At 62.3% G+C, this 51,320-nt stretch carries 64 protein-coding genes and 2 pseudogenes; 39 read left to right on the forward strand and 27 right to left on the reverse strand.

Annotated features, from left to right (window positions below; all coding sequences use genetic code 11):
• The first annotated feature begins 305 nt into the window (after window positions 1-305).
• From NMG46_RS27575 to NMG46_RS27585, 3 genes are read left to right on the forward strand one after another with little or no spacing between them, the layout of a single operon-like run.
• Complete coding sequence (locus tag NMG46_RS27575) at window positions 306-968, forward strand: hypothetical protein (RefSeq protein WP_254820478.1); 663 nt, start codon at window positions 306-308, stop codon at window positions 966-968.
• Window positions 969-970: 2 nt separating this feature from the next.
• On the forward strand, window positions 971-1,462 hold the full coding sequence (locus NMG46_RS27580) for a hypothetical protein (RefSeq protein WP_254820479.1): 492 nt from the start codon (window positions 971-973) through the stop codon (window positions 1,460-1,462).
• A complete protein-coding gene (locus NMG46_RS27585) occupies window positions 1,462-2,271 on the forward strand; it encodes a hypothetical protein (protein WP_254820480.1) in 810 nt (269 codons plus the stop codon). The genes NMG46_RS27580 and NMG46_RS27585 overlap by 1 nt, the downstream gene beginning before the upstream one ends.
• A gap of 35 nt (window positions 2,272-2,306) precedes the next feature.
• On the opposite strand, the gene NMG46_RS27590 is transcribed toward NMG46_RS27585, so the two are convergent.
• From NMG46_RS27590 to NMG46_RS27620, 7 genes are all read right to left on the reverse strand, one after another.
• Window positions 2,307-2,861, reverse strand: a complete 555-nt coding sequence (locus tag NMG46_RS27590; protein WP_254820481.1) for a hypothetical protein — start codon at window positions 2,859-2,861, stop codon at window positions 2,307-2,309.
• Window positions 2,862-2,899: 38 nt separating this feature from the next.
• Window positions 2,900-3,361 (reverse strand): hypothetical protein, encoded by a 462-nt coding sequence (locus NMG46_RS27595; RefSeq protein WP_254820482.1) that lies wholly within the window; start codon window positions 3,359-3,361, stop codon window positions 2,900-2,902.
• Window positions 3,362-3,930: 569 nt separating this feature from the next.
• On the reverse strand, window positions 3,931-4,149 hold the full coding sequence (locus NMG46_RS27600; protein ID WP_254820483.1) for a hypothetical protein: 219 nt from the start codon (window positions 4,147-4,149) through the stop codon (window positions 3,931-3,933).
• Window positions 4,150-4,177: 28 nt separating this feature from the next.
• On the reverse strand, window positions 4,178-4,462 hold the full coding sequence (locus NMG46_RS27605; RefSeq protein ID WP_254820484.1) for a hypothetical protein: 285 nt from the start codon (window positions 4,460-4,462) through the stop codon (window positions 4,178-4,180).
• A 25-nt stretch (window positions 4,463-4,487) separates the two neighbouring features.
• The gene (locus NMG46_RS27610) at window positions 4,488-4,757 is read right to left on the reverse strand and encodes a hypothetical protein (RefSeq protein ID WP_254820485.1); all 270 of its coding nucleotides are present in this window, start codon (window positions 4,755-4,757) and stop codon (window positions 4,488-4,490) included.
• 61 nt (window positions 4,758-4,818) lie between these two features.
• The gene (locus NMG46_RS27615) at window positions 4,819-5,655 is read right to left on the reverse strand and encodes an RNA ligase family protein (protein WP_254820535.1); all 837 of its coding nucleotides are present in this window, start codon (window positions 5,653-5,655) and stop codon (window positions 4,819-4,821) included.
• Between the two features lie 114 nt (window positions 5,656-5,769).
• Window positions 5,770-5,982: a KTSC domain-containing protein gene (locus NMG46_RS27620; RefSeq protein ID WP_254820486.1), complete on the reverse strand. Its 213-nt coding sequence runs from the start codon at window positions 5,980-5,982 to the stop codon at window positions 5,770-5,772.
• 588 nt (window positions 5,983-6,570) lie between these two features.
• Between NMG46_RS27620 and NMG46_RS27625 the strand changes: the two genes are divergently transcribed.
• The 4 genes from NMG46_RS27625 to NMG46_RS27640 all read left to right on the forward strand — a co-directional run bounded on the left by NMG46_RS27625 (window position 6,571) and on the right by NMG46_RS27640 (window position 11,236).
• Window positions 6,571-6,921 (forward strand): hypothetical protein, encoded by a 351-nt coding sequence (locus NMG46_RS27625; protein WP_254820487.1) that lies wholly within the window; start codon window positions 6,571-6,573, stop codon window positions 6,919-6,921.
• Between the two features lie 142 nt (window positions 6,922-7,063).
• Complete coding sequence (locus NMG46_RS27630) at window positions 7,064-10,267, forward strand: SGNH/GDSL hydrolase family protein (RefSeq protein ID WP_254820488.1); 3,204 nt, start codon at window positions 7,064-7,066, stop codon at window positions 10,265-10,267.
• A 3-nt stretch (window positions 10,268-10,270) separates the two neighbouring features.
• Window positions 10,271-10,489, forward strand: a complete 219-nt coding sequence (locus tag NMG46_RS27635) for a hypothetical protein (RefSeq protein ID WP_254820489.1) — start codon at window positions 10,271-10,273, stop codon at window positions 10,487-10,489.
• A 33-nt stretch (window positions 10,490-10,522) separates the two neighbouring features.
• Window positions 10,523-11,236 carry a class I SAM-dependent methyltransferase gene (locus tag NMG46_RS27640; RefSeq protein WP_254820490.1) on the forward strand — a complete coding sequence of 238 codons (714 nt, stop codon included), beginning with the start codon at window positions 10,523-10,525 and terminating at the stop codon, window positions 11,234-11,236.
• On the opposite strand, the gene NMG46_RS29800 is transcribed toward NMG46_RS27640, so the two are convergent.
• The 5 genes from NMG46_RS29800 to NMG46_RS27665 all read right to left on the reverse strand — a co-directional run bounded on the left by NMG46_RS29800 (window position 11,225) and on the right by NMG46_RS27665 (window position 13,414).
• On the reverse strand, window positions 11,225-11,776 hold the full coding sequence (locus NMG46_RS29800) for an acyltransferase (RefSeq protein WP_302897190.1): 552 nt from the start codon (window positions 11,774-11,776) through the stop codon (window positions 11,225-11,227). The genes NMG46_RS27640 and NMG46_RS29800 overlap by 12 nt on opposite strands.
• A 480-nt stretch (window positions 11,777-12,256) precedes the next feature.
• Window positions 12,257-12,430 (reverse strand): hypothetical protein, encoded by a 174-nt coding sequence (locus NMG46_RS27650; protein ID WP_023675754.1) that lies wholly within the window; start codon window positions 12,428-12,430, stop codon window positions 12,257-12,259.
• Window positions 12,431-12,597: 167 nt separating this feature from the next.
• Window positions 12,598-12,765 carry a hypothetical protein gene (locus NMG46_RS27655; RefSeq protein ID WP_254820491.1) on the reverse strand — a complete coding sequence of 56 codons (168 nt, stop codon included), beginning with the start codon at window positions 12,763-12,765 and terminating at the stop codon, window positions 12,598-12,600.
• A gap of 140 nt (window positions 12,766-12,905) precedes the next feature.
• A complete protein-coding gene (locus NMG46_RS27660; protein WP_254820492.1) occupies window positions 12,906-13,055 on the reverse strand; it encodes a hypothetical protein in 150 nt (49 codons plus the stop codon).
• Window positions 13,056-13,228: 173 nt separating this feature from the next.
• Window positions 13,229-13,414, reverse strand: coding sequence for a hypothetical protein (locus NMG46_RS27665; RefSeq protein WP_254820493.1), 186 nt, complete (start codon window positions 13,412-13,414; stop codon window positions 13,229-13,231).
• A 149-nt stretch (window positions 13,415-13,563) separates the two neighbouring features.
• Here NMG46_RS27665 and NMG46_RS27670 point away from each other — a divergent pair, with 149 nt between their 5' ends.
• The 6 genes from NMG46_RS27670 to NMG46_RS27695 all read left to right on the forward strand — a co-directional run bounded on the left by NMG46_RS27670 (window position 13,564) and on the right by NMG46_RS27695 (window position 15,832).
• The gene (locus NMG46_RS27670) at window positions 13,564-14,367 is read left to right on the forward strand and encodes an N-acetylmuramidase family protein (protein WP_254820494.1); all 804 of its coding nucleotides are present in this window, start codon (window positions 13,564-13,566) and stop codon (window positions 14,365-14,367) included.
• A gap of 1 nt (window position 14,368) precedes the next feature.
• Window positions 14,369-14,581: a hypothetical protein gene (locus tag NMG46_RS27675; RefSeq protein ID WP_254820495.1), complete on the forward strand. Its 213-nt coding sequence runs from the start codon at window positions 14,369-14,371 to the stop codon at window positions 14,579-14,581.
• Window positions 14,581-14,850, forward strand: a complete 270-nt coding sequence (locus NMG46_RS27680) for a hypothetical protein (protein WP_254820496.1) — start codon at window positions 14,581-14,583, stop codon at window positions 14,848-14,850. The genes NMG46_RS27675 and NMG46_RS27680 overlap by 1 nt, the downstream gene beginning before the upstream one ends.
• Window positions 14,835-15,038 carry a hypothetical protein gene (locus NMG46_RS27685; RefSeq protein WP_254820497.1) on the forward strand — a complete coding sequence of 68 codons (204 nt, stop codon included), beginning with the start codon at window positions 14,835-14,837 and terminating at the stop codon, window positions 15,036-15,038. Before NMG46_RS27680 ends, NMG46_RS27685 begins: the two co-directional genes overlap by 16 nt.
• Entirely contained in the window at window positions 15,038-15,361 is a 324-nt protein-coding gene (locus tag NMG46_RS27690; protein WP_254820536.1) for a hypothetical protein, read from the forward strand. Before NMG46_RS27685 ends, NMG46_RS27690 begins: the two co-directional genes overlap by 1 nt.
• 171 nt (window positions 15,362-15,532) lie before the next feature.
• Window positions 15,533-15,832 carry a hypothetical protein gene (locus tag NMG46_RS27695; protein WP_254820498.1) on the forward strand — a complete coding sequence of 100 codons (300 nt, stop codon included), beginning with the start codon at window positions 15,533-15,535 and terminating at the stop codon, window positions 15,830-15,832.
• Window positions 15,833-15,890: 58 nt separating this feature from the next.
• Here NMG46_RS27695 and NMG46_RS27700 read toward each other — a convergent pair whose 3' ends face one another.
• Entirely contained in the window at window positions 15,891-16,166 is a 276-nt protein-coding gene (locus NMG46_RS27700) for a hypothetical protein (RefSeq protein WP_254820499.1), read from the reverse strand.
• A 168-nt stretch (window positions 16,167-16,334) separates the two neighbouring features.
• On the opposite strand from NMG46_RS27700, the gene NMG46_RS27705 reads away from it, so the two are divergent.
• The 5 genes from NMG46_RS27705 (at window position 16,335) to NMG46_RS27725 (ending at window position 19,070) form a co-directional block, all read left to right on the forward strand.
• Window positions 16,335-16,631, forward strand: a complete 297-nt coding sequence (locus NMG46_RS27705; protein ID WP_254820500.1) for a hypothetical protein — start codon at window positions 16,335-16,337, stop codon at window positions 16,629-16,631.
• A gap of 363 nt (window positions 16,632-16,994) precedes the next feature.
• Entirely contained in the window at window positions 16,995-17,300 is a 306-nt protein-coding gene (locus NMG46_RS27710; RefSeq protein WP_254820501.1) for a DUF1236 domain-containing protein, read from the forward strand.
• Window positions 17,301-17,424: 124 nt separating this feature from the next.
• The gene (locus tag NMG46_RS27715) at window positions 17,425-17,637 is read left to right on the forward strand and encodes a hypothetical protein (protein ID WP_254820502.1); all 213 of its coding nucleotides are present in this window, start codon (window positions 17,425-17,427) and stop codon (window positions 17,635-17,637) included.
• An 82-nt stretch (window positions 17,638-17,719) separates the two neighbouring features.
• Window positions 17,720-17,950: a DUF2934 domain-containing protein gene (locus tag NMG46_RS27720; RefSeq protein WP_254820503.1), complete on the forward strand. Its 231-nt coding sequence runs from the start codon at window positions 17,720-17,722 to the stop codon at window positions 17,948-17,950.
• A 442-nt stretch (window positions 17,951-18,392) separates the two neighbouring features.
• Entirely contained in the window at window positions 18,393-19,070 is a 678-nt protein-coding gene (locus NMG46_RS27725; RefSeq protein ID WP_254820539.1) for a hypothetical protein, read from the forward strand.
• A gap of 144 nt (window positions 19,071-19,214) precedes the next feature.
• On the opposite strand, the gene NMG46_RS27730 is transcribed toward NMG46_RS27725, so the two are convergent.
• Window positions 19,215-19,547 (reverse strand): hypothetical protein, encoded by a 333-nt coding sequence (locus tag NMG46_RS27730; protein WP_254820504.1) that lies wholly within the window; start codon window positions 19,545-19,547, stop codon window positions 19,215-19,217.
• A 274-nt stretch (window positions 19,548-19,821) separates the two neighbouring features.
• Between NMG46_RS27730 and NMG46_RS27735 the strand changes: the two genes are divergently transcribed.
• The 4 genes from NMG46_RS27735 (at window position 19,822) to NMG46_RS27750 (ending at window position 22,161) form a co-directional block, all read left to right on the forward strand.
• Window positions 19,822-20,076 (forward strand): hypothetical protein, encoded by a 255-nt coding sequence (locus tag NMG46_RS27735; protein WP_254820505.1) that lies wholly within the window; start codon window positions 19,822-19,824, stop codon window positions 20,074-20,076.
• Window positions 20,077-20,261: 185 nt separating this feature from the next.
• Entirely contained in the window at window positions 20,262-21,509 is a 1,248-nt protein-coding gene (locus NMG46_RS27740) for an aconitase X (protein WP_254820506.1), read from the forward strand.
• Window positions 21,506-21,928, forward strand: a complete 423-nt coding sequence (locus NMG46_RS27745; protein WP_254820507.1) for a DUF126 domain-containing protein — start codon at window positions 21,506-21,508, stop codon at window positions 21,926-21,928. The genes NMG46_RS27740 and NMG46_RS27745 overlap by 4 nt, the downstream gene beginning before the upstream one ends.
• Before the next feature lie 56 nt (window positions 21,929-21,984).
• Complete coding sequence (locus NMG46_RS27750; protein WP_254820508.1) at window positions 21,985-22,161, forward strand: hypothetical protein; 177 nt, start codon at window positions 21,985-21,987, stop codon at window positions 22,159-22,161.
• Window positions 22,162-22,232: 71 nt separating this feature from the next.
• Here the strand turns inward: NMG46_RS27750 and NMG46_RS27755 are convergent, their stop codons facing one another.
• Window positions 22,233-23,264: a LacI family DNA-binding transcriptional regulator gene (locus tag NMG46_RS27755; protein WP_254820509.1), complete on the reverse strand. Its 1,032-nt coding sequence runs from the start codon at window positions 23,262-23,264 to the stop codon at window positions 22,233-22,235.
• 371 nt (window positions 23,265-23,635) lie between these two features.
• Between NMG46_RS27755 and NMG46_RS27760 the strand changes: the two genes are divergently transcribed.
• The 15 genes and pseudogenes from NMG46_RS27760 to NMG46_RS27830 all read left to right on the forward strand — a co-directional run.
• Window positions 23,636-25,249, forward strand: coding sequence for an extracellular solute-binding protein (locus NMG46_RS27760; protein ID WP_254820510.1), 1,614 nt, complete (start codon window positions 23,636-23,638; stop codon window positions 25,247-25,249).
• Between the two features lie 78 nt (window positions 25,250-25,327).
• Complete coding sequence (locus NMG46_RS27765) at window positions 25,328-26,188, forward strand: carbohydrate ABC transporter permease (protein WP_254820511.1); 861 nt, start codon at window positions 25,328-25,330, stop codon at window positions 26,186-26,188.
• Complete coding sequence (locus NMG46_RS27770; protein WP_254820512.1) at window positions 26,185-27,144, forward strand: carbohydrate ABC transporter permease; 960 nt, start codon at window positions 26,185-26,187, stop codon at window positions 27,142-27,144. Before NMG46_RS27765 ends, NMG46_RS27770 begins: the two co-directional genes overlap by 4 nt.
• Window positions 27,141-28,232 (forward strand): ABC transporter ATP-binding protein, encoded by a 1,092-nt coding sequence (locus NMG46_RS27775; protein ID WP_254820513.1) that lies wholly within the window; start codon window positions 27,141-27,143, stop codon window positions 28,230-28,232. The genes NMG46_RS27770 and NMG46_RS27775 overlap by 4 nt, the downstream gene beginning before the upstream one ends.
• A gap of 4 nt (window positions 28,233-28,236) precedes the next feature.
• A complete protein-coding gene (locus NMG46_RS27780) occupies window positions 28,237-29,298 on the forward strand; it encodes an ABC transporter ATP-binding protein (RefSeq protein WP_254820514.1) in 1,062 nt (353 codons plus the stop codon).
• 35 nt (window positions 29,299-29,333) lie between these two features.
• Window positions 29,334-30,422 (forward strand): Gfo/Idh/MocA family protein, encoded by a 1,089-nt coding sequence (locus tag NMG46_RS27785; RefSeq protein ID WP_254820515.1) that lies wholly within the window; start codon window positions 29,334-29,336, stop codon window positions 30,420-30,422.
• Window positions 30,423-30,448: 26 nt separating this feature from the next.
• Window positions 30,449-31,363, forward strand: a complete 915-nt coding sequence (locus tag NMG46_RS27790; protein WP_254820516.1) for a sugar phosphate isomerase/epimerase — start codon at window positions 30,449-30,451, stop codon at window positions 31,361-31,363.
• Between the two features lie 37 nt (window positions 31,364-31,400).
• Window positions 31,401-32,327, forward strand: coding sequence for a substrate-binding domain-containing protein (locus NMG46_RS27795; RefSeq protein ID WP_254820517.1), 927 nt, complete (start codon window positions 31,401-31,403; stop codon window positions 32,325-32,327).
• 62 nt (window positions 32,328-32,389) lie between these two features.
• Entirely contained in the window at window positions 32,390-33,394 is a 1,005-nt protein-coding gene (locus NMG46_RS27800; RefSeq protein WP_254820518.1) for an ABC transporter permease, read from the forward strand.
• On the forward strand, window positions 33,391-34,173 hold the full coding sequence (locus tag NMG46_RS27805) for an ATP-binding cassette domain-containing protein (protein WP_254820537.1): 783 nt from the start codon (window positions 33,391-33,393) through the stop codon (window positions 34,171-34,173). Before NMG46_RS27800 ends, NMG46_RS27805 begins: the two co-directional genes overlap by 4 nt.
• A 34-nt stretch (window positions 34,174-34,207) precedes the next feature.
• The gene (locus tag NMG46_RS27810; RefSeq protein WP_254820519.1) at window positions 34,208-35,389 is read left to right on the forward strand and encodes an aldose 1-epimerase family protein; all 1,182 of its coding nucleotides are present in this window, start codon (window positions 34,208-34,210) and stop codon (window positions 35,387-35,389) included.
• Between the two features lie 91 nt (window positions 35,390-35,480).
• Entirely contained in the window at window positions 35,481-36,569 is a 1,089-nt protein-coding gene (locus NMG46_RS27815) for a fatty acid desaturase family protein (protein ID WP_254820520.1), read from the forward strand.
• Window positions 36,570-36,611: 42 nt separating this feature from the next.
• A complete protein-coding gene (locus NMG46_RS27820; RefSeq protein ID WP_254820521.1) occupies window positions 36,612-36,926 on the forward strand; it encodes a MocE family 2Fe-2S type ferredoxin in 315 nt (104 codons plus the stop codon).
• Window positions 36,927-36,963: 37 nt separating this feature from the next.
• The gene (locus tag NMG46_RS27825; RefSeq protein ID WP_254820522.1) at window positions 36,964-37,764 is read left to right on the forward strand and encodes a 3-methyl-2-oxobutanoate hydroxymethyltransferase; all 801 of its coding nucleotides are present in this window, start codon (window positions 36,964-36,966) and stop codon (window positions 37,762-37,764) included.
• Window positions 37,765-37,990: 226 nt separating this feature from the next.
• A pseudogene (locus NMG46_RS27830) lies at window positions 37,991-38,263 on the forward strand (MFS transporter); the annotation flags it as partial.
• Between the two features lie 124 nt (window positions 38,264-38,387).
• Here the strand turns inward: NMG46_RS27830 and NMG46_RS27835 are convergent.
• The 11 genes from NMG46_RS27835 to NMG46_RS27885 form a co-directional block, all read right to left on the reverse strand.
• Window positions 38,388-39,275 carry an amidohydrolase gene (locus NMG46_RS27835; RefSeq protein WP_254820523.1) on the reverse strand — a complete coding sequence of 296 codons (888 nt, stop codon included), beginning with the start codon at window positions 39,273-39,275 and terminating at the stop codon, window positions 38,388-38,390.
• On the reverse strand, window positions 39,275-40,408 hold the full coding sequence (locus NMG46_RS27840; RefSeq protein WP_254820524.1) for a VWA domain-containing protein: 1,134 nt from the start codon (window positions 40,406-40,408) through the stop codon (window positions 39,275-39,277). Before NMG46_RS27840 ends, NMG46_RS27835 begins: the two co-directional genes overlap by 1 nt.
• A complete protein-coding gene (locus NMG46_RS27845) occupies window positions 40,405-41,301 on the reverse strand; it encodes a MoxR family ATPase (RefSeq protein ID WP_254820525.1) in 897 nt (298 codons plus the stop codon). Before NMG46_RS27845 ends, NMG46_RS27840 begins: the two co-directional genes overlap by 4 nt.
• A gap of 9 nt (window positions 41,302-41,310) precedes the next feature.
• The gene (locus NMG46_RS27850) at window positions 41,311-42,315 is read right to left on the reverse strand and encodes a xanthine dehydrogenase family protein molybdopterin-binding subunit (RefSeq protein ID WP_254820526.1); all 1,005 of its coding nucleotides are present in this window, start codon (window positions 42,313-42,315) and stop codon (window positions 41,311-41,313) included.
• A 1-nt stretch (window position 42,316) separates the two neighbouring features.
• A complete protein-coding gene (locus NMG46_RS27855) occupies window positions 42,317-43,684 on the reverse strand; it encodes a xanthine dehydrogenase family protein molybdopterin-binding subunit (RefSeq protein WP_254820527.1) in 1,368 nt (455 codons plus the stop codon).
• A gap of 13 nt (window positions 43,685-43,697) precedes the next feature.
• Complete coding sequence (locus tag NMG46_RS27860) at window positions 43,698-44,180, reverse strand: (2Fe-2S)-binding protein (RefSeq protein WP_254820528.1); 483 nt, start codon at window positions 44,178-44,180, stop codon at window positions 43,698-43,700.
• 50 nt (window positions 44,181-44,230) lie between these two features.
• Window positions 44,231-45,025, reverse strand: a complete 795-nt coding sequence (locus NMG46_RS27865) for a xanthine dehydrogenase family protein subunit M (protein WP_254820529.1) — start codon at window positions 45,023-45,025, stop codon at window positions 44,231-44,233.
• A gap of 31 nt (window positions 45,026-45,056) precedes the next feature.
• Window positions 45,057-45,500: an SRPBCC family protein gene (locus NMG46_RS27870; RefSeq protein ID WP_254820530.1), complete on the reverse strand. Its 444-nt coding sequence runs from the start codon at window positions 45,498-45,500 to the stop codon at window positions 45,057-45,059.
• Window positions 45,501-45,607: 107 nt separating this feature from the next.
• A complete protein-coding gene (locus NMG46_RS27875) occupies window positions 45,608-46,435 on the reverse strand; it encodes an AraC family transcriptional regulator (protein WP_254820531.1) in 828 nt (275 codons plus the stop codon).
• 319 nt (window positions 46,436-46,754) lie between these two features.
• Window positions 46,755-47,753, reverse strand: coding sequence for an ABC transporter permease (locus NMG46_RS27880; protein WP_254820532.1), 999 nt, complete (start codon window positions 47,751-47,753; stop codon window positions 46,755-46,757).
• Window positions 47,754-47,787: 34 nt separating this feature from the next.
• Complete coding sequence (locus NMG46_RS27885) at window positions 47,788-48,528, reverse strand: ATP-binding cassette domain-containing protein (protein WP_368389326.1); 741 nt, start codon at window positions 48,526-48,528, stop codon at window positions 47,788-47,790.
• 427 nt (window positions 48,529-48,955) lie between these two features.
• Here NMG46_RS27885 and NMG46_RS27890 point away from each other — a divergent pair, with 427 nt between their 5' ends.
• Together NMG46_RS27890 and NMG46_RS27895 are read left to right on the forward strand one after the other, a co-directional pair.
• Entirely contained in the window at window positions 48,956-49,945 is a 990-nt protein-coding gene (locus NMG46_RS27890) for a sugar-binding protein (RefSeq protein WP_254820533.1), read from the forward strand.
• A gap of 141 nt (window positions 49,946-50,086) precedes the next feature.
• Window positions 50,087-50,863 (forward strand): FadR/GntR family transcriptional regulator, encoded by a 777-nt coding sequence (locus NMG46_RS27895; RefSeq protein ID WP_254820534.1) that lies wholly within the window; start codon window positions 50,087-50,089, stop codon window positions 50,861-50,863.
• 345 nt (window positions 50,864-51,208) lie between these two features.
• Here NMG46_RS27895 and NMG46_RS27900 read toward each other — a convergent pair.
• A pseudogene (locus tag NMG46_RS27900) lies at window positions 51,209-51,320 on the reverse strand (IS630 family transposase); the annotation flags it as partial.

Here is a 51,320-nt window from a genome sequence, read left to right on the forward strand (position 1 = left end):
GAAACATCCTTCAGACCGCCGATGCAGCCAAAGTCCCCATCAGCCATCGCATCAAGAAATGCGCCTGGAACGACGACTATCTCATCAATGCCATCACTCATATGCGATAGCCCTGCCCTCGAGGGGGAGATGTCGCCGAAGGCGACAGAGGGGGTCGGCACGTCCTGACGCGGCCTCCCATCGCGAATTGAAGGGGTTGGCGCTCCACGCGAGACGACCCCCTCTGGCCTACCGGCCATCTCCCCCTCGAGGGGGGAGATCACCTGCTCCGTCCTCCATCGCTTCCCCAACCAAGGAACCCACCCGTGACTCAAATCCCCCATGCCGAGCAACTCGGCAAGGCGCGGACGGCTGCCGATTTGGTAGCCATCATCGCCTTGCTCGACACTGCCCTCAACGATGCGATCGCCTGCAAGCAGGAGCTGCAACAGGCCGAGGATCGCGCGGTCTTCGGCGAGGGCGACCTGGCGGCGGTGCGTGCCGCATTAGACGACTGCAACGTTGAAATTGCGCTGATCGAGAAAACCATCGAGGCGGCCGACAAGCGCCGCGTCGGCGCCCCCCAGAACAAAGCCGGCGCCGATACGCGGGCGCCCGGTGACGAGGTCAGGATAAAGGCCGAGGCTCTCGGCGAGCGTTGGCAAATGGTCCACTGGCTGATCGAGCAATTACGGCGGCAGTTGTTCGAGGCGGATGCATTGAAACGCGACATTGCCAGCGCCAACAGTCGGTTCGACGCCGCCGGCAAAGCCGATCTCAAGGTCAACATGACAATCATCCGCCGTGCTGCCACGACAGGACCGCGCGCCGCAGCTCCCGCTGGTCTCGGCGCGTCAGCGCTCCAGGCCGACAAGCAGCTATTGTCCCTCTTTAGCCCGGGCGGCGCGCTCGACCCTCGCCCGGCGGTTGGGGCGCCGGTCGGAGGCGCGACAAGGAGATTTTCTGTCCGGGGCCGAAGCCGAGGCTGACCATGTGCACACTAGCTCTTATCGGTACGGCGCTTTCCGTCGGCGGCGCGCTGGCGGAAGGCCAGCAGTCCAAGCAGATGGCCGACTACCAGGCCAAGGCCTATGAACAGCAGGCGCGGGCCGACGCCCAAAGCTCGGCCTTCGAGCAGGGCCAGGAGCGCCACAAGCAGGATCTCCTCCAGGCGCAGGCGCGTGCCCAGGCCGGCACTTCCGGCGTCGCCATCGCAGGCTCGCCGACCGAGGTGCTGGCCGCCAATGCCAGGCAGGGCCAGCTCGACCTCAAGGCGATCCAGTACGGCTCGCAGCTGCGCCAGAACGGTCTCGCCACGCAAGCGGCGATCGCGCGCTTTTCCGGCAGGCAGGCGGTGGGCGCCTCGATCTTCAAGGCCGGCGGCAGCCTCGTGTCGGGCATCTCCGGCCTCTACGACCCGGCCAAGGCGGTGACGTTCGGCAGAACCGCCTTCCCGCCGGCGCCGGGCGGAGGCCTCTACTGATGGCCACCATCCCGCTCCAGCTTGCCCAGCGCCGGCTCGATACCGGCAATGTGGCCGCCTATCCCGACGGCTCGCCGGTGGGCGCCGCCATGCAAGGCTTTGGCGACGAGCTGTCGGCGATTGCCGAACGCTTCCGGCAGCAGAAGCAGCAGCAGGATGCGTTCGACGCCGACATTATCGGCCGCGAGCTGAACGCACGCATCGCCCACGCCGAGGCCGTGGCGGTGCAGACCGCGCCGACCGACGGCAGCGGCCTGCACGACTTCATGTATGGCCAGCTCGATCCGCGCAGCGACGGCGTCGTCAAGCCCGGCCTGTTCGACCAGATCTTCGACGACACCGTGGCGAAAGTGCCGGAGGGCGAACGCGCCAACTTCCTCGCGCAAAAGCAGGCGTTGCGGCTGGCCGGCTCGGCGCGCATGGCCGCGCAGCAGCACGCGCGGCGCCAGACCTACGAGCAGACCGAGTGGAACAAGGTCGAGCAAATCTATACCAGCTCGATCGCGCAAAGCGACCCGAACGACACAGAAACATTCGAGGCGATCAGGCAGAGCGGGCTCGACCTGATCGGCAAGATGGGCAACCCGCTTGCCCGGCAAGCGGCCGAGGCCGCCTGGCGCAGCAACACGGCCAAGGCGCTCGTCCAGGCGATGATCGCCCAAGATCCGAGGCGCGCTGCCGAGATGCTGGGTGGGGAGGCGGCGGACGCCCGCCTCGCCGATCTCACGCCTGACGAAAAGCAGGCGTTGGTCCGACACGCTCACGCAGCGGCGGTACGTGCGGCCGAGGTGCCGGCCGGTATCGAATAGTTTCCTCGAAGCCCAACCGCGCCTTTGGCTTCAGATTAGCGCCAAGGGCCGTCTCCCCTCCGGTTAACTGGAGGCGGGTTGAAATTCCCAGTGTGCTCGTCAAAACCGCAGGAGTGGCATTTCCAATGAGTTCTTCCGTTGTACGTTCCGGTGTTGTGCAGCAGCGATTTGATGCCCTTGTTATAACAATTGGCACATATCTTATGAGGCGGTTCGCCGTTCTCCATACCGCTCTTCAGGCGGTACATCAAAATACCGGGTGGCAGTTCTTCAAGCTGGTAACGCTGTTTCTCAGCTTCCCATGTTTCGAAGCGTCGCACTTGTGCTTCAAGCTCGCTTACGCTGCCGGCCAGCGTCGCATAAGCTGTCTGTGCTGTCATGATCCTGTCCTGCAAATCCATGACAGCGTTGTTCCGAATGTTCGCGGCGTCCATCTCCTTAAGAGCCTTCGCCAAATCGAACATGGTCTTAAAAGCGGCTATACCCGCAAAGACTTCACCCACCATCGCCTTACCCCAAGAATCGAAAGATGAGGACCATACTTCTTTTTTCATACTTTTGGCAGTCGGCGTCCTTTGTTTAAGCGACACCGACTCACCGGAAGATGATGAGGCTAGACAATCGGCAGCTAATTCCTTGGCAGGCTGTGTATCTCAAGCCGAACAGGGCCACCTCGATCGCAACTCGTGCAGAAGAGTGCCCTTTCCACGGTGCTGAACAGCGCATCCTTTCCGTATCGCCGGATGAGGCTCGCGGGCTTTACCTCGGCATGGTGCGAACAGTTTTTGCACCACGCCCGCAGCGAATGCCATTCGCGTAGATCGCAAAGGGAGGCATCGAGGCCGGCGTGGACGCTGCCGTCGACTATGGTCTGGGGCTCAACCTTCGTTTCGCCGGGCGTTATAATCTTTTCCATCACATGCCGGCCGTTGTAATGAATTAGCAGCATTCCCGGCCGCCGGCGGATTGCTGCCTGCCAGGCAGCTTGGCTGACCACCGAATCCGGCGACCGCCCGATGGTCTCGATCAGTCGTTTTTCATCGCGGTCCCAAACCTCGATCCGGAAATTGTCCTCTGCTGTTTTTGCCATAGCTTCGCCGGCCAGCGCTTCTGGCGCCTCGCCACCGTTTCCTTCCTGCTGAGATGAAGAGGAATAAGGAATATTTTCCTCTCACGTCAAGAGGCTCTTGACTCTATAGTTCTCTTTTTGTTCACTTTTGGCAAAGCGCGGGCTGAACTGGCGGCTCTGCTGCTTCTGGGGCAGGACAGCCTGACGGTGGCCTAGCTGACCCCACGCCCACGGCGATTGAGACAGTGACGACCTGAGACCACTGTTGACTGCCGACATCGACAACGTCAGGCTTGTCGCGAAATATCGCCCACAGCAGAGAAGGACGGTCGCTGCGTGACAAGGTAGGCTAGCATGGGAGATCAAGACATTATCCAAAATGCCTGGGCCGGCCTCAAACTGGTTCGCATGGCTATTGAACAGACGTGCCCCGCCGGAGTGCTGCCCAGCGAGGAGGCCGTCTTGCTGCTCTACGGGCCTGAGCCCGTCCATGAGGGCGAGGCCCTTGCAAAGGCAATCATCGAAACGGTCGAGAGGCTTAGCCGATGCCAGGATAGTGAGATAGCCGGCGAGTAGCAGCGCGGCAGTGATCACATCCGGTATCCGGCCGCCTCGAAAGCGAGCAGCACCAACAAGCAAGCCGCCAAGAGAGCAAACAACGATCCGACGAAAACGACACGGTATGCAATCCTGCGACCCGTGCCGTCGCGCGTCACTGTCGGGTACACTTTCTGGGCAATGATGTTCGCGCCGACATTTAGTAGGACGATAAAAACAATCGCTGCGAGCCATCCGCTCCAGTTGTGCATAAATTTGACCTCCCCCTAGCTCAAAACGTTAAAGTGCTTGGACTGAAGCCCATGCCTGAACGATCGTGGCCGCAACCCCTATCCCGGTGAGGATCAAAGCGGCCACCGCAAGTCCCCGCTCGAAACCGGAGAACCGCTTTTCGGTCACGAGCTTGCTGCCATCCCAATAGAGCTCGTTTGTCTGGCGTCCGCGGCCAAGATTGTCGAAGAGGTCAAGGGGTAACCTGTGGACGTCGCGTGGCCAATACGATGGGGTTTCCCATAATGCGGCAAACGACGTTCCCTTCGACTTCTCTCTGTCTGGAATATCCAAGTGGCTGCCCTCTCCCATAAGGGTATTACCCGTTTAAGTCGCGGGTCGACACCAGCAAGCGACGTTGATTTGTGCCGGCTCTATCGTAAACCTTATCCGCAGCCTCAATGATGTCGGCAAGCGCACTGTTGAATATCGAAAGAGTATCGCTGCCGCTCAGCCCCCGAGGATCAGCGTAATCCTCGAGGGCTTCCTGAGACACGGTGACGCTGACGATGCCGTTGCTGCTGTCGTACATCAGAAATTCGATATCGCCACCCGACAGGTGGCCGTCGGTCTTTTGTGTGAGGCCCATGATTTCCTCTCCCTAGTGAGGTGAACAGCAAAGCACTACGAGTCGATGGACGCAACAAGGCTTACTCTTCGTCCCAGAAATCCTGCAGCGAAGCGTGGCGAAGGTCTTCCTCGCCCCTGAGATGTTTGACCCGAGCTTTGATCCCCGGCTTGACCCACTGCGTCGCCGGCCGCTTTGGCATGTTCTTTGGCGGTGGGCCGGCATGTTCCTGGACCCGCTTCCACAGCCGCTCGCGCATTTCGCGATTGACGCTGACGAAAGCGCTGCCGACATATTTTCGCGTGCCGGGCTCGCCCATCAGGGCAAAGGCCGGTTTCCCGAGCTCGCGTTCAACGCCGAGCAATTCGTATTCGCCAATAGTGTAGCACTTGGTTTTCAGCCAGTTGGTAGTCGGGCCGCTGACATACTTGCTGTCTATTCGCTTCGAAATCATGCCCTCTAGGCCGGCCTTGTCTACCAAATGGTAGATCGCGTTTGCTTCGCCTGGCAGCGCCTCGCTGAACTGAATACGGCCACCGGCCTCTATCACGCCGGCGAGGATTTCGCGGCGCTCCTCCAAGGCCATCCCTCGAAGATCATGGCCGTTGAGGTGCAGGAGATCGAAGGCGACGAAGTAGAGATCATGCTGACGCCGGGTGATCGCCTTGCGCAACTCGGCAAAGTCCGACAGGCCCGTGTCATTGAGGACGATGATTTCACCGTCGATGATGGCGCTCTGGACGTCCATCTCTTTGGCTGCCGCAGCCAGGTCGCGGTATTTCGATGTCCAGTCTAGGCCATGCCGGGTGAAGATTCGCGCGCGGCCGGCGTCGATGATGATCTGGGAGCGGTAGCCGTCGAACTTGACCTCGTGACTCCATCCGGCGCCCTGGGGCGGCTTCGCTACCAGAGTAGGCATCATCGGAGGGATGAACTCTAGACCTCCGGTAGTCGGTCCCTTTATCACGACTAGGGTCTAGGTCTTGGTATCTCGTAACGCATCCCTCGAACGGGGGATGATCGTCAAAGGTAGTCACCCGTCGTCGGTAGCGACAAGCCGGTAGCGAAAGTGGTTGCGAATGTGATCGTTAAAGTAGCGGCCCTTGGCGAAGGCCGCTTTGAAGGCAGCATAGGTCTCCGGCGGTACGCCCTCAAACTCGTACCGTTTGCCACTGGCCACGAACCAAATCGAAAGGATTCTGTTCTCCGGATCGTATTCCGTCTTGCGTATCGACGTGGATGGCATCACCGCGCTCGACCAAAAAGCTATCAATGGTCAAGAAGGCGGTCGCGTTCCCTAGATGCTCCTCGCTAAGTCTTCGGCGCGCCACAGCGTCCCTTGAGGACTGCAATTTCGGTTTCATGGTCGCCGCCTGAAAGAGAAGAGACGGGTATGCCTATGAGAAATACGCCCAAGGCATCGCCGCTCGCAGCTTTGTTTTGCTGATTTGATATGACGGCCAAACGCTCTCTGTCAGCCTGCGTGCAAGGGCCGGCATTCGGAACTCCTGCAATCTTGTCGGGGGGCGTGGCGCACCCTACCAAGCCGGCCAAAATCGAGACTAGAAAACCTAGTCGCTTCATAGTGCACCCCCCGTTATGCTTGCCCACCGGCAACATCAACTAGTGCAACATGACGCGCAAGCCCGCCGAGGACATCTTTTCCGAAGTTCGAGGAACGCATGCTGATTTTCTGCTTACCGCGGTCTGATTGTGGTCACGATGCTGGCTTATGGCCTGATAACCGTAGGGCGGTCCAGTCGGTGGTGCCTTCTGGATCGTCTCCCATTTCAGATGAAGGATTGACCTGTTGCGCACGGACTCTTTTTCGACCATGGCAAGGATCGTTTTTCTGCTCACCTTGACCGGCGTTCTCCTGCTCGCGCTTTCGCCGGTGCGCTTCCTGCAGGAGTTGGACCTGGGCTTCACCTTCCACCACGACAAGCTCAACCACGCCGCGGCATTCGCGGTGCTGGCGGCGCTGGGAAGCCTCGGCTGGCCGGAACACAAGACGAGACTGGTCCTGCTCCTCGCCATCACCGGCGCGGCGATCGAGCTTCTTCAGGGCGCCCAACTGATCGCGCGCGATATGGATATCCTCGACTGGGTCGCCGACTGCGCCGGCATGGCCTGCGGACTGGCGGCAATGGGCGGCACAAGAAGGCTCATTGGCGGATTGCTGTAGCCCGTTGCCGCTCTCTGTCCGGAAAATCGCCGGCTGCGCCGGATAGCGCGGTGTCCGGCGGCGTAGCTTAAGTCTCCCACCGACAGCACTAAACCCCTTCCAGCCTCGCTTATGCGGGGCTTTTTTTATGGAGCAAGCCCTCATGTCCCGACCTGCAACTGCCGCCGTTCGTCTCCTGACCGGCGAACGCGAACCCGTGCGCCTCGCGACCACGGCCGACATCCTCCTGCACGGCCTGCAGGCGATCGACGGCGTGCCGGCCGAGGTCGGCGACCGCGTGCTTGTCAAGGACCAGGCCGACCCGACGCAAAACGGCATCTACACCGCGAGCGCAGGCGAATGGTTCCGCGCCGCCGATGCCCGCACTACGCGCACCCTGCAGAAGGGCACGACCGTCCACACCCAGATCGGATCGGTCAATGGCGGCCGCGTGTTCGAGTTCACGGCCGACGAGCCGGCCGTCGGCGCCGATGCCATCACCATCACCGCATCCGTTCCGCCCGACATCGCGGACATGGTCGATCAGGTCGAAGCGTTGCGCGATGAAACCCAGGCGCTGAAGGATGCTGCCGAAGCCAGCGCCGGCCAGGCATCCGCCAGTGCCGCCGCTTCCGCCGCGAATGCCGGACAAACCACAGCCGACCGGGCTGCGACCAATTCCGATGCCGTCGCCGCCGCGGCGGCCGTCATCAGCGCTCAGGCCGCACGCGACGCATCGCTTTACGGCAAGGGCATTTTCCCGACGACTGCCGCGGCAATCGGCTTCGGCGTCGCCGGCAACGGTGCGATCACGCCAGGCTCGGGCGGCGCCAACGGCATGTTCGACCTGGCGTTTACCGGCGGCACCGGTTCGGGCGCTGCCGGCCGCTTCGTGGTGGCGGGCGGGGTGCTGACGCAGATACTGATCACGGCGCCGGGCTCCTACACAGTGGCGCCGACGTTCAGCTTTGCGGCGTCGGCAGGACTGGCCGGCGCCGCCGCCGCGGCGGTGCTGGGCAGGAATGTCGATGTCGGCGAGTATTTCTGGACCGAAGTTTCGACTGGTTCTTTGGGGTTGTTCAATGTCGGGGCCGGACCGGTGGCAGTTGATATGGGCGTCCGGGCGGCAACGGCGGAAATTGGCCTGATCAGCTCAAGGATCGTCGGACCCGTTCCGATCACGGGTTCCGTCGGCGGCACGGTGATTACGAACGACAGCGTCTATTTCTGGCCTGGATCGCTGTCGACGGTCGATGAATATCTGTCGACCTTGGAGCTTGGATTTGGCATCGTGCCGGGAACAGCCCACATCCTTATTGCCCACGTCGAGGGCGACGGGACGCTTAGCCTGGTTTCCGAGCAGACAATGTCCGTTCCAGCCGGCCCGTCGTCTGTTGTTTCAGGGCTTTCGATCCTGAAGCCTGCCGGCAGCGTCCTGGGCGTCCAGCGCACTGGCGCTGGTAGCTGGTACTACACTGCCGGGGCAATTCCGAACGGCGAAGTCGAGTGGTTCACGGCGGCGGTTCCGGCCTCGCACACTGCCAAGACTATAGGCGCTGTAAATGGTCCGCAGTGGAAGGCGACCTTCACCGGCGAAGTCGCCGTCAAGGCGCGTGCTGCCTATACCACGGCAAACGGTCTCGTTTCCGCTGTCGGCGTTAGCCAGGAAATCGGCTGGCCGACGCTGGTCAACACGGGGTCGGACGTTCCGGGCAGCTACAGCGTCATCATGCAGACGCCAGCGCCGGCCGACGGCCATATTACAGCGGTGGACGTTGGCGCTGGCGCCGGCGCCGGCGCTGCGCTCATTCATGTAGTGGACTATCTCGGCGGGTTGGTGGTCAACATCCTAAGCACATATGCGGTGACGCTGGTCAACGGGGTCGTTCATATCCCGCTGGGTATCCCAATCCCAGCCGGCAAATATCCGGCGATCAGCGGTGGCGCCTACAAATTTCAAAACAACGTCAACCCGCAAGGCATCCCGGCATGGATCAAATCAGGCGCGCTGTCGAATGGCGCGACCGTAGCATCGTCCGCCCAGCATCGGTACGAGGTCCGCTTTACGATCAAGACCGGTCTGCTCGCCGATGCCGACCGGGCCTTGACCGGCGGCGCCAGCAATACCGGCATGAACCTGCTGGCTGGCGCCGATCCTAACGGCGTCGTCGATGCGACCGCGCTGTTTGCGTCCGCGGCGAGCGCTCATCCCAATCCCTATGTGCCGCCTGGAAATTTCGCCTTGACGGCCATTCGCGCATCTGGCGACGGTTTTTGGGGACCTGGCAAGCCGGCCGTCAACAGTAAGCGCTTCTTTATTCCGCGCCGGCCGTCGCTGCAAAATCTCTATGACGGCTTTCGCGCGACGATGGCCGAACACATCGCCAACAACGATGTGCTCTGCCTGATCGCCGATAGCATCGGCCATTGGGCGCTTGCCAGCGACGGGCCGAAACACTGGTTCAACCTGGTTACGCGTTTTGCCAATATCGGCATTGCCGACGATGAACCGGGCATGACTGCTTTGCGGCCAAACTCTACCTACCTTCCGACTTTCTATGGCGTCACCGTCGCCGGGAGCGTGTCGACAGGGTCGCGCGGGCCGATCGGCGAGAGCATCATCCTCGCCGCCGGCGCTTCCTTGGCGTTTACCGGCACCTATGAACAGGTCGACGTCCACTACACTCAGGACGCCGCTCAGGGATCGCTTGCCTTTGTCTTCAACGGCGGCGCGGCGTACAAATCCGTCAATTGCGCCGGCGCCCTGGCGCTTGATAGGTATTCGGGGCCGTCGCTCACCGGGCAGGCGGAAAGCGGCAATTACACTCTTACGGCTGTCGGCGGTCCTGTCGAGATTACCGGGCTCATCAGGCTTGGCGTCAAGGCGGCCGGCTCGCGTCCGCGCCTGCGCACCTTGCGCGCGGCACACGGCAGCTATGCCTTCTCGTCATTCAACACCGCGCGTCTTACATCGGCCGCCGCTCAATGCGGCTACGCCGGCGGCAAGATCGTGCCCATCCTGGCGCTCGGCATCAATGACAGCTTTGGCACGCCGCCGGCCACGATATCGGCAAACATCGCAACAATCATCAACACGCTGGAAGCGGCCGCTGCACCGCGTATCCTTGTGATGCCGCCGACGCGGCCGTCAGCCGCATGGGATGCAAGCTACACGGGCGGTCGGACCTATGATGCCGCCCTTGGCGCAATCCGTCAAACCTATCGATCGCGCAATGTGCTGACCATCCCGATCGACGGCTTCGACTACATCAATTCGGGAAACTATCAAGAGGGCTTGCATTTCAACGATGCCGGCCATGACGGCAATGCGCTGCGCTTCATCGAACAAGTCGCGGAAAGGGGATAAGCAATGGCATTCGCTATTCAGCATAAGGGCGAAATCATCACCGAGCTCGAGGAGGGCGAGGAATGGCTGGTGGTGGGCGCAATGATCATGGTCGCAAAGCCGAAGGATCCGGCACACAGCCGCGAAATCCCGGTTCCTGACGGCGACATTGAGGGTCTCGTTGAGGTCTGGGTAGGCGGCGTAGTCGACGCTGGACGCCATTCGCAGGCAATGGCAGGATGAGGTCGGCGGGGGCTATCCTTGGAGGATTGTCTCATGGCGCATGCTGGCAGCATCATCGACATCTATGACGACTATTACGCCGATGGAAAAGTAGCCGCAAAACGGGACATAGCTTCAAACCAGTCGGTCGGGCACATCGAAGCGGTCATTCAAGGCCAATTCTTCGACAGGATTCTTGATATCGGGGCGGGTGAAGGTGCGGTGCTGGATAAGCTGAACAGGAAGGGGCTCGGTAAGAAGCTTGGCGCCGTCGAGATTTCGAAGAGCGGCGTCGAGGCCATCAAGGCAAGAAAAATCGCCAAACTGGACAGCATCGACGTATTCGACGGCTATCACATCCCTCATCCCGACAAGTCGTTCGATCTCGGGCTTGCCATTCACGTCGTCGAACACGTCGAGCACGAACGGATGTTTCTGAGGGAGGCAGCTCGGGTCTGCAAGAAGCTCTATATTGAAGTGCCTTTGGAGCATACGCGAGATCTCAGCAAGGCCATTCGAATGTCAGGGCCGTATGGGCATATCAACTTTTACACGACCCAAACGTTTGAAAACCTTCTCAAAACGTCCGGGCTAAAGGTAGAACGGCTAAAGGTTTTTGCGCACGACCTCGCCTATGAACAGCACTTGGCTGGCGAAAAAAAAGGATGGGTAAAACACAGACTGCGGACCGAATTTCTAAGGTTTGCACCCAAGACGGCGATGCGCAGCATGGCCTACATGGCCGGAGCTCTGTGCTCAAGTCGCTGATCTAGCAGCAGCGCCGCCGATTTGCTTTGCAGGATTACCGCCGACCATACTAAAGGGCGGCACGTCTTTCGTGACGACAGACCCCGCACCAACGACCGATCCCTTGCCGATCGTTACGCCCTTGAGAATAATGACGTTGAAGCCGATAAAGACGCTGTCTTCAATCTTCACTGGCGCAATGGTGATCTTTGACCAGTCCTTTTTTCCCTGATGCCAGTCGGCGACATCTTCCTTGCGGTCTTGCCAACTCGTCGCGTGTGAGTTGTGATCGACGACTGTGGTCCCCCAACTAATGATCACGTCATCTCCGATTTCGATCTTCTCAGCCGCCACGAGGTGGCTCTTGCCGATATAGGATCTTTTTCCAACGGTGATCTTTGCATCGGCGCGATCGAAGGAAAAGACGCCGTTGATGATGCATTCTTCGCCGATCGCATGCTTGCCTCGCCGCAAACTGCGGACGGTCCGCAAACTTAGCTTCGTTGCGGGGCCGGAATTGATGCCGGCTAGGCGGTAGAGGAATGGTGGAACGAATGGCATATCAGTTGCGGCCGAAGCGCGACTTTCGCACCCTCTCTGCGAAAAGCTGCGATCGCTGGAAGAAATGCTTCCAATGTTGGTGTTCAGATACCCCGTCGAAGAATGTCCGTGCCGCGTCTTCGAGGTCCGAATCAATAATTGCACGTCGGATTGGTGGCTCGTCGGCTAACTGAGCCGACAACCGAAATTGGCTGTTCGCAATAGACAGGTCAGCCTCCATCATCCATGCGTCTCTTTACGACCTAGCATTTGCGACAAGCGGCGGCGGTTTGCAAGCTTGCAAACACCCGCGCCCGCCAGTCTGGACGCCGTTTGAAAATCGCCGAAAAGACGTCTGAAGAATCGCTCTGCGAGGGCCGCTCGGGATGCTGTGCGCACCAACAATGGCACAGCCGGCCGACCAAAAATTCCTACAGCTGGAGTTGTATTTCGGAATTCTCAGGGTTCATCGCCGACGCGGACCCGTCGCCGGCGGAGCCGCTACCGTCTGCTGTCCTGCGGCTTCTGGTGAGGTTCCTGGCTTTTCGACCACCAGACAAAATAAAGCGAACCCATCTTCATCACAGGCACGCGGCGGTCGCGTTCCCGGGCTCGCAACTCACGATAGGTCTTCATCTTCAGAGTGCCGCCAGGCAACCTGATACGCACTGCCATCGGTCCAACTCCCGTTGTGCAACGCAGCAATTTTCGTGCAATGCGGTAAGTAGAGACCTTCCGTCACGGAAGAGTCAACAGCAGCCTCATCAACTTATCTTGCGAGCTCGCCTGCGGAGGCTGAGCGGGCTTCCCAGGCGCATGCCAGGTCGGAAGAATTGGGACGTTCACCGTGGCGACTGGTCGTCAATGAGTCGCTGGCGGTTCGACCACCAGGTGAAATAAACCCGGCCGATCTTGACGACAGGTATGCGGCGGGCGCGCTCGCGATCGCGCAATTCGCGATACACTTTCACCTTCAGCGTGCCGCCTGGCATTCTGATACGTACTGCCATCGGCCCCCGCCTGATTGTGCAATGCAGCATCAAAACCTTCCGTGGCGGAAGAGTCAACGCCCGTCCGCCGACTTTTTCTGGGATTTGTCTAGCGGTCTCGGAAGGTTGGCGCGCATTGGCGGGATCGTCGGGTGCCCGGGCTATTTCCTGGGCGGGGACTTGTTGGGCGACGATGGGCGATCGGACATGCCGCTCGGCCACCAGATGACGAAAAAATTGCCGACTTGCCACACCGGCACCTCGCGCTTCTGCTCGCGCCGCCGCAGCTCGTCCCTTTTCTTGATCTTCAAAGTCCCGCCTGGAAGCCTGATTCTTATCGTCACGTGTCCTCCCGTACCCGCTACAGGTACGAACGATAGACGGGAACGGTTTCATCCCGGCTAAGCAATTTCATCCAGGTCGAGCAATTTCGGGTGCGGTAGGCACAGGAACCGGGACCGGAGCGAGATCGCCGGAACCGGCTTCATTTGAAGAAATCCGCAATGCCGTTGATGGCCAGCACCGCATAGACGATCGGTCCGGCGATAAACGCACAATAGAGGCAGAGGATCGCCGCCAGCACCAGCAGCAGCGGCTTGTCGCGACCGACGGCGCGGAGTTCGGACTTCACCGTCCAGCGCGCCGCAGCGGTTTGTTCATCATCAGACATGTGCACCATCCCGCGGCCATTTCACATGACGGGTCGAAAACATCAACCTTGCTTGCCACATCGGCGCGCGCTGCCGCCCAATTCTGCTCTGCCGCCACGCACTGCTGTTTAACCTCAAAACCCTGCCCGCAAGGGCGGAAAGGAAACCTATGGACCCTTTGTTCAAGGGCGCCGCCAGGCGCCTCGATGATATGGACTTGCCGAAACTCGGCGCCCGGATCGGCGTCGGCGAGGACGAGATGCATGCGTTCCTCGATGTTGAAACCAGCGGGCACGGCTTCGACGCCCTTGGCCGGCCGGTCATCCTGTTCGAACCGCACGTCTTCTACCGCAACCTGTCGGGTGCCAAGCGGGCAAGAGCGGTGGCCGCTGGCCTCGCCTATCCGAAGTGGGGCGAGAAGCCCTATCCCAGGGGTGGCTACCCACGGCTCAAGGCAGCTTGTGCGATCGACGAAACCGCGGCGCTCAAATCCGCGTCATGGGGCCTTGGCCAGGTTCTCGGCGAAAACCACGCCGCCGCCGGGTTTGCGACAGTGCAGGCCATGGTGGAAGCCATGATGGCCGACGAGGAAGCCCAGCTTGAGGCCGCGATCAACTTCATCAAGACGAACAAGCTCGACGACAATCTGCGCAATCATGACTGGGCGGGCTTCGCCAAGGGCTACAACGGCGCCGGCTATCGCAAGAACGCCTACGATACCAGGCTTGCCGAGGCTTATCGCAAATGGTCGCGCATCAAGGACACGCCTTGGCTGTCTGCCGACCCGGTGTCGTCGGCGGTCGTCCCTGCAGCTCCGCCAGAGCCAGCGAGCCCAATTCCCGTTCCACAAGCGGCCGCCACGCTCGCGCCTCCTGGGCCTCCTGTGCCTGCCGCCAAGCCCGGCTTCTGGGCAGCGCTGATCGCCACCATCCTCAAATTATCAGCAATCCTCAAACTATTCGGAAGGAAATGACATGTGGACCCGGATCAAGAGCTTCTTCCGCGACAGCGAAACAATATTCTGGGCGCGGCTTCAGGCGGCTATCGGCGTTATCGCGGCTATCGTCACCTATGTCGACCCGCAGGTTCTTTCGCCGGTCATTCCGGGGGAATGGTTCCCCTGGTTTCTTGTGATCAACGGCGTCTTGACCGAGTTCCTGCGCCGCCGCCGCGCGGAGGATTTGTGATGACCGCGCTCCTGGCCATTCTCAGCGCCATCATCGGCAACAAGGTCGTGATGACGGTATTCGCTGCTGTGGCCGGCGGCATCGGCCTTTACATTGCAGGCGGCATCAACCGGGCGAAGAAGGAGGCGGTCAAACAGGTCGAGGCAAAAATCGCGGCCGCCGAGGACCGCCTCGAAATGAACCGCGAGGCTTCCGCCGAAGGGCGGAAGGCCGCCGGAATGACCGATGCGGCAGCAAGAGCGGAGGCTGAGAAATGGGCAAGGCGCTGATCCTCTGCCTGGTGCTGGCCGGCTGCACGACAACCGCGCCGGCCGGCAATCCGCGGCAAGTCTGGTGCGACCAAAGTCAGCCACGCCGGCCATCCGCCCCGGTCGTCGCCGCCATGACCCGGCCCGAGCTCGACGAGATGAACGCCTTCAACGGGCAGGGCGCCAGATGGTGCGGGTGGACGCCATGATGCATGAGCTGCTCGACGTTCTGGGCATCAAGGCGCCGGTATTGGTCGCCGGCCTGTCCGGCGGCATTTTGCGGGCCTTGTCACGTCACCGCTACAAGGTCCGCGAAATGGTGGCCTCGCCGATCTGCGGCGCGCTGGCGGCGGCCTATCTGACGCTGCCGGTCGTGCATTATTTCCGCGCCGTCGGCCTGCCCTTTCCTTCGCCGGACGACGACACCACGACGCTGGCCGCGGCCTTTCTGATTGGCGTATCGGCGATGTGGATCTCGGATATCGTCTTCGAAATGATCGTGCGCCGGTTCGGGCCGGTGAAGGAGGAGTAAGCCGCCCAAGCCTGACTAAGAGTGACGTTCAGTTGAAGCCCGCCGCGCCGAAAGGTGCGGCGGGCTTTTGCATTTTTCCTGGCAATCTGTACGATCTTTTCTTTGCGAGGGCGGCTCGATCCGGCGCTTGCGAAACCAAGATGCGCGTTAGGCTTCACGGGAGATGGTCTCATGCTTGGCAGAGTCCTGACACAAGCGGCAGTCCTTACAGCCGGGGCGCTTCTGTTTGCCGCGACGGCCGACGCCCGACCGGACAGCCGCGCGATGACATGCGAACAGACGCAGCTTCTGATCCAGAGGCATCGCTCGGTGGTGCTGACCACCGGCCAGAACACCTACGACCGTTACGTCCGCCAATTCGGCAATGAATGCGACTGGCCGCAAGTGCCGCGCTCCGCGTATATCAAGACGCGTGACGGTCAATGTCTGGTCTATCGCTGCCAGGAGCCGGTCTTCGACCTCCCGAATTGAAAGCAGAGGCTCATCCGACCGTCTACCCGGACAGCGAGCGCAATGCGAAGGCAGTCGCTCATTCCTCGTCGAAAGGACCACCTTCGCGTGCGAGATCGCGTGAAATAACGCGTTCCTCAGTATCGTCCGGCAAGGCCTCGTCGCTGTCCTGGTAGGCGTTGTCGTCGTCCTCCTCCGGCAGTTCGCCGTCTTTCTCGACGTCGTAACGGATGTCGCCGTTCTGCGGCACGCCGTCAGGGAGGATTCTCCCGCTCCGGATGGCATCCCAGTCCTGCTGCTGGATCGTCGGGCTCTCGGTCTCGTCGTCGGTTCGTTCTTTCCTGCGCGGTTCCATCGCTGGTTCTCCATAATGTCGGCGGCCCTGAACTGGCTCAGTGGTTGAACTCATAAGTCTGGCAGCCGGTTCCGGGCCGCTGCGGTCTGGGCGCATTGCCGCACGACGGAACCAATCGCGCCTGCCCGCCTTCACATTCAGAAGATACTGGCGCGAAAGGAGCTCGACATGAGACCGCTCATTTTCTTGCCGTATATGCTAGGTGCGCTCGTGCTGGCGGCGCCGGCGGCCGCGCAGCCGGGCGAACAGGCGCAATCCGACCGCTGCAAGGTCGAGCCGCAGGATCAGAAGAACCAGCAGCAGAAGCCGGCCGGCAGCAATTTGTCCGACACGCTCGAGCCATGCGGTGGGGTCCTGAAGCCGCCGCCAACGGGCGATCAGGGCATGGCGGCGCCACCGCCGAATGAGGGCAAGACCCCGGTGCTCAAGCCTGGCGAGGTGCCGCCACAACCGCCCAAGCAGTAGCCGCTTCATTTGCTGCCACAGGGGCTTGCCCATGGGCGGTAACGCCGCGCTGTACCGGCAGGTTTGTTGCCCTCGCTCAGGAACATTAGCTTGTCCTAAACGTTGTTTTAGACGCAGCCGATATCACCCCCTCCGGTGTCGCTGCTGATCGGGAAACCGATCGGCCCGCGTCTTGTGACGCGGGCCACCGTGGCTCATTTGCAGTTCATTCGCCGCACCGCGCGGGCACTTCACCGCCATTCGATTAGCCGCCACTTACGGAACAACAAGGTGGCGTGGGCGTTTGCCTAGAGGGTTCGCCGCTTCGACCGGAAAGCCGCGTCGCAACTGTAAGGGCGAGGCCCGTAACAACAGGAGTAGACGATGAAAATCCACCTTGTTCCTGCTGCGGCGGGATTGGTGTTGCTCGCCGGCGTCGGCGTGGCCACCGCGGACCAGGTGATTGTCACGCCCGAACAGCAGACGGTCATCCGCGAATACGTCCATAAGCACCCGTTGGCGTCGATCAATCTTCTGGGCGTGGAGCTCAATATCGGTTCCACGTTGCCAGATACGGTCGAGCTGCAGCCGATCGATGTTCCCGACGTGAAGTACAGATACGTCGTCGTCGGCAATCGCACCGTGCTCGTCGACCCAGGCACCCGCAAGATCGTGCACGTCATCGAGTGATCGGCGTTCCAAACCGCGAACCGGATTTGGAAAGGTCACGGTCTAAATTATCGAATAAGAGCTCCATCCCGAGCGATCGGGATGGAGCCGCTGTCGTCGCGAAACAAGGAAAGGAGCCATTCCCATGCTGCCGCATGTCGAGCGGGCCAACGTGGCCGCCGCCGTCGACAAACTGCTTGCTGAACGAGGCGATGGGCTGCTGTCGATGAAGGCGGCGATTGCACTGTTGCGCGAACGCACCGGAACCGAGCGCTCGGACGCCGACCTTGAAGGGCTGATCATCAAGAAGGCGGCGCTCCTCGGCGTCGCCGTCCTGTGTGACAGAGAGGTTCAATGACGGTGTTGCCTGGGGGCTCAAGACGCCGGTCGAAATTTCAGCTAGAACAAAGTTGCTTACGCATAAACCGACGGAGGCAACGGTGAGGGACAGACAGGAACGGATTCGCCAGCGTGCACACGCGATCTGGGAACAGGCAGGCAGGCCCGACGGGGCGCATCAGCAGCATTGGGATCAGGCTACCGCCGAAATCGACGCAGAAATCGCCACGAAAGAGACCGCCAGCCGGCCGAAGTCGAAAGCACGTCAGCTTAAGCCGGCGCCGGCCGCCAAGGACGGAACCAAACCCAAGGCGCGACCACGCAAAGCGTGAACTCGCGCGGATTTGATTCCAACGCTGGATCTCGCGGTTCGGCGCTCTGTACTTTCGTCCGCGGTCGGCAGCAGAGACAGTCCAGACCGGTCAAAAATGACGCAGCACGGTGAAGCAAACCCGCGCAGCGCGGATCTTCTCGGCCCATTGTTCTATTGCCGAGGGGTCGGTTTGATGTTGTGGTTTGCAGATTAGGAATTCGCCTTTTCGGCCGCCGACCCGTTGCGACGTTCGTCTGTTGCGGCGCCCACCAGCTGACTCTCGCATCGCTTCAAACTTTCGGAAAATTTCAATACAAATTTCACGCGGCTGTTCTTTGAAAATACACCATGGGACCAGCAAGTTGATCGGCAAAGAAACCGATCTTCTTCCTTGCACTTAGGGCGTAATGCAACCGGCGAGTTCGCGGGTTGCTCAGCGAAACTACAGCAGGGAGAATGTTATGACCATCAACATCAAAACAATCACCGGTGCAGTGGCAGGCAGCGTAGCGCTTTTCATGCTCTCGATGCCCGTGAATGCCGCGAACGGAATTGCCGTTGGTGTTGGAACATCCATCGGCGGCAACGGCGGCATCAATGCCGGCCTCGGCGCCACGGTTGGCGGTCGCGGCGGCATCAACGCCGGTGCCGGCGCAACGGTTGGCGGCAGCGGCGGCATCAAGGCAGGCTTCGGTGCCTTGGTGGGCGGCAGCGGCATTAACACCGGTGCCGGTGCTACGGTTGGGGGTTCCAGGGACATCGCCGCAGGCGCCGGCGCGTCGGTTGGGGGCAGAAGCGGCATCAACGCTGGTGCCGGCGCAACGGTTGGCGGTTCGAGCGGCATTGCCGCCGGCGCGGGGGTAGGTATCGGCAGCGGCGTTGGGGCTGGCGCGGGGGTCAGGGTCGGCAGCGGCATCAATGCCGGCGCCGGTGTCGGGATCGGTGGTACCAATCCGAGCAATTTGTCCAACCCGGGCAGCCCGTCCAATCCCAGCAATTCCAGCTTGCCCCAGGTCGTCGCCGACATATCGAGCGACAAGTTGGCCAGGATGAAGAAGCGCTGCGTCGACGTGCTGAGTAGCGAAGGCACTTACGATAGCGATCTGCGCCAATTGTGCCTGCTTATCGCGCGCCGCTAAGGCGAATACATCGGAATGAAATGTCGGACCGGGCCGAGAGGCCTTCGTCCACCAGACCTCCAGCGGTCCAAAGCCCGCCATTGCGGCGGGCTTTTTTGCCGAGCACGTGGCGGCAGCATGGCTGGGCTCACAAGAGCACGCGCTTCAATGTGTTTGACGGCCAAGATCCGGCGAAACGGCCACCCCGCCTTCCAGGGCGTCCCAGTCCAATGCGGGGCTGCTTTGCATCAGCTGAGTGCACGCAAACTCCGCCAGATCGGCTTCCGCGAAGCCGTCGAACTCGATAGCTGCGCCTTGGAGCTGGGCTGCCTGCATGACGAGCCATTCGATGTCTTCGCGCGCAATATTCTCGGCGAGGTTCTGCAGTCGCACGGCTTCGGCGACAGCAGTCAGATTGATGGCAATCCCTGACCGCAATGTAGCTCGAACTCGGGAACCGACGTCTTCGTGCAGGCGAACCGAAAATCCGTAGCGCATGGAAAACCTTCCTTTCAGGAGCGGTTTGTCCCTCGTGTTCTACCATGCGCCCAGGGCTCGTGATTGGCAAGCGAAGACCCTTGAAAAATCGCTTCGTGTCAAATAGTTAGCGTATTTTGTTGATTGTCCATTTGATGCTTGATCCGCTTCATCGGACTTCTGCATGAGTCACCCATCTGAAGGTCTTGACGTACTCTGCTCACGTACCTAATTCTACACAAAATCAGGGACATACTAACTCAGCTGCGTTTGGGCTGGTATGCTGGAGGCCGAGATGTCCGAACTGGAACGCCCGGAACGATTGCAGATCATGCTGACTGTCGATGAACTGGCGGCGTTGGAGAACTGGCGCTTCGAAAAGCACATGCCGAGCCGGTCGGCCGCGGTACGTGAGCTTTTGAGGCGAGGTCTCACAGCCGATGGTTTCCTGACGGCGGCGCATGGGACCAAGTCGCGCGACTTCGGCATCCTGCCGCATTCTGCAGATGGTGACCGCAGCACCGCCGACGGACCGTCCCAGAAGGAATAGCGCCGTTTCCGCCGTGGATCGCCCGCTCTCCGACTGTGCTTCGCGTCTCTCTTGCTTTGCGATGAGCTGTGAACGTCTGGTCTGCTGATCGCCGCGAAGTAGAAGAGATCCGAAGCTCAGTCTTGCCAGACGCTCCGCAATCAGGGAGTGCTTGATCGGCATAGTGCGGGCTCGGGAATTTGCCGATGACGCTGGAATTGACGACCGGCGACCAGTCGATGCTGCATGGCGAGCAAGGGTCGGCAGCGGCTGCCGCCATGAAGATCCTGGTCGCCTTCGCGAAGGCGGTCGGCGCCCGCAAGTTGTTGAATATTGCCGGTGCCCATATCGACGGCTGCCTCTATCACGGCCAGGCTAGCCTCGATTTCGTCGAAAGGCTGATCGAGGGCGGCGGCCGCGTTCGGGTGCCGACGACGCTGAATGTCGGTTCGTTCGACCTCATTCATCCCGGATTGGTGAAGATGCCGATGTCGCAAGAAGCGCCGGCGCGTCGCCTGATGATGGCGCATCTGGACCTCGGCTGCCAGGCGACCTTCACCTGCGCACCCTATCAGACTCGATTCCGGCCAAGGTTCGGCGAGCAGATAGCCTGGGGTGAGTCCAACGCCATCGTCTTTGCCAATTCGGTGATCGGGGCGCGAACCAACCGTTATGGCGATTTCATCGATTTATGCTGCGCAATGACCGGACGCGCGCCGGCCTGGGGGCTGCATCTGAGTGAAAATCGACGAGGCCAGATCCTGTTCGAGCTGACTGGCGGTCTCGAGCCCAGCGACGCCCTGTTCGTGGGTGTCGGACTACTTGTCGGGCAAAAGAGCGGCGACCGCATTCCTGTCATATCAGGCCTGCCGCAGCCGCGCGACGAGGACCAACTGAAGGCGCTGGGGGCGGCGGCGGCAACGACGGGCGCTGTGGCGCTGTTTCATGCGGTCGGCATTACGCCGGAGGCGACGACGCTGGATGAGGCGTTGCACGGCCTGGCGCCGGAGGAAAAAATCCGGATCTCTCGCGCTGATATCCGCCATGCGCTGGCCAGGCTGTCGAGCGTCCCCGACGGCGTGCAGCTTGCAGCCGTGTCGTTAGGCACGCCGCATTTCTCCCATGAAGAGTGGATGCGCCTGTTGCCGCTGCTGCGCGAAGTTGCGCCGGGCAGGGGCGTCCCGATCTATGTCAACACAGGGCGTGCCACGCTGACACGACTGCAGGACGAAGGCGCACTGGCCGGCATGGAAGCCTTCGGCCTTGTCCCGGTCACCGACACCTGCACCTATGTCACGTCGATCCTCGAGCGTCTCGACGGCGTGGTGATGACCAATTCGGGAAAATGGGCGCATTACGCACCTGGCAATATCGGTCTCTCGGTGGGCTTCGGCGACATGGAAGACTGCGTCCGCTCGGCCGCGGCCGGCCGCGTCGTGCGAGGCGCGCCATGAAGGCGCCGGCCACGACCGGTACATTCCACCTTGCCGGCTCCGCACAGGGCCCGGCGCTGGTGCTTTCGCAGGCGCTCAGCTTCTGGGGCGGGATCGATGTCGAAACGGGCGACATCATCGACCATTCGCATCCGGACCTGGGCGGCAACATCGCCGGCAGGATCCTGCTGATGCCGAGCGGGCGGGGGTCGTCGTCCTCGTCTTCGGTTCTGGCCGAAGCGATTCGCAGAGGGACGGCGCCGGCCGGCATTATCCTCGAGCGGCCGGACCCGATCCTTGCCGTCGGCGCCATCGTTGCCGAATTCCTCTACAAAATCAGCATGCCGCTGGTCGTCTGCGACATATCAGGCATTGCCTCCGGCGACCGGATCGCTATCGGTCTGGGCGAAGATGCGCAAGCGATGGTGAGCAAGCTCTAGCCGGCCATCGTCCCGCCGCGCCCCGCCGCCAGGTCGACGCTGAAATCGAGTTTGGCGTGGCCGTTGATGCGCCAGTTGGCAAAGACATTGACCAGATCGAAGCCGTCATCGACGAGCGCCGGTTCGTCCGGTTGCTGCGGTTGGTGCGCGTGATCTTGCCAACGCTGAGATATCGCGCGCCAACGGTGAGCTGGTCTTCCAACATCCTGTTGTTCAGCGGCTGGCCAGAATAGACGACGCTGACGATCTTGGCGTCGATAAGCGCGCCGGCACGATTCACGAAACCCCGGCCATTCACCTGGGTTCAGATCTCCGGGATGCTTTCCCTGAAGATCACTTGCAGCCTCGGCTGGTGCAGTTCGTAGGGCAAGCCCTTGACCGCGTGGGTCAAGGTGTTGAGCGCCTCGCGGGCCTCGACGCGCGGGTTCTGGTCGATGACCGCGTCGAGCGTGCCGTCGAGCAAGAGCTCCTTGGTGCCTTCCGTCACCTCATGGCCGAGAAAGACCGTCGACAGCGCGCGCCCGCGTTCCTTCAGCGCGCGGGCGATGCCGGTGTTGCCAGCGCCGACATTGTAGATGGCGGCCAGGTCCGGGTGCCGGTCCAGCAGGGCGGAGGCCTCAGAGTAGGCTTTTTCCCGATCGTCGAGCATTTCGCGCATCTCGACGATCTGCAGATTGGGCGACTCTTCCGTCAGTATGTGGCGGAAGCCCATCTCGCGCTCTTCGTGGCCGCGGTAGGAGAGCGAACCGGCGAACAGCGCGACCTTGCCCGGACGCCCTGCGCCCATGAAGCGGTTGAGCAGGTAGCCGGCGAGCCGGCCGGCGGCGCGGTTGTCGATGCCGATATAGGCAACCCTCGGCACATGCAGGATGTCGGAAGCGAGGGTGACCACCTTGACGCCGCTGGCCGAAAGCGAGCGGATCGCCTCGCGCACCGTCGGATGGTCGAGCGCGATCACACCAACGCCTTGCGTCTGCCCGTGCAGTTCCTGCAGCAGACGGGCGAGCCGATCCGGATTGAAGCCTTCGATAGTGGCGACGCGGACGTCGAGGTCAGGCCGCGACTGCGCCTGCGCCTCGATCTGGCGGTGCAGCATCTTGATGAAGGAATTGGTGCCGGCGGGCAGGGCGAAATCGAGCCGTATGATCTCACCGCGCAGCGCGTTGAGCGAGCTCGGATTATTTGAATTTTCAGCGATATAGCCAAGCCGCTGTGCCGTTTCGAGCACGACCTCGCGAGTGCGCGCCCTGACCCCGGCGCGGTTGTTGAGCACACGGTCGACCGTGGCGGCGGAAACGCCGGCTTCCCGAGCTATGTCTGTCAGGGTGGACCGCACTGTCGATCACCTCATTCCAAAATGTGCCAAAGGCGCATGGAGATTACGCATTTCATAGGTCCGATGTCGGAGAGCGGCCTCATCGCCGCTCGCGATTCTGATGGGAAATGATGTAACCGGCCTTGGCCGATCCGCAAGTCGCTGCGCTAGACCAAATTCCGAAGCGGACCAACGCGCCGAGGTGGGCAGCCTGGTTCCCCTCAAATTCAAGCACCGGCTTCGGTGCGAGAGCCTTGATAAACGCCATTTTCCCCTCCCTTGAGATATTATGATGTGTCTTGATTATTTATGATGTTGACAGCCTTGGTGCAGTGCCGTCAATATCCATCATAAGGGCCGTGGAGGAACAAGGCCCTGAGGGAGGATTTCCAATGTCGAATTTGATCCGCGTGTCGCGGCGCCGTTTGCTGGCGTCCGGTGGAAAGGCGGCAGTGCTTGTTGCCGCCGCAGGTATCGCGCCGAAATTCATTCGCCCAAGCCGTGCCTATGCGGCCGATGCCCTGGCGCCCGGCATGATCGGTGGCCCGACCGGCTTCGACGGCTCGGAGCGCTATCAGTATGGCGCCGACACACCCGAGGGCCGCGCCATCGAGGCAGCCAAGGCGATGAAGGGCGCCGGCAAGGCGCCGACGAAGATCGTGCTCGGCCTGTCCGACGGTTCGATCGGCCAGCTGACGCAGCCGTTTCCGGCGGGCGCGCCGTCGATCAAGGATCTATGGGAGAAGGAAACCGGCATTCCGCTCGAGATCGTCGGTGTGCCCAACGGCCAGGAATTCACCAAGACGATGCAGGACATCTCCACCAAGGGTGGGGCCTACGACATCTACGCGGTCGAATGGAACCGTCTTGGCGACCTCGCCGAAACCGGCGGCATCCTCAAGCTCGACGACTTCGTTGCACAATATAAGCCGGAATGGGACGATCCCGAGCGTGGCTACGTCAACGGCGCCAAGGGCGTGTCGCTGCTCAACCAGTATCGCGGCTCGACCTACGGCGTGTCGCTGGATGGCGATTTCCAGACCTGGGTCTACCGCACCGATCTGTTCGGCGACGCAGCCGAGAAGAAGGCCTTCTCCGACAAATACGGGTATGAACTGGCGGCGCCGAAGACGTGGAAGCAGCATGACGAGATCGCAGCCTTCTTCCAGCGCCCGGACAAGGGCCTGTTCGGCTCGACCGATCTGCGCAACCAGGGCTGGGGCTACACCAACTGGTATCAGCGTTATGGCTCAATGGCTTCGCCCAATCAGTTCTTGTTCGACGATGCCGGCAAGCCACTGATCAATTCGGAGCAAGGTATCGCGGCGACCAACGAGTACATTGCTTCGCTCTCGCATCATTCGCCGGATGCGATCTCCTGGGGTTGGCCGGAGCAGTACGGCAATTTCGCCAAGGGCGGTGCGGCCATGACCTGTGCCTTCTCCAACCTGCCGAAATTCCTCGACAATGCCGGCAACAAGGATTCAGCTGTCACTGGAAAGATCGGCTCCATGCTGCCGCCCGGCCGCGAGATCGACGGAAAACTGGTCAGCCGTTCGGTGCTGTGGCTTAACCTGTCGGCGTCGGTTTCCTCGCAAGCCAAGAACCCGGAAGCCTGCTACCTGTTCCTGCAGTGGCTGGGTTCAAGCCGCATCTACGCCTGGATGACCGCCAATCCGGGCGGCTATTTCGATCCGTTCCGGCTGTCGGATTTCTCCGATCCGCTGGTTCGCCAGACCTATCACGCCTACCACATGGACGTGGTGCGCGAGACGGTCGCCCGCACCGTGCCCACCATCAACTATCCCGGCGCCACCGCCTTCCACAACGCGCTGGACGAGAATCTCGTCGCCGCGTTGACCAAGGCCAAGACGGCCGAGCAGGCGATGGCCGACACCGAGGCCGAGTGGAAGAAGATTGCCCGCCGGACCGGCGAGGAGAAGCTTCTCGAAGCCATCAAGACCAACAAGGAGGCCTGGCCGACCGTCCTCGATCCGATCGCCTGATCCTCGCAGGATCTTACCAAGGAGGGGAGGAGCGGCCGCTCTTCCCCTCGCCAACGAAGGACCCAGCAAAGCCGCAAGATGAAGCGTTCAGTCCCTTTCGAGATATTCCGCTATGCCGCGATCCTTGCAGCGATGGCGGTGACGCTGGTGCCGATCCTGTGGATGGTGTCGATGGCGTTCAAGCCGATCGCCGAATGGTCGGCGACCGGCGCCGACCTGACATGGTGGCCGAAGAACCCGACACTCAGCAATTTCCGCTTCGTCTTCGGGGAATCGACCAACAATCTGATCGTCGCGCTCGACCGCACAGCCTTGAAGCCGATCCTGTCGTCGCTGCTGTCGGCCACGTTCGGCACGGCAATCGCCATGTCGGCGGGCACCGCGGCGGCCTACGGGCTGTCGCGCTTCGGCTCGGGCCAGAACCTGCCGCTGGCGCTGATCCAGCTTCGCCTGTTTCCGCCGATGGCGGTCATGACCCCGGTGATGATCATGTGGGCTTTCCTCAACTTCACCGACAGCTGGTGGGGGCTGTCGCTGATCTATGGCATCGTCACGCTGCCTTTCGCCTTCTGGCTGATGAAGACCTTCTTCGACGACATGCCGCGCGAGATCGAGGAGGCGGCACTTGTCGAAGGCTGTTCGCGGTGGCGCGTCTTCACCCGCATCACGCTGCCGATGATGCGCGCGCCGCTGGCAAGTGCGGCGCTGTTCGTCTTCATCCTCAACTGGTCGGACTATCTGATTGCGCTGCTTCTGACGACGCGCGAATGGGTGACGGTCCCTGTCTACATGGCCTCGCTGTCCTCCTCGATGACCGGACAGCTCTACGGCGCCAAGGCTGCTCTCGGCCTGATTGCCGCGGTGCCGCCGGTGATCATGGGCATCGCCATCCAGCGCCATCTGGTGCGCGGGCTGACCTTCGGGGCGCTCAAGCAATGAGCGCGGTGGCAGCGACGATTTCGGAGGGCGACATGCAAGCCTCCAAAGCGGCGTCGGTGTTGCCGGACGAGGGCGCACGGCTCGGCTTCCGGCTGACCCTGCCGGCGCAAATCCTGGTGCTGTTTATCGCTGTCTTCCCGCTCCTGATGCAGCTCTATATCAGCCTCACCGACTGGTCGCCGCTGTCGGGCACCGGCTGGTGGAATGCCTGGTCGATGTGGAACAGTTTCGCCAACTACACCGACCTTGCCGTCGACGCACGCTTCTGGAGCGCGCTGAAGCGCACGGCCATCGTTATGATCGTCTGCGTGCCGACGGAGTTCCTGCTCGGGCTGGCGCTCGCGACGCTGTTTGCCGACGAGTTTCCGGGCAAACGGATCTTCTACTCGATCCTCTTGATGCCGATGATGGTGGTGCCGGCGGTGGCCGGCTACATGTTCTTCATGCTGTTTCAATCAGGCGGCCCGGTCAACGACATCCTGTCGGCGATCTCAGGCTTTCCCGTCACCATCGCCTGGCTGTCGGATCCGACGTTGGCGCTGATCGCGGTGATGGTCGCCGACATCTGGCAGTGGACGCCACTGATGTTCCTGATCCTGCTTGCCGGTCTGGTCGGCGTGCCTGAGGACCAGATCAAGGCGGCGACGCTGCTCGGCGCCAACCCCTGGCAGCGGTTCGTCACCATCGTGCTGCCGAAGATGAAGACGATCATCATCATCGCACTGGCGATCAGGGTGATCGAGAACTTCAAGATCTTCGACACGCTCTATATCATGACCGGCGGCGGTCCCGGCGTCGCCACCGAAACCATCTCCGTCTACATCTACAAGCTCACCACCCAGGACCTGATCTGGGGCTATGTGGCGGCAATCGCGCTGGCCATATTGATCGTGCTGTCCATCGCCGCGGTGTTTGCCATGAAACGCATGGCCCGGGTACGCCAGGTGACGGCATGAGCACGATCCATCTGCAGAACCTGGTCAAGAAATTCGGCGACTTCACCGCGCTGAAGACGATGGATCTGGCCATTGCCGACGGCGAGTTCATGGCGCTGCTGGGGCCGTCGGGCTGCGGCAAATCGACGACGATGAACATGATCGCCGGCATGGAAGAGCCGACCAGCGGCAAGATCCTGTTCGGCGAGCGCGACATGGCCGGCGTGCCGATGGGGCGGCGCGGCGTCGGCTTCGTCTTCCAGAACTACGCGATTTTCACTCATATGAGCGTGCGGCAGAACCTCGCCTACGGGCCGAAAATGCGCGGCGCAGCCAAGGCCGAGGTCGACCGCCGCGTTGGCGCCATTGCCGAGATGCTGCAACTGACGCCGCTGCTCGACCGCAAGGCCGACCGGCTTTCGGTCAACATATTGCAGCGGGTCGCGATCGGCCGTTCGGCGATCATGGAGCCGGCGATCTTCCTGCTCGACGAGCCGCTGTCCAATGTCGACGCGGCCTTCCGGGCCGTGATGCGGACCGAACTGAAGCAGCTGCAGCGGCAGTTCCGGCAGACCATGGTCTACGTCACCCACGACCAGCTCGAAGCGATGACCATGGCCGACCGCATCGCGGTGATGGACCACGGCGTGCTGCAGCAGGTCGGCACCCCGCTGGAAGTCTACAACGATCCGGCCAACGTCTTCGTCGCCCGCTTCATCGGCGCGCCGGGCATGAACCTCCTCAAGGGCAGGCCGGCGGAAAGCGACGGTGGCGTGGTCGTCGACCTCGGCCCGCTCGGGGCGACGCCGCCGCTGCCGGTCGAGATTGCCGATGTCGCGCGCCGGATGCGCGGCGAGGTGTTTTATGGCTTTCGACCGGAGCAAGTGAAGCTGGCTGAAGACGGCCGTGGCCTGTCCATGCCGGTGAGTTTCGTCGAGCGGATCGGCCCGCGCACCATCATCCACCTTGGCGACGGGGAAACCGCGGTTAAGGCGGTGTTCGACAATGATGTCGGGCTGGCGATCGGGCAGACAGCCGTCGTCGCACCTGCGGTGGAGGCGGTGCGCGTCTTCGATGCCGCCACCGGCCTTGCCTTGAGAGCGGGCTGAGACCATGGCCGATATCGTCTTCCGCAATGTGACCAAACGCTACGGCAACACGCTCGCCGTCGATGACGCCTCGTTCACTGTCAACGACAATGAGTTCTTCTGCTTCTTCGGCCCGCCTCTATCGGGCAAGTCGACGGTGCTGCGCCTGGTGCTTGGGCTCGAGACACCGGACGCCGGCGAGATCCTGATCGACGGAAAGCCGGTCAACACAGTGTCGCCGGCCGAACGCAACGTCGCCATGGTCTTCCAGAACCTGGCGCTGTTTCCGCATATGAGCGCGCGCGACAACATCCGCTTTCCACTGGTCGAACGCCGGGTCGCCGAAGCCGAGATCGAAAAGCGCCTCGCCGACGTCGCGGCCAAGCTGCATATCGGCCATATCCTGCACAAGCCGCCAGCACAGCTTTCCGGAGGTGAGCGGCAGCGTGTCGCGATCGCCCGCGCGCTGGTGCGTGATCCCGTCGCGTATCTGATGGATGATCCAATCTCGGCGCTCGACGCCCGGCTGCGCGAGGAGACGCGGGTCGAGCTGAAGCGCATCCAGCGCGAGCTCGGCAAGACGCTGATCTATGTCACGCACGACCAGGAAGAAGCGATGTCGGTCGCCGACCGAATGGCCATTCTGGACAACGGCAAGATCAGGCAGATCGGCGCGCCGGCCGAGATTTATGACCGGCCGGCCAGCACCTATGTGGCGCGGCTGCTTGGCTCGCCGATGATGAACATACTGAAGTCGGTGCACGGCGCTGAAGGCGTGGAGGCGGCGGAAGGCACGATCCGCATCGCGGACAAGACGGCGCCGGTCGATGCCGTCGAGATCGGACTCAGGCCGGAAGACATCAAGGTCAAGGCCTGGTCGGAGGGGGGCGCGGGCCGCCCGGCGCGAGTGTTCGAGGTCGAGCCGCTCGGCGGCTACACCGTAGTGACGCTCGCCGCCGGGCAGGCGCGTCTGCGGGCGCTGTTGCGCGGCCAGCCGGACATCAGGCCGGACGCGATGGTGGCGATATCCTGCGAGCCGGGCAGGGTGCATTATTTCGGGCAAAGCGGGGGAGCGCTGGCAAGGTGACGGCGGCTGCAAGAAACGAGCTTCGGGAGGAACACATGGTGAGCAAAGGTTTCGAGCCGGACGTGAAGGTCCGCGCGAAGGAATACAGGATCGGCTGCGTGGGCGCCGGCATGATCATGGCCGAATGCCACCTTGCCGCTTACAAGGAAGCCGGTTTCCCAGTGGTGGCGATTGCCTCGCGGACCAAGGCCAGCGCCGAGAAGGTCGCGAAACGGTGGGATATCCCGACCGTCCACGACACGCCGGAACAGCTCATTGAGGACAAGAACGTCGAGATCATCGACCTTGCCTTTCCGCCCGACCAGCAGCCGGCGCTGATCCGCCATGCGCTGAAGCAGGCACATATCAAGGCGATCCTGGCGCAGAAGCCATTGGCGCTGTCCCTTGAAGAGGCCGTCAAACTGCGCGACGAGGCGGCCAAGACAGGCAAGATCCTCTCGGTCAACCAGAACATGCGCTACGACCAGTCGATGCGCGTCTTGAAGCAGGTCATCGACAGCGGCGCGCTCGGCGACATCGTCTTCGCCCAGATCGATATGCATGCGATCCCGCACTGGCAGAGCTTCCTCGAGGACTATGACCGATTGACGCTCGCCAACATGAGCGTCCACCATCTCGACGTACTACGCTTCCTGTTCGGCGATCCCCTAGAGATCACCACCCTGACCCGCAAGGACCCGCGCACCCGCTTCGACCATTCGGACGGCATCACAGTGTCGACGATCAAGTTCCCGTCCGGTGTGCTTGCCGTATCGCTGGAGGATGTCTGGTCCGGGCCGCGCCAGGAGGGCTACAAGGACGACCAGCACATCAACTGGCGCGTCGACGGCACCAAGGGCGTAGCCAAGGGCACCATCGGCTGGCCGACTGGCGCTGCCTCGACGCTGACCTATGCCTCGACCGAGACCACCGGTGGTGAATGGGTGACACCCAGCTGGGACACGATGTGGTTCCCGCATGCTTTTATCGGCGTCATGGAGCAGCTCCAGCACGCGGTCAAGACTGGCGAGCCGCCGGCGCTGTCCGTCGCCGACAACGTCAAGACCATGGCGCTGGTCGAAGCCGGCTACCGCTCCATCGACAAGGGCCGGACGGTCAAACTTTCCGAAATATCAACTGACTGAGCCACTTACAGGGAGGACTTCACACCATGATGCAGGCAGGTATTTTCACGGGTTATTTTCCGTATGGTCTCAAGGAAACCGCACAGAAGATCCGTGCGCTCGATTTCAACACCGTGCAGCTCGACCTGCATTTTAGGGACATCGACCTGTCGGCCGGACAGATCACCAGGGACAAGGCCAAGACCGTCCGCGATACGTTTCGCGACCACAATCTGTCGATCTGCTGCGTATCGGGTTACACCAACATCATCCATCCGGACCTGGGCGAGCGCGAGCGGCGCGTCGGCTATCTGAAGGAGATCATCCGTAACGCACGCCATTTCGGCACCCCTTACGTGATCTCGGAAACCGGTACCTACAACACCGAGTCCGACTGGGTGCATCACCCGAAGAACAAGACCGAGGAAGGTTTTGAAGAATGTCGCAAGGTCATCGCCGACCTTGCCCAGACCGCCTACGACCACGGCGCGGTGTTCCTGCTCGAAACCTATGTCAACAATGTCGTCGGTTCGGTCGAGGAGACGGTGAGAATGTTCGCGCAGGTCGACCACCCAGGCCTCGGCCTGTTGATGGACCCGACCAACTATTTCGAAACGCACAATATCGACAGGATGGACCAGATCCTGAACCAGGTGTTCGACACGCTGACCGACAAGATCAAAATCGCCCACGCCAAGGACGTCAAGCGTTCTGGCGGCGACAAGTCGGAGAAGCACGCCGACATCGGCGACGAGGACGCGCTGGAGAGCCACACTTTCCGCGGCGTCGGCGAGATCGAGCTGCCGGCGCCTGGCCTCGGTTCGCTGAATTACGACCTCTATCTCAAGCGGCTGGCCGAAAAGCATCCGAACATTCCGGTCATCATCGAGCATCTTTCGGAAGACGACGTGCCGCGCGCCAAGAAATTCCTCGACGGGAAATTCCGCGCCAACGGACTGTGACGGAGCGGTTCGGCTACTAAACAAGGGAGGAAGAGAAATGTTGAAAATCGCGGCTGCGGCGATCGTGCTCGCCGGCGTGACCATGGGCTCGGCGGTGGCGCAGGATGCCCAGAAGACGTTCTACCTGTTGTCGCATGGCGGCCCGTCGGACGCCTTCTGGATCGACTGGAATGCCGGTGCCACCAAGGCGTGCGACCAGCTCAAGGTGACTTGCAAGATCTCGTTCAGCGGCGGCGACATGGCGGCGCAGAAGGAAGCCTTCAACTCGGCACTGGCCGCCAAGCCGGACGGCATCGCCACCACCTCGGCGCAGCCCGGCCTGTGGACCGAGGAGGTCAAGGCGGCGAAGGCTGCCGGTATCCCGATCGTGTTCTTCAACACCGACGATCCGGCGACCGGCCGGCAAGCCTACGTCGGCGCCGATCTCAAGGAAGCCGGTGTCATCTGGGCGAAGTATCTGGTGGACCACAAGATGGTGAAGCAAGGCGACAAGGTGTTCCTGCCGGTCGAAGTGCCGGGCGCCAGCTACCAGCAGCTCGAGACCGAAGGCATTGCCAGCGTCTTCGATCCGCTCGGCATCAAATATGACGTGGTCGATTGCGGCACCGATCCGGCCGGCATCATCGCCAAGATGACCGACTACATGGTCGCCAACAACCCGCCGGCAATCATCGCGCTCGGCGATTCCGTTGCGGCCAGCGTCAAGCGGGTGTTCGACGGCGCCGGCGTGCCGGCCGGCAAGATCCCGGTCGTCGGCTGGGGAAATTCGAAGGAAACGGCCGAGTCAGTCAAGTCTGGGTTCATCAACGCGGCTGCCTGGCAGTTTCCCTCGGCGCAAGGCTTTATGCCGGTGGCGCTGCTCGGGCTGGCCGCCGCTGGCGAACCGATCGGCTACGACATCCACACCTTCAGCCTCTACGACGCCTCGAGCGTCGAGCCGATCCTGAAACTCTACAACAAGTGATTGGAACTGACGCTCGCCGCGCAGGCGGCGGGCGTCACCCCTGAGATATGGTCGAACCAGTCATGACAATTACTGCAGAAGAGGAAATGCCGCGTGCCAAACGCAGGTCGAGCCTGATCCGCTCGCCGCAGTTCTCTTCGCTCGTCATCCTGATTGTTCTGCTGGCGGTGTTCGCGATCGCCGACGCCAACTTCCTGTCGCCGCTCAACATCTCCAACATGATGGCGTTTCTGCCCGAGCTCGGCATCATCGCGCTCGGCATGACGCTGCTTTTGACAGCCGGCGAGTTCGACCTTTCGGTCGGTGCCGTATTCGGGCTGGCGCCGGTCGTGGTCATGCTGCTGGTGCAGAACGGCGGGGTCGATATCGGCGTGGCGCTGCTGGCCGGACTGGTGCTCTGCATAGCGATCGGTGCGATCAACGGACTGATCGTCACCAAGATCGGCATTTCGTCCTTCCTTGTGACGCTGTCGATGCTGCTCGTGGTGCGAGGCGCGGCCCTCTACATCACCCAGGGCTTTCCGCTGAAGTCCTGGGACCAGCCAGGCTTCTTCGTGACGCTGCTGGCCGGCAGCTTTAGTATCGGAACGTTCCGTTTCTATACCTCGCTGTGGTGGTTCATCGGCCTGTCGCTGCTGGCGGTCTATGTGCTGCGCTACGCCAAGCTCGGCAACTGGATCAGCGCAATCGGCTCGAACCGTAACGCTGCCGTGGCGCGTGGTGTGCCGGCCGATGCGGTCAAGATCTGGCTGTTCATCCTGACCTCGGTGCTGGCCGGTCTCGCCGGCATGATCAGCGCCTTCCGCATCTCGGCGGCATCGCCGGTGGCCGGCACCGGCTATGAGCTGGAAGTGATCGCCATGGTGGTCGTCGGCGGCACCGCGCTGACCGGTGGGCGGGGCACCATTTTCGGCACCATCGTCGGCGCGCTGATGCTGCGCAGCATCCGCAACGGCATCGTGCTGATCGGCGTGCCAGGGCTCGCCTACAACATCTTCGTCGGTGTCATCATCCTTGCCATGCTCATCCTGCACGCTTTGCTGCAGAAGAACGCCGCCAGGAGCTGATCATGGAAGTGCTTCGGCTGCAGAACCTGCAAAAATCCTTCGGCAGCGTCCGCGCGCTGAAGAGCGCCTCCTTCACGCTCAACGAGGGCGAAGTGGTGGCCTTGCTCGGCGACAACGGCGCCGGCAAATCGACATTAATCAAGGCGATCTCCGGGGTCTTTCCGGTCGATCGCGGCGACATCTATGTGCGCGGCCAGAAGGTCTCCATCCGCTCGACGCGCGACGCGATGGACCTCGGCATCGAGACCATCCACCAGGACACCTCGCTGGCTCCCGATCTCAGCATCGCGCGCAATCTTTTCCTCGGCCGCGAGCCGGTCAATCTCAAATGGCTTGGCGTGTTCGCGCCGCTCGATCTCGCTCAATTGCGCGATGCCGCCTCGGCACTTTTGAAGCGCGTCGGCATCTCGAAGAAACTCGACGCCGATGCGCTGGTCTCAACGCTGTCGGGCGGCGAGCGTCAGTCGATCGCCATCTCGCGCGCCATGCAGTTCGCCGCCAAGGTCATCATCCTCGACGAGCCGACCAACAATCTCGGCGTCGAGGAAACACACGGAGTACTGCGCTTCGTCAAGGAGGTGCGCGATGCCGGTCACTCGGTGCTTTTGATCACCCACAACATCCATCACGTCTTCCAGGTCGCTGACCGCATCATCGTCATGCGCCGTGGCGAGATCGTCGCCGAGCAGACAGTCGCAGACACCGACCTGCTGACCGTGGAAAGCATCATCACCGGCGCCGACATGTCGGCCCTCCTCAAGGAGACGAGAGCGAAGTGAAGGACGGGAGCAAAGTGAAGGAACTGGCCGTCACATGGTAGAGCTTTACGGCAAGACGCTGTCGCGCCGGCAGGTCTCGGAACGCTCGGGCATGCTGTCGCAATTCGCCGGCGTGCGGCTGATGACGCTTGGCGACGGGGTGGAGCGCGGCATCCGTATGCTCGAATTCCGCACCGGCTCCGGCCTGCGTTTCACCGCGCTGGTCGACCGGGCGCTCGATATCGCCGATTGCGACTTCAGGGGCCAGGCGATCGGCTGGCATTCGCCGAGCGGCTTTCGGCATCCCGGCCTGCACGAATACGAAGGCGAGGAGGGGCTGGCCTGGGCGCGGTCGTTTTCCGGCCTTCTGCTGACCTGCGGCCTCGACCATATATTGTTCATGAACGAGGTACCGGCCGACACCTACAATTACCCGCCCAAGAAGACGGTGCGCCACTCGCTGCATGGCCGCGTCAGCACTATCCCAGCGCGGCTGACCGGCTATGGCGAGACCTGGGACGGCGACCACTGCGTGTTGTGGGCCGAAGGCATCGTCCAGCAATCGACTGTATTCGGCGAGGATCTGCACCTGCTGCGGCGCATCGAGGCCGATGTCGGCGGCAACGAGATCCGGCTTTCGGACCGTGTCGTCAATCACGGCTTCAACCGGACGCCTCATATGTATTTCTATCACATCAATGTCAGTCATCCGGTGCTCGACGAGGGATCGCGCTACCTGGCGCCGATCCGCGACGTCGTCTGGGCAGGCCATGCCGGCGAGCGCTATGAGGCGCAGAAGGTCGGCTACCGGACGGTGCCGGCGCCGCAACCGGGATTCAAGGAACAGGTCTGGCAGCACGAACTCGGCGCCGACAGCACCGGCCAAGTCCCGGTGGCGGTGGTCAACGACAGGCTCGGCCTCGGTTTCGAGGTGGTCACGCGCAAGGACCAGTTGCCCTGCGCCTATCAATGGCAGAACTTCCAGGCCGGACAGTACGCGCTTGGCATCGAGCCGTCGACGCATCATGTGCTTGGGAATCTGGCGGCGCGCGAACGCGGCGAGATGATCTGGCTGGAGCACGGCGAGAGCCGCACCTACGATGCGGTGTTCCGGGTTCTCGACGGCGCCGGCGAGATCGCCGCCGCCGAAAGCCGGATCGCGGCGATTGCCAGACAGCCGCAGCAGGATTATCCGCAGCCGTCGGGCCGTTTTCCTGTTCTTGGAGGCAGGTCGTGATAATGGCGAATAGGATACGAGACACCAGTTGGGAGGCTGGCTCCGGCCGGAGCGGGGAGGGCTCGCGGCCGATCGGGAATTGGAGGTCACAATGGCTGGCACGGTAAAGCGCGATTACAGCCTGGTCGGCGAAAGCACGCGCAGGGCGATCGAGACGGGGCTGGCCTCGGCGGAGTGGTACCACACGGATGTCCCCCGCAAGGCGATCAAGGAGTTGATGCAGCGCTCGGACGGCCCGGCGATCCGCGACACGATCCTCTGGATCGTCGCCATCCTCGGCTCGGCCGCCGGCGCCATCTATTTCTGGGGTACCTGGTGGTGCGTGCCGTTCTTCTTCGTCTACGGCGTGCTCTACGGCTCGTCCAGCGACTCGCGCTGGCACGAATGCGGCCACGGCACTGCCTTCCGCACGCGCTGGATGAACGATGTCGTCTACCAGATCGCCAGCTTCATGCTGATGCGCAACCCGGTGACCTGGCGCTGGAGCCATGCCCGCCACCACACCGACACCATCATCGTCGGGCGCGACGCCGAGATCGCCGTGATGCGCCCGCCGGACCTTTTGCGTGCGGCGCTGGCTTTCACCGGCATTCTCGATTTTCGCTATTCGCTTCCGGCGCTGGTACGCCAGGCGTTCGGCAAGCTGACGCCCGACGAGAAAAGCTACGTTCCCGAGATGGAACAGCACAAGGCCGTCATCGCAGCGCGCTGGCATATTGCCATCTACATCGCCACGATCGCCCTCGCCGTTTTCATGCGGTCGTGGATACCGGTGGTGCTCATCGGCGTGCCGCGCCTCTACGGCACCTGGCACATGGTGATGACCGGCCTGCTGCAGCACATCGGTCTGGCCGACAACGTCGTCGATCACCGGCTCAACACCAGGACCGTATACATGAATCCGATCAGCCGGTTCATCTACTGGAACATGAACTACCACGTGGAGCATCACATGTTTCCGATGGTGCCTTACCACGCGCTGCCCAGGCTGCACGAACTGATCAAGCACGATCTGCCGGAGCCGAACCCGTCGATATGGCATGCCTATCGCGAGGTCTGGCCGGTCCTGCTCAGGCAGCTCAAGTACGAGGATTATTTCCTCAAGCGCGAACTGCCGCCAACGGCCAGGCCCTATCGTGGCGAGTTCCACGAAGTGAACATGTCGGCGGCGGCTGAATAGGCACCGCAGCAGCGCAACGCAGAAATTTCGGGAGAAGCAGAGATGGCCGATTGGGTCGAAGCGTGCGCCGTGGGCGATGTCGACGAGGAAGATGTCATCCGCTTCGACCATGGCGGCCGCACCTTCGCTATCTACCGTTCGCCGGACGATGAATTCTTCGCCACCGATGGGTTTTGTACGCATGAGAAGGCGCATCTGGCCGACGGGCTTGTGATGGACGACATCATCGAATGCCCAAAGCACAATGGCCGCTTCAATTACAAAACCGGCCAGGCCAAAGGGGCTCCCGTCTGTGTCAATCTGCAGACCTATCCCGTCAAGGTGGAAGCTGGCAAGGTGATGATCCAGATCGCCTGACCGGCCTTCTGCCACGTAGCAAAGGGGACCAAAATCCATGAGCCGGAAAAGACCGACCGTCGCCGACCTGCGTGCCCTGAAGGGCAAGCGGCAGCTGACGATGCTGCGCGTGCTGACGATGGACGAGGCCGAGGCCGCCGAACGCGCCGGCGTCGATATCGTCTCGGTACCGCCGGAGCTCGTGCTCAATCCGCAATACCGCGATGCGGCACCCAGCCTGTTCACCATGCCGGGCGAGAATTTCTTCGAGATCGGCACAGCAGATGATTTCGTCCGCTGGGCGTTCCGGCTCTACAAGGCCAGCGCCGATGCGGTCTATTGCAGCGCCGGCTACGCCACCATCAAGCGGATGGCCGACGATGCCATTCCGGTAATCGGCCATGTCGGTCTCATCCCGTCACGCGCCACCTGGACCGGCGGCTTCAAGGCCGTCGGCAAGACCGCCGATACCGCCATGCAGGTGTTCGAGGCGGTGAAGCAACTGGAGGCCGCCGGCGCGATCGGCGCCGAGATCGAGGTGGTGCCGGTCGAGGTGGCCAAGGCGATTTCGGAACGGACGTCGCTGATCATGTTGTCGATGGGGGCGGGCACCGGCTGCGATGCGCAATACCTGTTCGCAGACGACATCCTCGGCCAGAACCGTGGCCACATGCCGCGCCATTCCAAGGTCTATCGCAATTTCGCCGCCGAATACGATCGCCTGCAGGCCGAACGCATCGCTGCCTTCTCCGAATATGTCGCCGATGTGAACAGCCTGGCGTATCCCGAAGACAGGCACGTCGTGCACATGGACCCGGACCAGCTCAGCCTGTTTATGGAGAAGATCGAAGCCGCATGAGACACGCCGCCTGCGGCGCGAAGCGCCATCGCGGATCGTAAAAGGCCGGTTCGGCGGCAGGGCCAGGTCACCGCATAGCCGGCTGCGATGCCACACGAAAGTTTGTTGGTCCCTGTCTGGACGGCACCGGCCAGATGATGTTGAAACCGGTGCGTCATCGGTTTGCCGGACAATTGTGCGGTTGCCGATGGAGCGGGTGAAAATTCCCCTTCGGACAGTTCTGCGCATGACCGCCATTCCCGAAAACAAAGCCTTGCCGGAAACCGCGACGGCGCGGCAAGCCCGGCGGGTGGCGCTGATCGTCGCCGTCGCCTTTTTCATGCAGCTTCTGGATTCGACCATCATCTCGACCTCGCTGCCGCAGATGGGAGAATCCTTCGGCGTGCCCGCGGTGGCGATGAGCATCGGCATCACCGTCTATATGCTGACCATGGCGGTGTTCGTGCCGCTGTCCGGCTGGCTCGCCGACCGTTTTGGCGCGCGCAACATCTTCCTCGTGACGCGCAAATATCGAGGAATTTAAAGTGCTTACGTCTTCGAGGTAGCGATCCTTCCAGCACCCCTCATCCGACCGAGCTTCGCTCGGCCACCTTCTCCCACAAGGCGAGAAGGAAAGAGCGGCGCTACACCGGCCGATATATCTTCTCCGCCGTGTTCCAAAAGACATCCGCCTCGGCGGTCGCGCCGTGTTTTGCCACGGCCTGCCGGTGCGCCCTGGTCAGTTCGGCGTGGCTGGTCCACAGTTTCTCGATCGGGAAGTTCGAGCCGAACATCAGATGATCGCTGCCGAGGATGTCGATGGCATTGTCGACGATATAGCTGATCAGCGCCGGATCGTTATGGTGGACGAAGGTGCCGAGGCCGGACAGCTTTGCATAGAGGTTGGGCGCCGCTGACAGCGTGCGCAGCCCTGCCTTCCAGGCCTCGGTGGTTTCGGGCTCCATGCCGGTCAGCATGCCGGCGTGGGTGAGAATGAAATTGGTCTCGGGGTTCTCGCCGACGAGCGTCAGCCCATCCTTCATCTGGGCGGGGAAAAGCTGCAGGTCGAAGGACAGGCCATAATCCTTGAGGCGCGCGACATTGGCCCGCACCTTCGGGTCGATGACCTGATCGGCCGAGGCGGCGAAGCGGAAGGCCGGCGTTTCGTGCCAGTGCAGCTGCATGCGCACGCCGCGCAGCAGAGGGTATTTGATCAGCCGATCGATCTGGGAACGCACGTCGTTCACAGTCATATCGGCATAGCCGACGATGGCGTGCGGCCAGCCGGTTTCTTCCGCGGTCTTCTGCAGGAAGGCGACCTCGTTCTCGAAATCCTCCTTGGCCCAGTTGGTCTGGACATAGACCGCCTTCTCGACGCCCGAGCCTTGCTGGTCGGCAAGGAATTCCTCGATCGGATAGTCGCGGCGGATCGGCTCGTAGGGGCCAAAGATCCGCGGCACTATCGGCCCGACCAGCCACGGCTGGTCCTTTTGGCGCCAGATGTGGAAATGCGCGTCAATCGCCTTCTGCATCACGAAACCCTCTTCCAGATTGCCGCGGCCACGGGGGCGGGGCGGGCGAGCGACAGGATGAAATCGGTGAGGCCCGCGATGGACGAGCCGTCGACCAGGTCGTCGAGCATCGGCAGGATGGCGCGAAGTGCTGCCGTTGCCGGCTGGAAACGCGGATCGCCGGCCAACGGCGTCGCCAGGGAGAGTCGGAAGGCGCGGGCACTCAGCCGGCGCATCGCCATTTCCAGCTCGGCATGATCGCCGCGCTCGAGCGCATCCGACAGGATGACGATTGCCGCCCCGCGTGCAAAGGCGGAGAACCGTGGCACCGAGAGGAAGGCTAGCAGCGTTGGACCCATGCGGGTGCCGCCGTCCCAGTCGTCGACCTGGGCAGCGGCGCGGGCCAGCGCCTGGTCGCGGTCGCGAATGCGCAGCGCCGAGGTGATGCGGGTCAGCCGTGTGCCGAAAGTGAAGACCTCCGCCCGGTCGGCGCCTTGCACCGCCGCGTGTGCCAGCTTGAGATAGTCCGATGTGTAGTGCTTCATCGAGCCCGACACGTCGATCAGGATGAGAAGCTTGCGCGGCACTGTCTGCCGCCGGCGCAGCAGCGGCGAGGGGATATCGCCGTCGGCACTGACGATTTCGCGCAGCGAGCGGCGCAGGTCGAGCTTGCCGCGCGCATGCGTGCGCACGGTGCGGAAGGACCGGCGGGCGGGCAAAGCGGTGGCGAGCTTGCGGCGGAAGGCGGCAAGCCCGTCGCTATCGCGCTGGAACTCGCGGACGCTCAACTGTTCGCTGGCCGAAGACAGCTCGCCGCCTTCCTCCTGGCGGACCGCTTCGATTTCTTGTTTGCTGGTTTTGCCGTCGTCCTTGATGCGGGCTTCCTCGTCGGCGTCGCCTTCGACCAGCGCCGCGGCATCCCCATAGAAATGGCTCCGGAAATGCGCCTCGAATTCGTCGCGGCGGTCGGGCGGCGGCGCCAGCGTGGCGAGGGCCGCTTCGCGGATGTCGGCCATCGAGCGTGGGCCGAGCAGCGTAACCGCCTGCATGAAACCGGAGACCTGCTCGGGGGCGATGGCGAAGGCGTGGCTGCGAAGCAACCGGGCGAAGCCGAGGAAGGGTGTTGCCCCTTGAGGCAGGCCCGCCGCGCTCACGCTAGCGCCTCCTCGATAATCTTGCCGAGCTCGGGCGCGATGCAGGACAAGTCTTCCTCGTCCTTGATCAGTACGCCGATGGCGCGGCGGAAGGCTTCCGGCCAGGGGCTGCCGCCCTTTTCAAGGATGGTGGCGGCATTGGCCCATTCGACCGCCTCGGCGATGCCTGGCGGCTTGGCCAGCGGACGCGCGCGGATGTCGCGCACCGCGGAAGCCACGGCGCGCGCCGTGGCCTCGGCGACGTCGCCGGCGCGCAGCAGGATGATCTCGGCCTCGCGAATGGCGTCGGGATAGGTGATCCAGTGATAGACGCAGCGCCGCCGCAGCGCTTCGGCCAGTTCACGGGTGCGGTTCGAGGTCAGGATGACGATCGGCTGCGCCGTCGCGCGAATGGTGCCGCGCTCGGGAATGCTGATCTGGAAATCGGACAGGAACTCCAGCAGCAGCGCTTCGAATTCATGGTCGGAACGGTCGATTTCGTCGACCAGCAGCACGCGCTTTTCCGGCGCCTTCAGCACCTGCAGCAGCGGCCGCGCGATCAGGAAACGGTCGTCGTAGATGTCGACCTCGTGCTCGCCGGCATGGCGGATGGCGAGCAGCTGGCGCTGGTAGTTCCACTCGTATAGCGCATGTGCGGCGTCGATGCCTTCATAGCATTGCAGCCGCACCAGATCGCGCCCGAGCAGTTCGGCTATCGCCTTCGCCGCTTCGGTCTTGCCGACGCCGGGCGCGCCTTCTAGCAGCAGCGGCTTACCCAGCCTGATCGCCAGGAAGATTGCGGTGGCCAGGCTTTCATCGGCGAGATAGCGCGAGGCGGCGAGGCGGGACGCCACCGCCTCCGGCGAGGTCGCGACTGTCTCTGCGCTTGAAGTCCGGGCGCTTCTCTTGGGCATTTCCAGCACTCAGTTCGATGCTTGCGCCTTCAGCGCCCGCAGGATGCGCTCCGGCGTGATCGGCAGCGTGTCGATGCGCACACCGACGGCGTCGAAGACGGCGTTGGCCACCGCCGGGATTTGCGGGTTGGCGCACATTTCGCCCGGCCCCTTGGCGCCGTACGGCCCGTCGGCCGAGGGCCTCTCCAGCACGATGATCTCGGTTTGCGCGAGATCGCCAGGACCCGGCATCAGATACTGGTTGAAGTCGGTGCCGCCATGGTCGCGGTTGGGATAATAGGGCTCGGTCGTTTCGTAGAGAGCATGGCTGATGCCCATCCACGAACCGCCGACGAGCTGCTGCTCGACCATTTTCGGGTTCAGCGCGCGGCCGATCTCAAAGACGTTCTTCACCGTCAGCACGGTGACTTCGCCGGTCTCGTCATCGACCTCGACCTCGGCAACCGTGCAGGCGTGGGCGTAGCAGGTCGACGGCTTCATCGCGCCGGTTTCCTTTTCGGGATAGGAGCGGGGGATCAAAAACATGCCGCGGCCGGAAATCGAGCGGCCGCGCTTGAAATGCGCCGACAGCGCGACATCGAAGATCGAGATCGATTTTTGTGGCGCGCCCTTGACCAGGATGTTGCCCTGGCCATCGGTCTCGAGGTCCGACGCATTCACCTCCAGCTCCTCGGCCGCTACTTCCAACATCACCTGGCGGGCTTCCCTGGCCGCCTGGATGACGGCGTTGCCGGCGCGGTGCGTGCCACGCGAGGCGAAGGTGCCCATGCAGTGCGGACCGGTGTCGGTGTCGGCGGTGTCTACGACGACACGGTCGGTCGGCACGCCGATCGTCTCGGCGCAGATCTGCGCCATGATCTGCTTCATGCCTTGGCCAAGGTCGACACTCGACAGCGTCACCATGAAATTGCCGGTCGGCGTCGAATGCACCAGCGCCTGGGTCGGGTCGCCGCCGAGATTCATGCCGGTCGGATAGTTGATCGCGGCAACGCCGCGTCCGCGCCTGATCGCCATCTCAAGCTCCCTTCGCGTAAGACGACATCGCCATGAACTTCTCCGCCACCGGCCAGTTGGCGGCGCGTGAGGCTTCCTGCATGCACTCGATCAGCGCCGCTCCCTCGGTCGGCTGGCGATGCGCCTTCATGTCGCCGTCGCGGTAGGCGTTGATGAAGCGGAATTCGAGCGGGTCCATGCCGATCAGCCGTGCGAGCTTGTCCATCTGCACCTCCAGCGCAAAATCGCCGATGGTGACGCCGAAACCGCGCATCGCCGAGGACGGGGTGCGGTTGGTGTAGACGCAATAAGTGTCGATCCAGACGTTCGGGATCGTATACGGGCCGGGATAGTGGCCTGCGCCCTTCTGCGCGCCGTAGGGCGAATGGCGCGAATACGCGCCGGCATCGGTGTAGCCGGTCACTTTGCGCGCGACGATGCGGCCGTCGTTCATGACGCCGTCCTTGATGACGACCTTCTCGGCGGCGCGCGGCGAGGAAATCTGCATCTCTTCCTCGCGGCTGTAAATAAAACAGACCGGTCGTCCTGTTAGTTTGGCGCCAAGGATGGCGATCGGCTCGACGATGACGTCGACCTTGCCGCCGAAGCCGCCGCCGACGGTGCCGCCGACGAAATGCAGCTTGTTGCCGGGCATCTGCAGGATGATCGAGGTATTGTCGAGGGTGAAGAACATCGCCTGCGTGTTGGTGTAGCAGGTGAAGCGGTCGTTACCCTCGGGTGCGACGATGCAGCCTGTCGTCTCGGTCGGCGCATGCTCGATCGGTGAAGACTGGTAGGTCTGTTCGAGCACGTGGTCGGCTCCGGCAAAGCCTGCCTCGACATCGCCAAACCGCACCTTGCGGCATTCGCCGCTGTCGTAGAGGTAATAATTGCGGCCGTGATATTCGTTGACGATCGGCGCGCCGGGCTTCAGTGCTTCGTCCATGTCGAAGACGGCCGGCAGCACCTCGTAATCGACCTTGACCTTGGCGGCGGCTTCCTGGGCGGCACGCTCGGTCTCGGCCAGCACCGCCACCGCCGCCTCGCCCTTCCAGCGCACCTTCCCGTCGGCCAGCACCGTCTCGTCCTCCGGCCCGATCTGGATCAGGATCAGGATGGTGTAGACATTGTGTGGCACATCCTTGGCGGTCAGCACCTTGACGACGCCTGGGTGCTTTTCCGCTTCGGATGTATCGATGCTGCGGATGCGGGCGTGGTGATGCGGGCTGCGCACCATCTTCAAATGCAGCATGCCGGGAAAATTGCGGTCGGCGAAATAGGTGGTCTTGCCAGTGACATGGCCGGGTGAATCCGAACGCGGCCGCGGCTGGCCGATCTCGTGCAGATCGTCCTTGCGCTGGTCGGCGAAATAGCTCTTGCGGAGTTCCATTTTCTTAACCCCCTCAAGCCGCGTTCTGCGAATTGGACCGCGCGGCGGTCAGCACCGCCTGGATGATCGGCTCGTAGCCGGTACAGCGGCAGATATTGCCCGACAGCGCCTCGACCACGTCCTCGCGGCTGGGGTTCGGCGTGTGATCGAGCAGCACCTTGGCGGCCATGATCATGCCCGGTGTGCAGAAACCGCATTGCGTGGCGAAAGCGTCGAGGAAAGCGCGTTGCAGCGGATGCAGCACGCCGCCTTCCGAAAGCCCTGATGTTGTGGTGATAGTCGCACCATTGCAGGCCTCTGCCAGCGTCAGGCAGGAGAGCCTGAGTTCGCCATCGATGATGACCGAGCACGCACCGCAGGTGCCTTGATGGCAGCCGCCCTTCGGCGAGGTGTCGCCGATCTTGTCGCGCAGCGCATGAAGCAGCGTCGTGCCGCTGTCGATGAACTCGGCCTTTTCGGCGCCATTGAGCGTGAACTGAACCGGGACCTTTGCCATCTTTCTTACTCCTTGCGCGGCAGCGAGGCGGACATACGCGCCACGGTCTTTCAGGCGAGCAGCAGCCGGCCGAGATGGACCGGCAGGACTTCGTTGCGATACCAGGCACTGGCGATCGGATCGGTGGGCGGCGAGATGCCGTCGCGCGCAACAGCCAGCGCCGGTGCAATGCCGTCTGCGGTGAGTTTGCGGCCAATCAAGGCTTTCTCCGCCGCCCTGGCACGGATCGGCCGGTCGGCCATGCAGCCGAACGCGACCCGCGCTGACGACACGGTGCCGTCCGGCGCCTGTTCCAGCACGGTGGCGATGCTCAGCACCGAGACGCCCTTTGGCTTGACCCGCGACACTTTCAGGAAGCGAAACCCGCCTTCCTTCGGAAGCGTGAAGCCGACCGCCGTGACGATGGCGTCATTGCTCTCGCGCTTTGCCAGGAATGTCTCAATCGGCAGCTCGCCGTCACCGGTGCTGACGGTTGCGTCCAGAGCCAGTAGCGCAACGGTGAAATCGCCGTAAGGTGTTGGCGCGAAGAGATTGCCCCCGACCGTCGCCATGTTGCGGATCGCCGGTCCGCCGACGACGCGCGCGGCGTGGGCCAGGGGGGCGAGATCCGGATGGCGGGCGATCGCCGCCATGGTCACCGAAGCGCCAATGCGGACCTCGTTATCGGAAACGGCGACGGCCGACAGCGCCGGTTCGGTCGACCTGACGAAACCGGAGATCGACACATCGCCTTCATTGGCGGCGCGCACGACCAGCGTGCCGCCACCGAGATAGCAGGCGCCGGCGGCTTTCAGCGCCGCGCCGGCGTCCTTCACCGTCGCGAAAGTCTGCAGTGCAAGCGTCATGGAACGCTCCTGTTTGTCAGCTCAGTCCAGTTCAACCTTGGCCGGCAAAATGGGCCTTCAGAGCGTTGAAGCCGCCCTGGAAGACGTTTGCGCCCATGCCTTCGGCCAGCTTGTCGGCTTCCTCTGGGGGCGCGTCGAAGCTGGCGCTCCATTCGGCATAGGTACGGTCGCCGTCGGTCACCCGTCGCAACTGCAGCGTCGCCTTGTGGTTGGTGAGCGGCTGCGGCGTCTCCAGGATGGAGTAGCTGACGAGGAAATTCTCGTCGGAGAAATCGAGCAGCTTTTCGCGGAGGCGGGCGCCGCTGGCGAGCTGGAAATTGCGTACGCAGCCGATCGTGCCGGCATCCTTGCCGTCCTCGATATGACTTTCGACCATGCGCGGGTGCCAGGTCGGCAGGCCGTTGAAGTCGCGTATGCGCGCCCAGACCTTTTCGACCGGCGCGTCGATGACGCTGGAGATAGTGACTTTCGCCATTTGATCGTTCCCTCGCAAATCAGCTGCCTGGGAGGGTAGGGCGGCGGACTTGGCGGCGCTTATCAATGCGTCTTGAACGCCTATCAAATAGTCTGAAAAACGGGCGCTCAGCCGATCGCCCGTGCCGCCTCGCGGTAAAGCGTCGGCGGGACGCCGACATGGTCGCGGAAGAAGCGCGAGAAATTGCCCTGGGTGGTGAAACCGAGATTGCAGGCGACCGAGATCAGCGGCTCCTGCGACCATTGCAACTGCCGCACCGCTTCCTCCATGCGCAGCGTGTTCCAATAGACGTTGGGCGTCAGATTGGTCTGTTCCTTGAACAGTGCGAAGAAATGCGGCCGCGACAGGCCGACGCTGCGCGCCACGTCGTCGAAGCAGATGCGCTCGCAGACATTGGCTTTCATCAGCTGGATCGCCTTGCGGACGCGGAAGTCCTGCATGGTGTTGACGCGGGCACGCACGGTCTGCGGTGCGGACGCGTCGGCGGCATCGAGCACGCTGTCGATGAAGCGCTCGATCTCGTAATTGGCGATGTCGTCGATGCTCTCATTGTCGCTGAGATGGTCGAGGAGGTTAGCCGCTGCCTTGTGCAGCCAAGGCTCGAGCGTGATTGCCGGGGCGGAGAACAGCGGCGCCGAGGAAGGCAGCTCGCGGCGCCTTCGAGCCCAGTCCGGATCGATGTAAAAGGCGAGGAACAGGCCGGGCGTGCCGTCGCGGGACAGAGCGTGGCTGTGCGGCTGGAAGGAATTGATGCCGGCGGCGGTGCCCGGTCCAAGCCGCACCGTCTCGCGGCCGATGGTCATCTCGCCGGCCGTGCCTTCCAGCCAGATGATGATATGCGCCTCGACATGGGCATGGGTGACGAAGTCGCTGGCGACGTTCAGGACAGAAACATGTCCGAACCGGCCCCAGTAGAGCCTGATCGCTTCCGTCATGGGTATATCCTCCCGCAGGCGACTGGCCTCCCTTCGCCTGCTGCGAGCGATTGTGCGGCTCAGTTTGGGCTTGCGTCAAGACGCATGTGCACGCCCGGGCGCCGGCCATGCGCCGCTCCGGCGGATTTTCAGACTCGGCGATAGGAGCGCGTCCCCTTCTCCCCCCTGCGGGAGAAGGTGGATCGGCGCGTAAGCGCCGAGACGGTTGAGGGGTGTTGGAAGAAATGAGGCGATGCCAAGCTGGCGCACCCCTCATCCGTCGCCTTCGGCGACACCTTCTCCCACAACAAGGGGAGAAGGGGACGTTGGGGCTTGAACGTCAGTCGTTGCGCCTGAAATTGCGGATGCGGTCGAACAGCACGGCGAGCAGGATGGCGCCGCCGATGAACACGCCTTGCCAGAAGGCATTGATGCCGAGCAGGCCGAGGCTGTTGCGGATGACCTCGATCAGCGCCGCGCCGACGACCGCGCCGAAAGCGGTGCCCATGCCGCCGGCCAGGTTGGCGCCGCCGATGACGGTGGCGGCGATCACCTGAAGCTCCATGCCGTTGCCGAGATTGGTGGTGACCGCGCCCAGCCAGCCGGTCTGGATGATGCCGGCAAGGCCAGCCGCCAGTGCCGAGATCATGTAGACGACAACCTTGATCTGGCGCACCGGAACGCCGGTCAGCGTCGCCGCATGCTCGTTGCCGCCGATGGCGAAGATGTGCCGGCCGAATTTCGTCCAGCGCAGCACAAAGCCGGTGATCAACGCCAGCACGATCATGTAGAGCACCGGATTGGCGATCCCGAACACCCATGCGCCGCCGCCCAGCGCCAGCAGCTTGTCGTGGTCCGGCCCGAACTGGAAGACGACGGTGTTGTTGGACGCGACCATGGCAAGGCTGCGCGCAATCGACAGCATGCCGAGCGTCACCACGAAGGGCGGAAAGCCGAGATAGGCGATCAGAACCCCGTTGAAGGCGCCGATGATCAGCGCTGTCGCGATCGCAGCGCCAATGCCGATCTCGATGCCGTAGCCGGCATGCATGGTCACGGCCAGTACCATCGAGCAAAGGCAAAGCACCGAGCCGACCGACAGGTCGATACCGCCCGTGATGATGACGAAGGTCATGCCGAGCGCGACGATGGCGACGAAGGTGACGTTGCGGGTGATGTTGTAGAGGTTCTTGGTTGTGGCGAAGGAATCCGTGGCCACCGACAGGAACAGGCAGGCGAGGATGACCGCGATCACCACCCAGAAGGTCTGGCTGGCAAACACCTTGCTCAGCAAGGTGTGCTGCTTGTGCGCGATCGTCTGATCAAGGGTGACAGCCATTATCGACCTTTTTTACTCATGGTTGAGGCGTCAATCATACCTGTTCGATGGCGCCGGTGATGAGTCCGGTGACTTCTTCCGGCGAACTCGATGCGATCGTCTTGTCGGCGACCTTGCGGCCGCGCCGCATGACGATAACGCGGTCGGCAACGTCAAAGACGTCGGGCATGCGGTGGCTGATCAGCACGACGGCGATGCCCTGGTCGCGCAAATGGCGGATTAGGTTCAATACCTCGGCGACCTGGCGCACCGAGATCGCCGCCGTCGGCTCGTCCATCAGCACGATCTTGGCCTGCGAAAGCATGGTACGGGCGATCGCCACCGCTTGCCGCTGGCCGCCCGACATTTGTTTGACCAGGTCGCGCGGGCGCGTTTCGGATTTCAGCTCGGCGAAGATCTGGCCGGCACGCTTGTACATCGCGGCATAGTCGAGGATGCGGAACGGCCCGACGCCGCGGCGCAATTCGCGGCCGAGATAGACGTTGGCGGCGGCTGTCAGATTGTTGCACAGTGCCAGGTCCTGATGGACGATCTCGATGCCGTGCTGGCGCGCCTCGACCGGCTTGTGGAGGATCAGCTCCTTGCTGTCCATCTGCATCGTGCCATGGCTCGGCGGGAAATTGCCGGCGATCATCTTGACCAGCGTCGACTTGCCGGCGCCGTTGTCGCCCATCAGGCCGACAACCTGTCCGGCCTCGATCGACAACGAAACGTCGTTGACCGCCTGGATGGCGCCAAAATGCTTCGAGATGTTGGTGAGTTCGAGAACCGCCACCAGCCTTCTTGCCTCCCCGTGCTTTTGGGCCAGCGGTTCTGCCGCGGCCTTTCGCTCTCCCCAGTTCCTCCCGGAAGCAGCGATTTCGCCCATTTACGCATAAGCCTTCTTGGCGTCAACCACGGCTTCTTTCGAAAAATCAGTTTTGTAGGACAAATAGCATTGACGTCGGTGACAAGGCGATATTAGCTAAGTGTCGGAGGAGCTTGCGCCGATCCCCCGGGTTGCCGGAAGGAATCGGTGAGGGTTTGTCGGTCAGGGATTTGGTAACCGGCGATATCTGTCGGTGCCGGTCTGAGACTGAATATGAAAATGCTTATCGACCTGGCTTGGCGACACGAGTGCGACGTCCTCTGTCATCTTGCTCCGGGTCGGTCTGTGTGTGGCGGGCACGCGGTGTCCGTTTGTTTCAAAAGGGAGGACTGACATGAGGAAATCACTATTGCTCGCTGCCGCCGCCGTCATGGCGTTGGGTGCCGGGCCGGCCATGGCCAAGAAACAGCTCGTCATCGTCGTGAAGGGTCTCGACAATCCATTCTTCGAGGCCATCCACCAGGGCTGCGAGAAATGGAACAAGGAAAACGCCAGCTCGGAATATGAGTGCTTCTACACCGGACCGGCGTCGACCTCGGATGAGGCCGGTGAAGCCCAGATCGTCCAGGACATGCTGAGCAAGCCCGACACGGTGGCGATGGCGATTTCGCCGTCGAACGCGCCATTGATCGCGCAGACGATCAAGAGCGCCAATCCGTCGATCCCGATCATGACCGTCGACGCCGACCTCAGCAAGGAAGACGCGGCGCTGCGCAAGACCTATCTCGGCACCGACAACTACCTGATGGGTCACAAGATCGGCGAATACATCAAGAAGGCCAAGCCGAATGGCGGCAAGATCTGCACCATCGAAGGCAATCCGGCGGCCGACAACATCCTGCGCCGCGCGCAGGGCATGCGTGACGCGCTTTCAGGCAAGGACGGCCTCGCGGCGCTGGCAGGGGAAGGCGGCTGGACCGAAGTTGCCGGCTGCCCGGTGTTCACCAATGACGACGGCGCCAAGGGCGTGCAGGCGATGACCGACATCCTCGCCGCCAATCCCGATCTCGACGCCTTCGGTATCATGGGCGGCTGGCCGCTGTTCGGCGCTCCGCAGCCCTATCGCGACCTGTTCAAGCCGATGGCCGACAAGATCGCCAGCAACGCCTTCGTCATCGGCGCCGCCGACACGATCGGCGACGAGGTGGCGATTGCTCGTGACGGGCTGGTGACCGCACTGGTTGGCCAGCGGCCGTTCGAGATGGGCTACAAGGCGCCTTCGGTGATGATCGACCTGATCGAAGGCAAGCCGGTGGCCGATCCGGTGTTCACCGGCCTCGACGAATGCACCAAGGATACCGTCGACACCTGCATCCAGAAGTAGGTCGGCAATTACGGGGCGCCCGTCGGGCGCCCCGTTACGCATCGTCCATACAACGCACGAGGCGACGCTGCTTTGGAGCGTAGGCCGCTGCCTTGTCGTGCCCTGAATTCAGGCTCGACAAGCAGCTGCCGGGGAATACGAATGCCGGACGCGACATCAAAAAAGCGACCCGCCAAGAAGGCAGAGGCTGAGCGGCCGGCCGGCGTTCGGCGCGCCGACGCCGCACACTTTCCCGGCTCGAGCGTGCATGCGTCGCTGGCCAACGAAATCGGGCTGAGGATCGTGCGCGGCGACTATCCGCCGGGAACCATCCTGCCCAACGAAGCCAAATGGTCCGAGACCTTCGACGTCAGCCGCTCGGCGGTGCGCGAAGCCATAAAAATGCTAATGGCCAAGAGCCTACTTGCCTCGCGCCCGAAGATCGGCAGCTGGGTCGAGCCGAAGGAGCGCTGGAACCTGCTCGATCGCGATGTGCTGGCCTGGTACGCGACCTCGCCGGACCGTGAGGTGTTCCTCAGGACCGTGCAGGAATTCCGCCACATCATCGAGCCGGAGGCCAGCGCCTTTGCCGCCATGCGGCGCACCGACGAGCAGATGGCCGAGATCAGCCAGGCCTGCCGCGAGATGGGCGAGGCGACCAATCTGCAGGAGCGAACGCGCGCCGACACGCGGTTTCACCTCGCCATCCTGCGGGCCTCGGGCAACGATCTGCTGGTGCCGCTCGGCGTGCTGATCGAATCGGCGCTCGATCACCTGTTTGTTTTCGTCACGCGCGAAACCAGCGACCAGCAGCATGCGCAGAGGCTGCATGAGGCAATCGAGAAGAACATCCGCCTGCAGCGGCCGGCTGCAGCCCGTGCCGCGGTGCACAGACTTCTAGCCAACACCGACGACGTCATCGGCCGGTCGCGGCGGTGATGGTTGCACAGGGCTGGCGAACTCGGGTGGGACAGGAATTCGGTTTTTATCGTCGCAATGTATTTTGTTCTTGATTTGTGCCGGCAGCTATGCTACTAATTTGGGTATGGTGCGAATTGGCGCCGACGACCCGCCCACCGAGGCGGGTTTTTGTTTTTGGCTTCTTCCGATCGGAAGTGCGCGTGCTTTGGTGCACAGACTTCTCGCCAATACCGACGACGTTATCGGCCGGTTTCGGCGCTGATTCGATCGTTTCTCGGCCAACTGCGTGTAAGTCGGGTCAACCAGCAACGAAGGTCGATCGTTCCCGTCAGTCGCAAATCGCAAATTTAGAGCGGCGGACTTTCATGTGAGTCCATAGCCTGCGGCAGTGAAGTAGTTTCTGCATTCTGTTGGAGAGAAGAGATTGCAGATATCGCCAATGGCCTGCCACAGGGCGTCGATGGTTCTGATGGCC

Source organism: Mesorhizobium sp. LMG 17147, from assembly GCF_024297145.1.
Lineage (GTDB): Bacteria > Pseudomonadota > Alphaproteobacteria > Rhizobiales > Rhizobiaceae > Mesorhizobium.

Excerpts from the sequence above, each read along its gene's own strand:
- NMG46_RS27890 (WP_254820533.1), top strand. The coding sequence starts at position 48,956 with ATGAGGAAATCACTATTGCTCGCTGCCGCCGCCGTCATGGCGTTGGGT.
- NMG46_RS27740 (WP_254820506.1), top strand. The coding sequence starts at position 20,262 with ATGACGCTGGAATTGACGACCGGCGACCAGTCGATGCTGCATGGCGAG.
- NMG46_RS27640 (WP_254820490.1), top strand. The coding sequence starts at position 10,523 with ATGGCGCATGCTGGCAGCATCATCGACATCTATGACGACTATTACGCC.
- NMG46_RS27695 (WP_254820498.1), top strand. The coding sequence starts at position 15,533 with ATGCTTGGCAGAGTCCTGACACAAGCGGCAGTCCTTACAGCCGGGGCG.
- NMG46_RS27780 (WP_254820514.1), top strand. The coding sequence starts at position 28,237 with ATGGCCGATATCGTCTTCCGCAATGTGACCAAACGCTACGGCAACACG.
- NMG46_RS27765 (WP_254820511.1), top strand. The coding sequence starts at position 25,328 with ATGAAGCGTTCAGTCCCTTTCGAGATATTCCGCTATGCCGCGATCCTT.
- NMG46_RS29800 (WP_302897190.1), bottom strand. The coding sequence starts at position 11,776 with ATGCCATTCGTTCCACCATTCCTCTACCGCCTAGCCGGCATCAATTCC.
- NMG46_RS27580 (WP_254820479.1), top strand. The coding sequence starts at position 971 with ATGTGCACACTAGCTCTTATCGGTACGGCGCTTTCCGTCGGCGGCGCG.
- NMG46_RS27835 (WP_254820523.1), bottom strand. The coding sequence starts at position 39,275 with ATGCAGAAGGCGATTGACGCGCATTTCCACATCTGGCGCCAAAAGGAC.
- NMG46_RS27895 (WP_254820534.1), top strand. The coding sequence starts at position 50,087 with ATGCCGGACGCGACATCAAAAAAGCGACCCGCCAAGAAGGCAGAGGCT.
- NMG46_RS27585 (WP_254820480.1), top strand. The coding sequence starts at position 1,462 with ATGGCCACCATCCCGCTCCAGCTTGCCCAGCGCCGGCTCGATACCGGC.
- NMG46_RS27870 (WP_254820530.1), bottom strand. The coding sequence starts at position 45,500 with ATGGCGAAAGTCACTATCTCCAGCGTCATCGACGCGCCGGTCGAAAAG.
- NMG46_RS27650 (WP_023675754.1), bottom strand. The coding sequence starts at position 12,430 with ATGGCAGTGCGTATCAGGTTGCCTGGCGGCACTCTGAAGATGAAGACC.
- NMG46_RS27855 (WP_254820527.1), bottom strand. The coding sequence starts at position 43,684 with ATGGAACTCCGCAAGAGCTATTTCGCCGACCAGCGCAAGGACGATCTG.
- NMG46_RS27690 (WP_254820536.1), top strand. The coding sequence starts at position 15,038 with ATGCATGAGCTGCTCGACGTTCTGGGCATCAAGGCGCCGGTATTGGTC.
- NMG46_RS27615 (WP_254820535.1), bottom strand. The coding sequence starts at position 5,655 with ATGCCTACTCTGGTAGCGAAGCCGCCCCAGGGCGCCGGATGGAGTCAC.
- NMG46_RS27845 (WP_254820525.1), bottom strand. The coding sequence starts at position 41,301 with ATGCCCAAGAGAAGCGCCCGGACTTCAAGCGCAGAGACAGTCGCGACC.
- NMG46_RS27675 (WP_254820495.1), top strand. The coding sequence starts at position 14,369 with ATGTGGACCCGGATCAAGAGCTTCTTCCGCGACAGCGAAACAATATTC.
- NMG46_RS27705 (WP_254820500.1), top strand. The coding sequence starts at position 16,335 with ATGAGACCGCTCATTTTCTTGCCGTATATGCTAGGTGCGCTCGTGCTG.
- NMG46_RS27820 (WP_254820521.1), top strand. The coding sequence starts at position 36,612 with ATGGCCGATTGGGTCGAAGCGTGCGCCGTGGGCGATGTCGACGAGGAA.
- NMG46_RS27630 (WP_254820488.1), top strand. The coding sequence starts at position 7,064 with ATGTCCCGACCTGCAACTGCCGCCGTTCGTCTCCTGACCGGCGAACGC.
- NMG46_RS27760 (WP_254820510.1), top strand. The coding sequence starts at position 23,636 with ATGTCGAATTTGATCCGCGTGTCGCGGCGCCGTTTGCTGGCGTCCGGT.
- NMG46_RS27860 (WP_254820528.1), bottom strand. The coding sequence starts at position 44,180 with ATGGCAAAGGTCCCGGTTCAGTTCACGCTCAATGGCGCCGAAAAGGCC.
- NMG46_RS27670 (WP_254820494.1), top strand. The coding sequence starts at position 13,564 with ATGGACCCTTTGTTCAAGGGCGCCGCCAGGCGCCTCGATGATATGGAC.
- NMG46_RS27600 (WP_254820483.1), bottom strand. The coding sequence starts at position 4,149 with ATGCACAACTGGAGCGGATGGCTCGCAGCGATTGTTTTTATCGTCCTA.
- NMG46_RS27790 (WP_254820516.1), top strand. The coding sequence starts at position 30,449 with ATGATGCAGGCAGGTATTTTCACGGGTTATTTTCCGTATGGTCTCAAG.
- NMG46_RS27700 (WP_254820499.1), bottom strand. The coding sequence starts at position 16,166 with ATGGAACCGCGCAGGAAAGAACGAACCGACGACGAGACCGAGAGCCCG.
- NMG46_RS27825 (WP_254820522.1), top strand. The coding sequence starts at position 36,964 with ATGAGCCGGAAAAGACCGACCGTCGCCGACCTGCGTGCCCTGAAGGGC.
- NMG46_RS27770 (WP_254820512.1), top strand. The coding sequence starts at position 26,185 with ATGAGCGCGGTGGCAGCGACGATTTCGGAGGGCGACATGCAAGCCTCC.
- NMG46_RS27725 (WP_254820539.1), top strand. The coding sequence starts at position 18,393 with ATGACCATCAACATCAAAACAATCACCGGTGCAGTGGCAGGCAGCGTA.
- NMG46_RS27665 (WP_254820493.1), bottom strand. The coding sequence starts at position 13,414 with ATGTCTGATGATGAACAAACCGCTGCGGCGCGCTGGACGGTGAAGTCC.
- NMG46_RS27735 (WP_254820505.1), top strand. The coding sequence starts at position 19,822 with ATGTCCGAACTGGAACGCCCGGAACGATTGCAGATCATGCTGACTGTC.
- NMG46_RS27610 (WP_254820485.1), bottom strand. The coding sequence starts at position 4,757 with ATGGGCCTCACACAAAAGACCGACGGCCACCTGTCGGGTGGCGATATC.
- NMG46_RS27635 (WP_254820489.1), top strand. The coding sequence starts at position 10,271 with ATGGCATTCGCTATTCAGCATAAGGGCGAAATCATCACCGAGCTCGAG.
- NMG46_RS27785 (WP_254820515.1), top strand. The coding sequence starts at position 29,334 with ATGGTGAGCAAAGGTTTCGAGCCGGACGTGAAGGTCCGCGCGAAGGAA.
- NMG46_RS27875 (WP_254820531.1), bottom strand. The coding sequence starts at position 46,435 with ATGACGGAAGCGATCAGGCTCTACTGGGGCCGGTTCGGACATGTTTCT.
- NMG46_RS27730 (WP_254820504.1), bottom strand. The coding sequence starts at position 19,547 with ATGCGCTACGGATTTTCGGTTCGCCTGCACGAAGACGTCGGTTCCCGA.
- NMG46_RS27800 (WP_254820518.1), top strand. The coding sequence starts at position 32,390 with ATGACAATTACTGCAGAAGAGGAAATGCCGCGTGCCAAACGCAGGTCG.
- NMG46_RS27795 (WP_254820517.1), top strand. The coding sequence starts at position 31,401 with ATGTTGAAAATCGCGGCTGCGGCGATCGTGCTCGCCGGCGTGACCATG.
- NMG46_RS27775 (WP_254820513.1), top strand. The coding sequence starts at position 27,141 with ATGAGCACGATCCATCTGCAGAACCTGGTCAAGAAATTCGGCGACTTC.
- NMG46_RS27850 (WP_254820526.1), bottom strand. The coding sequence starts at position 42,315 with ATGGCGATCAGGCGCGGACGCGGCGTTGCCGCGATCAACTATCCGACC.
- NMG46_RS27865 (WP_254820529.1), bottom strand. The coding sequence starts at position 45,025 with ATGACGCTTGCACTGCAGACTTTCGCGACGGTGAAGGACGCCGGCGCG.
- NMG46_RS27595 (WP_254820482.1), bottom strand. The coding sequence starts at position 3,361 with ATGGCAAAAACAGCAGAGGACAATTTCCGGATCGAGGTTTGGGACCGC.
- NMG46_RS27620 (WP_254820486.1), bottom strand. The coding sequence starts at position 5,982 with ATGCCATCCACGTCGATACGCAAGACGGAATACGATCCGGAGAACAGA.
- NMG46_RS27815 (WP_254820520.1), top strand. The coding sequence starts at position 35,481 with ATGGCTGGCACGGTAAAGCGCGATTACAGCCTGGTCGGCGAAAGCACG.
- NMG46_RS27655 (WP_254820491.1), bottom strand. The coding sequence starts at position 12,765 with ATGGCAGTACGTATCAGAATGCCAGGCGGCACGCTGAAGGTGAAAGTG.
- NMG46_RS27625 (WP_254820487.1), top strand. The coding sequence starts at position 6,571 with ATGGCAAGGATCGTTTTTCTGCTCACCTTGACCGGCGTTCTCCTGCTC.
- NMG46_RS27710 (WP_254820501.1), top strand. The coding sequence starts at position 16,995 with ATGAAAATCCACCTTGTTCCTGCTGCGGCGGGATTGGTGTTGCTCGCC.
- NMG46_RS27680 (WP_254820496.1), top strand. The coding sequence starts at position 14,581 with ATGACCGCGCTCCTGGCCATTCTCAGCGCCATCATCGGCAACAAGGTC.
- NMG46_RS27810 (WP_254820519.1), top strand. The coding sequence starts at position 34,208 with ATGGTAGAGCTTTACGGCAAGACGCTGTCGCGCCGGCAGGTCTCGGAA.
- NMG46_RS27880 (WP_254820532.1), bottom strand. The coding sequence starts at position 47,753 with ATGGCTGTCACCCTTGATCAGACGATCGCGCACAAGCAGCACACCTTG.
- NMG46_RS27745 (WP_254820507.1), top strand. The coding sequence starts at position 21,506 with ATGAAGGCGCCGGCCACGACCGGTACATTCCACCTTGCCGGCTCCGCA.
- NMG46_RS27685 (WP_254820497.1), top strand. The coding sequence starts at position 14,835 with ATGGGCAAGGCGCTGATCCTCTGCCTGGTGCTGGCCGGCTGCACGACA.
- NMG46_RS27715 (WP_254820502.1), top strand. The coding sequence starts at position 17,425 with ATGCTGCCGCATGTCGAGCGGGCCAACGTGGCCGCCGCCGTCGACAAA.